This window comes from Sphingomonas sp., assembly GCF_036731925.1.
Lineage (GTDB): Bacteria > Pseudomonadota > Alphaproteobacteria > Sphingomonadales > Sphingomonadaceae > Sphingomonas.
This window is the reverse complement of the sequence record NZ_DAINDJ010000002.1, coordinates 1100193-1155280: the sequence shown is the minus strand read 5'-3', so window position 1 is coordinate 1155280 and position 55088 is coordinate 1100193. Positions and strand designations below refer to the sequence as shown.

Below are 55088 nucleotides of genomic sequence, written 5' to 3'. Positions count from 1 at the left end.
CGCTGCGCGCGGCGAGCGCGGCGACGACGGAGGAATCGACGCCGCCGGACATGGCGACGACGATGCGTCGCCCGGAAAGCGGCTCGGCTAGCTGGAAATCACCGGGGTTCATGGCCGCCCAGATAGGACAGGCCCGTTCCGGATGCCACCCGGGGCCTTTGGAAACCTGCCAGACACGGAAGTTAAGCCGAAGTTTTCGGCGCCTTTACGGCCCTTTCAGCACTGCAGGGGTATACTGCGAGCACGAAAGACGACTGGAAACGCATTGGTGGACTTGAGTTTTGCCCATCCGAACCGCGACTTGGGCACTGCGATGCTCCCCACGGGGCTCGCGGTGCTGATGGCGATGGTGACGAGCCGGCAGGCCGCCAGTCCCACCGCGCGGGTCCAGACCCGGATTTCGATGCCGCTTCCCGTGGCAGCGCTGCTCGCGCCGGTCGATGGTTGCTTCCATCGCGCCGTCGCAACCGCGCTTCACCAGTGGGGAGAGGCGTGAAGCGCGCGTTTACCTTGCCATTTTAGCCGATGTTCAAGGCAGGCCGGTAAAAGTCGTTTCACGGTTGCGTAACAGGGGCGGCCGGCCCCGATGAGGTTGGTAGATGATTGAGAACCAGAAGATCCGTCCTGCAAAGGTGATCGGCCCGCTCGGCGAGCCGCTGACCCTGGACTCGCTGCCGCCGCCGAACACCACCCGCTGGGTCGTGCGGCGCAAGGCCGAGGTCGTGGCCGCCGTCAATGGCGGGCTGCTGACCGTGGACGAGGTGTGCGATCGCTATGGCCTCACCGTCGAGGAATTCGCCGGCTGGCAGCGCGCGATCGATCGCTCCGGCATGCCGGGGCTGCGCGTCACCCGCATCCAGCATTACCGCTCGCTTTACGAGCGCCAGCAGAAGTTCTGATTTTCAAAGCGGCCGTGCGAAAGTTCCCTTGACAACGCAAAATATCGTGACGGAACCAATCTGACCATTTGCGGATTTCCCTCTACGTCGCCCGGGTCGCCGGGCAAGTAAAGGAGGGACGAATGGTAGGCTTTATCGTTTGGCTCGTCATCGGCGGCGTCGTCGGTTGGCTTGCGAGCATCATCATGCGGACCGATGCCCAGCAGGGCATCTTCCTGAACATCGTCGTCGGTATCGTTGGCGCCTTTGTTGGCGGACTGTTGTTCGGCGGTAACATCAACAGCGGCGTGATCACCCCGATGACCTTCCTGGTCTCGCTGGTGGGTGCTGTCATCCTGCTGGCGATCGTCAACCTGGTGCGTCGCGGCGCGGTGCGTTAAGCAACCCGCTTCCACCAGATCCAAAAAGGGCCGTCCCAGCCGGGGCGGCCCTTTTTTTCATGTCCGGATCATTCCAGCAGGAAACGGACCGAGACGCTGGCGGTGATCTTCTGCTCGCCGGGCACGATCGCGGTATCGGCCTCCGCCATCATCGCCTTGCCGCGCATCAGCATCGGCATGGGTTGCGGCATCGGCGCGCTGCCTGCTTCCGATATCAGCAGGATCCGGTCCACCTTGAGCCCCGCGGCCTGCGCATAGAGGGTCGCGCGCGCCTTGGCCTTGGCGATCGCATCACGCCGAGCCTCGTCCAGGGCGCCTTCCTCGTCGGCCAGCGTCAGGCTGGGGCCGGCGATGTTGTTGGCGCCCTGGGCGACCAGCGCATCGAGGATCGTGCCGCTCCTGGCGACATCCCGGAAGCGGACCGTCAGCTGGTTTGACGCCTGATAGCCGGTGATTACCGGTGGCTTGTTCTCCTGATAGCGATATTGCGGGGCGAGGTTGACCGCGCTGGTCTGCAGGTCGCGTTCCGCGACGCCCGCCTTGCGAAGCGCGCCGAGTACCGCCGCCATGCGCGCCGCGTTCTGCTGCATCGCCTCTCCGGCGGTGGTAGCGGTAGTGACGACGCCGGCCTGGATCAGCGCCAGGTCAGGCACGCGTGTGCTCGCGCCCTCCGCGACGACGTCGAGCACGGTGCCGTCGGCCGGGATCGGCTGAGCGGCGGCCTGCACCTGGGCAAGCGCCTGGGGCGCGGCGACCAGCGCCAGCATCGCCGCGAGCGGCAGGGTACGGATCATGGGACGTTCCTCCTGTGGTTTCGTCGTCTCGATGTACCGGCTTGTCGACGCCTGCACACGAACGCAGGCTGAACGGAACCGGGCGGAGCAAACGATTGGAATTACTTGCAAGCACTCGCAGGGGCTTACCTTTTTCTTGTGTGTCACTTGCGCTTGAGCATGCAACCGGGCATTCCGCCGCGCGTTGCTAAACCGGCCTTGTGGCGGGTGATTTATTCCTATAATACAGTGCGACCTGGGACGTGCACGCGTCCCGAACGAGGTGGGCGCATGAACTACGAGGCAGGGATGTTGGATCGGCAGGAGCAGCTCGGTTTCGAGGGGGAACCGGCGCGGCGCGGGCGGCGGTGGCTGTGGATCGGGCTGGGCGCGTTGGTGCTGGTCGTGATCGCCGCCTTCCTGATGATGGGGCGCCCGTCCGACAAGAAGGTGCCGGTCGCCAAGGGCGGCAAGGACCAGAGCCAGCTGCTGACCGTCACGGTGACGGCCCCGGGGCAGCAGACCATTTCCACGATCGTCACCGGCAACGGCAGCCTGGCCGCCAAGCGCGAAATGCCCGTGGGCGTCGCGGGCGAGGGCGGCATCGTCACGCGCGTGCTGGTCGATGCCGGCAGCTGGGTGCAGAAGGGCCAGGTGCTCGCCACGGTCGACCGTTCGGTGCAGGCGCAGACCGCCGAGTCGCTGGCGGCGCAGATCCGTGTCGCCGAGGCCGATGCCAAGCTCGCCCAGGCGAATCTCGAACGGGCGCAGAAGCTGGTCGGAAACGGATTCATCTCTCGCGCCGATATCGATCAGAAAACCGCCGCGCGCGATCAGGCGCTCGCCCGCGTCCGTGTCGCCAAGGCGCAGTTCGCTGAGACCCAGGCCCGCAACCGCCGGCTGGACATCCGCGCGCCGGAAGCCGGACTGGTGCTCGCGCGCCAGATCGAGCCGGGCCAGATCGTCAGCTCGGGCTCGGGCACCCTGTTCCGCATGGCGATGGACGGCCAGCTCGAACTGCGCACCCAGCTCTCCGAAGCCGATGTCCAGAAGCTGCACGTCGGCGCACCGGCGGAAGTGACGCCGGTCGGCAGCCAGACCAGCTTCAAGGGCCAGGTGTGGCAGGTATCGCCGGTGATAGATCCGACCAGCCGGCTCGGCATCGCCCGCATCGCACTGCCCTATAACCCGGCACTGCGTCCGGGCGGCTTCGCCAGCGCCCGGATCGTCGCCGGCGCGGTCACCTCGGTGATCCTGCCCCAGTCGGCAGTGCAGAGCGACCAGCAGGGCACCTATGTCTATATCCTCAACGACAAGAACGAGGCGGTGCGCCGCGACGTCAAGGCCGGCGACGTGTCCGACCAGGGTGTCCGCATCACCAGCGGGCTGACCGGCAACGAGCGCGTGGTGATGACCGCGGGCGCGTTCCTCAACCCGGGCCAGAAGGTCATACCCCAGCTCCAGAAGAAGTAAGGGATCGGCGCGATGAGCTTTCGCAACATCTCGGCCTGGGCCATCCGCAACCCGGTCCCGCCGATCGTCCTCTTCCTGTTCCTCACCATTGCAGGGCTGGTCAGCTTCAGCCGCATGGACGTGAACAACAGTCCGGACATCGACTTCCCGATCGTCTGGATCTCGATCAGCCAGCCCGGCGCCGCGCCCAGCGAGCTGGAGACGCAGATCACCCAGAAGGTGGAATCCGCAGTCCGCAGCCTGCAGGGCATCGACGAGATCAACTCGACGGTCTCCGAAGGCAACACCCAGACGGTGGTGCAGCTGGCGATCGGCACCCCGATCGACCGTGCGGTGGAAGACGTCCGCAGCGCGATCCAGCAGATCCGCGGCAATCTGCCGGACGGCATTCTCGAGCCGCAGGTCGGCCGCGTCGACAGTGCCAGCAGCAACGACATCGCCAGCTTCACCGCCGCCGCGACCGACATGACGGTGGAGCAGCTTTCCTGGTACATCGACAACACCGTTTCCAAGGAGCTGCTGTCGATCAGCGGCATGGCGGCGGTACAGCGCAACGGCGGCGTCAGCCGCGAAGTCAGCGTCGTGCTCGATCCGGTGAAGCTCGCCAGCTTCGGCCTCACCGCAAGCCAGGTGAACCAGCAGCTGCGGCAGGTGAACCTCAACGCCGCCGGCGGCCGTGCGCAGATCTCGGGCTTTGAACAGTCGCTGCGCGTCGTCGGCAACGCCAAGGACGCCTATACGCTGGGCCAGACCCAGATCGCGACCGGCAGCGGCCGCACCGTGCGCCTGGCCGACATCGCATCGGTGAAGGACGGATTTGCCGAGCGCCGCAACTTCGCGCGCTATGACGGGCATCCGGTGATCTCGTTCGACATCCAGCGCGCCAAGGGCGCGTCCGACGTGACGATCTTCGAGGAGACGCAAAAGAAGCTGCAGGCCCTCGAGAAGAACAATCCCAAGGTGCATTTCGAGCTGCTCGACAACAGCAGCAAATACGCCAAGGAGCAGTTCGACACCGCAATGGAAGCGATGATCGAAGGCGCGGTGCTCGCCGTCATCGTCGTGTTCCTGTTCCTGCGCGACTGGCGGGCGACGGTGATCTCGGCCCTGGCGATCCCGCTCTCGGCGATCCCGAGCTTCTGGTTCATGGACATGATGAACTTCACGCTCAACCAGATGACGCTGCTCGCGCTCAGCCTGGTCGCGGGCGTGCTGGTCGACGACGCCATCGTGGAGATCGAGAACATCGTCCGCCACATGCGGATGGGCAAATCGGCCTATCAGGCATCGATCGACGCGGCGGACGAGATCGGCATCGCGGTGCTCGCCACCACCATGTCGATCGTCGCGGTGTTCCTGCCGGTGGGCCTGATGCCGGGCATTTCGGGCCAGTTCTTCAAGAATTTCGGCCTTACGGTCGTCGCCGCGGTGCTGATGTCGCTGGCGGTGGCGCGCATGCTGACGCCGATGATCGCCGCCTATTTCCTCAAGGCGCATGGCCATGCCGAACATGGCGGCGGCGTGATGATGCGCATCTATGTCCGCCTGCTCGAATGGACGCTGATGCACCGCTGGGTGGCGATCCTCGCCTATGTGGCGTCGCTGGCCGGCACGATCGGCCTGCTCATCGGCATGCCGCAGACCTTCCAGCCTGCGCAGGACCAGGACAGCGTGACGGCGACGATCGAGATGGTGCCGGGCACCACGCTCGAACAGACGGATCGCGTCGTCCAGCAGGTCGCGGGCATCCTGCGCGCCGAACCGGGGGTCGAGCATACCTATGCCCGTACCTCGGTGGGCAACGGCCGAGTCACCGCCGATCTGGCGGAGAAGAAGAGCGCCAACCGCAAGGAGACCAGCACCGAGTTCGAGAAGCGGGTGGCGCCCAAGCTGCTCGCCATTCCCGATGCGCGGGTGAACTTCCGTTCGCAGTTCGGCTGGGGCTCGTCGGGTCGTGATCTCACGATCACGCTGGGCGGCGAGGATCCCGAGCTGCTCAACAAGACCGCGCTCACGCTGATGAAGCAGATGGAGGGCCTGAAGTCGGTCGTCGCGCCGCGCATTTCGGGCGATCTGCAGCGGCCGGAGATCGTGATTTCGCCGCGGCTCGACCTCGCCGCCGATCTGGGCGTGACCACGGCGGCGCTGTCCAACGCGATCCGCGTCGCGACCCTGGGCGACATCGAGCAGAACAGCGCGAAATTCTCGCTGTCCGATCGCCAGATCCCGATCCGCGTGGCGCTCGACCAGGATTCGCGCACGCGTCTCGACACGCTGCAGAACATGCGCGTGCAGACGCAGACCGGCGGTTCGGTGCCGCTTTCGGCGGTGGCCGACATCCAGTTCGCCGCGGGGCCGACCAAGGTCGAGCGTCTCAACCTCCAGCGCCGCCTGGTGGTGGGTGCCGACCTCGCGATGAATCCGGCGACGGGCAAGCCCTATGTCTCGGGCGACGTGATGAAGGAGATCCACGCACTCCCGATCATGAAGCAGCTGCCGGTGGGCGTGGCCGAAATGACGGTCGGCCAGGCCAAGTGGCAGGGCGAGATGATCCAGAACTTCATCATCGCGCTGGCCTCGGGCATCTTCCTGGTCTTCGCGGTGATGGTGCTGCTGTATCGCCGCTTCGTCTCGCCGATCGTCAACATGGGCTCGCTGCTCAACGCGCCGCTGGGCGGGCTGATCATGCTGGCGATCCTGGGGATGCCGGTGAGCCTGCCGGTATATATCGGCATGCTGATGCTGTTCGGCATCGTCGCCAAGAACTCGATCCTGCTCGTCGACTTCGCGCTGGAGGAGATGGAGAAGGGCGTGCCGAAGATGGAAGCCATCGTCGATGCCGGCCGCAAGCGCGCCCAGCCGATCGTGATGACCACCATCGCGATGGTGGCGGGCATGGTGCCGACCGCGCTTTCGCTCAACGGCGACTCGTCGTTCCGCGCGCCGATGGGCGTGGTGGTGATCGGCGGCCTGATCGTATCGACGCTGCTCACGCTGGTGATCGTGCCGGCGCTGTTCAGCCTCGCAGTCGGGCTGGAAGGATGGCTCGGGCCGCGGCTCTCGCGGCGCCTGCTCACCTATCGTCCGGGCGACGACGGCAGCCGCGTGCTGGGCCCGGCCGGTCCGCACGGCGCGATCGATCACAAGCCCGGGGATGACGGCGCACAGCCGGCGGAGTGAGGGCGCCGGGTCCTCCCGGCTTGGGAGGACCCGGCCCGTCATCCCGGCGTTCGCCGGGAGGACGGCGGGTGGAAACGCCGGGCGCCGCAACGCCCGCTTAGCGCGTTGCGGGCGGTAACCCTCTGGCAACGCTGCACCAGCGTCCCCACATCCTGTCCATGACTGCATATTCCTTGCTCGATCTGGTGCCCGTCGTCCAAGGCGGCACCGTGGGCCAGGCGCTCGCCAACGCCGCCGACCTCGCCGCCCATGCCGAGAAGCTCGGTTTCCAGCGCTACTGGGTTGCCGAACATCATGGCATGGAGGGGATCGCCAGCGCTGCCACCGCGGTGGTGATCGCGCATGTCGGCCAGGCAACCAGCAGCATCCGCGTCGGTGCGGGCGGCATCATGCTGCCCAATCACTCCCCGCTGCAGGTGGCGGAGGCGTTCGGCACGCTGGACGCGCTGTTCCCCGGCCGCATCGATCTCGGCCTCGGCCGTGCGCCGGGTTCGGACCAGCGCGTAGCCGCCGCGATCCGCCGCAACTCCACCAGCGACGGCAACGAGTTCCCGCAGGACGTCATGGAGCTGCAAAGCTATTTCGCCGATGACGGCCGCACCGGTGTGCGCGCGACGCCGGGAGCGGGCGCGGACGTGAAGCTGTGGATCCTCGGCTCCAGCACCTTCGGTGCGCAGCTCGCAGCCGCCCTGGGCCTGCCCTATGCCTTTGCGTCGCATTTCGCGCCGGGGCTGCTCGATGAGGCTATCGCGGTCTATCGCCGCAACTTCCGCCCGTCGGCGGCGCTGGCCAAGCCGCACGTGATGCTGGGCTTCAACGTTTTCGCCGCGGATACGGACGAGGAGGCGGAGCTGCTCGCCAGCTCGCAGCAACAGGCATTCGTCGCCATCCGCACCACCGGGCGGGGCATCCAGCTGCCGCCGCCGGTACGCGGCTATCGCGAGAGCCTGGGGGCGCAGGGCAATGCGGTGCTCGATCATGTCCTGTCCGCCTCGGCGGTCGGTGGCCCCGCCAAGGTGCGCCGCGAGATCGAGGCCTTCATCGAACGTACCCAGGCCGACGAGCTGATGCTCACCAGCGCGATGTTCGATCACCAGGCCCGCAAGCGCAGCCTGGAGATCGCGGCGGAGGCGATGCGCGCGGTCGAGCCGGCCTGAGCCTCAGCCCGCGGCGGGCAGACGGAGGCGGACAAGCAGGCCGCCCAGATCCTCGCTCTCCTCCAGGCTGACCGTGCCGCCATAGATCTCGGCAACGTCGCGGACGATCGCCATGCCGAGGCCCGTGCCGGGCTTGCCGGTATCGAGCCGCACGCCGCGATCGAAGATGCGGATGCGATCGGCCTCGGGGATGCCCATGCCGTCGTCCTCGACCAGGATTTCGACAAAGCCCGATTCGAGCCGGGCCGTCACGAAGACGCTGCCGCCGCCATACTTGGCCGCGTTCTCCACCAGGTTGCCCAGAATCTCGTCGAGATCCTGTCGCTCGATATGGGCGACGGCATCCTTCACCCCGTCCACATCGATGCGGACATTGGGGTAGAGCCGCGCCACGGCGCGCTCCACCGCCTCGATCGACGGCCACACCTCGGCGCGGCTGTGCGCGCTGCCGCGCCGACCGACCGCGCGCGCGCGGGCGAGGTGATGATCGATCTGCCGCCGCATCGTCCGCGCTTCGCGGATCACGGTGTCCGGCAGGTCGTCCTGGCCGGCTGCGGCGGCGTTCATGATCACGCTGAGCGGCGTCTTGAGCGCATGGGCGAGGTTGCCGGCATGGCGCCGCGCCTCCTCGGCCTGGCGATCATTATGCTCTACGAGTGCGTTGAGTTCGTCGACCATCGGCCCGACTTCGGCCGGCATCGGCCCGCCGACCCGCTGCGTCCGTCCCGCACGCAGGCTGGCGATCTCGCGCCGCACCTTGCGCAGCGGCTTGAGGCCGTACCAGGTCTGGAGTGCCGCCATCGCGACCAGCCCCAGCCCCAGCAGGGCAAAACTGCGCACCAGGGTGCGGCGGACGGTGGCGATCTGCGCGTCGAGCACTTCCCGGCTCTCCGCCACCTGGAAGCGCCAGCGGACCGGCGATCCGGGCAGTTTCAGATCGCGCTCGGCGATGCGCAGTTTCTGGTCGGCAAACTGGTTGCTGTCGTAGAAATGCATCTCGCGATCGTTGTGCACCTGATCGACGCGCAGCTTGCGGTCCCACAGCGAGCGGGAGGGGAAGGGCTCGAAGCCCTGGCCACTGATCTGCCAATAGGCGCCTGAATTCGGCTCGAGGAAGCGCTGGTCGGCGAGCTCGCGATTGAGCACCACTTCGCCGTTCGACCCGACTTCGGCCGAGACGATCATCGACGAGACGAGATAATCGAGCTGGTCGTCGAAATTGCGGGTGATCGCGCCGGTCAGCACGCGGTCCAGCGCCAGCCCGCCGCCGACCAGCAGCAGCAGGATCCAGGTCGTCGCCACCAGCAGCATACGCCGGCTGACCGAGCCGGTGACGCGCACCGGCCGGTACCCGCGTGCCTCGGCTTCCGCGGACGCGGACGCCGCCTCGGGCGCGTCGTCGCTGGAGATCGGCGCTGCGTCCATCCCTCCGGCCTCAGGTGAAGCTGGATTCGTCGAGGCTGTAACCCAGGCCGCGGATGGTGGTGATCACATCGGCGCCCAGCTTCTTGCGGATGCGCGTCACGAACACTTCGATCGTGTTCGAATCGCGATCGAAATCCTGGTCGTAGATATGCTCGATCAGCTCGGTGCGGCTCACCACCTTGCCCTTGTGGTGGAGCAGGTAGCTCAGCAGCTTGTATTCCTGCGCCGTCAGCTTCACCGGCTCGCCCGCCTTGGTGACCTTGCCCGAGCGGGTATCGAGGCGGATGTCGCCCGCGGTCAGCTCGGCCGAGGCATTGCCCGAGGCGCGGCGGATCAGCGCGCGGAGGCGGGCGATCAGCTCTTCGGTCTGGAAGGGCTTGGCGACATAATCGTCGGCGCCGGCATCGAGGCCCGCGACCTTGTCCGACCAGCTGTCCCGCGCGGTGAGCACCAGCACCGGCATGGTGCGGCCTTCCTTGCGCCAGCGATCGAGCACGGTCAGTCCGTCGATCTCGGGCAGACCAAGGTCGAGGATGATCGCGTCATATTGCTCGGTCGAGCCGAGGAAATGGCCTTCCTCGCCGTCGGTAGCGAGGTCGACGGCATAGCCCGCACCTTCCAGCGCCGTGCGCAGCTGGATCCCGAGATTGGGTTCGTCCTCGACGATCAGAAGTCGCATTCGCTGTCCCGTCCTTTTCTGTATGCTCAGCTGCCCATGCGCCGGAGGATCTGCCCGGTATGGCCGTCCACCTCCACCCAGATCACCGATCCGTTGCGCAGGAACTTGAGCGTGTAAACATCGTGCTCGGGATCATAATCGAACCCGAGATATTGCGCGCCCGGCATCTTCGGGATCACTCGGCGCTCGATCTCGCGCGCGGGCAGATTCTGGCCGCGAAGCCGCCGCTCGCGCGCCGCACGCTGGCCGTCATCCTGCTCCGCACCAATCGGGCGCGCGAGGACCGGGCTCGTGAGCGCGAGGCTCGCAAGACACGCGATCAGAACGGGTTTGACCAACATCGGCATGGGAATGGCATAGGGTCCGGGCATTGAATAGCCCCTGAACATGAACGTCAGCCGCGGTTCGGCAATTGTGGCATTGGTACATCGCCGCGCCCCGTGCCTGGCCGCTTGCGGGGAGGCCCGCCGCCTCCTAGGTGCTGCACCATGGCTGCTCCGGTGCTTTCCTATGAAGGGCTGGGTCTCGTTCAGGGATCCGGCTGGCTTTTCCGCAATCTCGACCTGCATGTCGGCGAGCGCGATCGGCTCGCGCTGATCGGCCGCAACGGCGCGGGCAAGACGACGCTGCTCAAGCTGATCGCCGGCGCGATCGACAGCGACGAGGGCCGCCGCACCATCGTGCCCGGCACTCGCGTGATCCTGCTGGAGCAGGAGCCGCGGATGCTCGGCTGCACCACGCTGATGGATTACGTCCTCTCCGGCGACGACGCGCCCGCCCAGCACGAGGCGGAGGCGATCGCCGACCAGCTCGGGATCGACCTCAGCCGAGAGGCGGCGACGGCCTCGGGCGGCGAGCGCCGCCGCGCCGCCATTGCCCGCGCGCTGGCGCAGGACCCGGACGTGCTGCTGCTCGACGAACCGACCAACCATCTCGATCTCGGCGCGATCGAATGGCTGGAAGACTGGCTGACACGCTACAAGGGCGCCTTCGTCGTCATCAGCCACGATCGTACCTTCCTCACCCGCCTGACGCGCCAGACGCTGTGGCTCGATCGCGGTTCCATCCGCCGCGCCGAGATCGGCTTTGGCGGGTTCGAGGCCTGGACCGAGCAGGTCTATGCCGAGGAGGAGCGCAACGCCCAGCGGCTCGACGCCAAGCTCAAGATCGAGGAGCATTGGCTCCAGCGCGGCGTCACCGGCCGCCGACGCCGCAACCAGGGCCGCCTCGCCAAGCTCAAGGACATGCGCGCCGAACGCGCCGCGATGCAGGGTCCGCAGGGCACCGCCGCGCTCGCCACCGCCTCGGACGGCAACCAGACCAAGGTGGTGATCGACGCCAAGCACGTCACCAAGCGTTTCGGCGAGCGGACGATCATCAAGGATCTGACCTTCCGCGTCACCAAGGGCGACCGGATCGGCATCGTCGGATCGAACGGCGCGGGCAAGTCGACCCTGCTCAAGATGCTCACCGGCGAGCTCCAGCCCGACGAGGGCAGCGTGAAGCTTTCCCAGACGCTGGATGCGATCATCATCGATCAGCAACGCAGCCTGATGGCGCCGGACAAGCGCGTGCGCGACGTGCTGGCGGACGGCGGCGACTGGATCGACGTGCAGGGCGCGCGCAAGCACGTCCATGGCTATCTCAAGGAGTTCCTGTTCGACCCCAGCATCGCCGAGGCACGGATCGGTACGCTGTCGGGCGGCGAGCGCTCGCGCCTGCTGCTCGCGCGCGAATTTGCTCGGCCCTCCAACCTGCTGGTGCTCGACGAACCGACCAACGATCTCGACCTCGAGACCCTGGACCTGCTCCAGGAAGTGATCGCCGATTATGCCGGCACGGTGCTGATCGTCAGCCACGACCGCGACTTCCTGGACCGCACCGTCACGGTCACGCTGGGGCTCGATGGCAGCGGCACGGTGGACGTGGTGGTCGGCGGCTATGCCGATTGGGAGGCCAAGCGCCGCCCGCGCAACGAAGCGAAGAAGGCGGGCAAGCCGGCCGCCGCCGCGCCCGCGCCCGAGGCGCCCAAGGCGCGTACCAAGCTCAGCTACAAGGACCAGCGCGATTACGAGCTGCTGCCCAAGCGCATCGAGGAGATCGACCAGACGATCGCGCGCGACGAGGCGGCGCTGGCCGATCCCGCGCTCTACACCAAGGACCCGGCGAAGTTCGCCAGGCTGAGCGACGGCATCGCCAAGCTGCGTGACGAAAAGGATGCGGCCGAGATGCGCTGGCTGGAGCTGGCGGAGATGGTGGAAGGGCTGGGCTGACGCCCGCGAGGGCGAGTTCGCCCGCATGCGTGCTTATGCGCAAGAACGACGAACCCCGCCGGATCGCTCCGGCGGGGTTCGCGCATCCAGGGGGCTGGAAGGTCAGTTGGTCGAGTAACGAACCCGCACCGACCGGCGCGACGCGCGGAGCATGCCGCCCATCATGCCGAAGCCGGCGATCATCAGCGCCCAGCTGGCCGGTTCCGGCACCGCGGACAGGGCCGTCGCCGAGAAGCTGGTGATGCCGTCCCCTTGCGTGGTCAGCGTCAGCAGGCCCGGAGTATCCTGATAGCCGGCGATGCGGAACGTGCCCGAGGCGATCAGCTTCAGGCCGCCGCCAGCGTTATCTGGCGACTGGTTGACCGAGGTGATCGACGCCAGGTCGAAGAAGATCGCCGAACCGATGTCAAAGAACGAGTTGATCGACCCGACCGAGAAATTCGGCAGATCCTTGATCGTGCCGCACAGGCCAAGGCACGTGATGCCGCTGAACACGCCGGTGCTGCCGAATGCGGAGACGATGGTTCCCGGCGCCGCGGCATTGCCCGGCGTGACAGCGTTGTAGAAATCGAGACCGGTAGCGGCGCCCATGTTGGAGGCGCCGATCGGACGGACGTACCCGCCAAAGCTGATTTGTCCGATGATCGTAGCGGCTTGTGCGGGCGCTGCCGCGCACATCAATGCTGCAAAAGCAGCGATCCTGGTAGGAATACGCATGAAGACAACCTCCCTCAAAAGCGTCGAATACGGTTGTTTTAGCGACTCGCTATTTTGCTTGTTAACTAACCGTTAAGCTTCTGAAATCACGAGGCAATGAACCGCATATAAATAAATATACGCAGATACGAATTGTTCGGTGCAGAGCGAAATGGACGAGAACGGCTGGATCGCCGACTTCGGAAACGTGCTCCTCGTGCAAACGATGCCCTCTAACTCCGCGTCGCTCCTCGCAACGCGTGGGTAGGAGCCAAAATGCCGCTGGCGAACGTTTCGACATGAAAACGATGCTGCACGCGCACAAAACATCGAGGCACACACTCACCATGAGAGGAATGTGTCTCATATCGGGACAAACTGAGCGCGTAGGAAGCGGGCCTTCTTGCTCGGGTCAGAGCCGCTTGCCCTGCCGTCCCGCCAGCTCGACGATATATTGCCAGGCGACCCGCCCGGAGCGGCTGCCGCGTCGCGTTGCCCACTGGATCGCGTCTTCCGGCGCGAAATCCAGTCCATGGGCCTCGGCATAGCCGCGAACGATCGCGACATAGGTGTCCTGGTCCACCACGTGGAACCCCAGCGACAGGCCGAAGCGATCGGCCAGTGCCAGCTCGTCGTCGATCGAATCGCGCGGGTTGATCGCGCTCGATTGCGCTTCGATGTCGCGCGGAAGCAGGTGCCGGCGGTTCGACGTCACCAGCAGCCGGCAATGGGCCGGCCGTGCCTCCGCGCCGCCTTCCAGCAGCGAGCGGAGCGCCCGCGCGTCGGCAGCGGCATCGAAGCCCAGATCGTCGAGGAAAACCGCGAAGGGACGGTTAGTGGTGGCGAGCAGCGCGAACAGATCGGGCAGCGTCTCGAGATGCGTGGTCGCCGCCTCCACCAGTGCCAGCCGGCCGCCCTGCGCCTGCACGTCTGCCACCGCACCCTTGACCAGCGCCGACTTGCCGGTGCCGCGCGCGCCCCAGAGCAGCACGTCCTGCGCGGCGTGGCCGGCGGCAAGCCGCTCCAGATTGGCGAGCAGCGCGGCCCGCTGCTTCTCCACGCCCTGCAGCAGCGCAAGGGGCGTAGGCGCGAATGCGCGCGCCGGCACGATGTCCCGGCCACGCCACACATAGGCGGGGTGCGCTTCCAGGTCGGCAAGCGGGGCGGGGGGCGGCGCCAGCCGTTCGAGCGCCTCGGCAATGCGGATCAGCGGATCGGTCATGCCCGCGCTATAGCCCAATCAGGCGCCAGCGCGAGCGATCCCGCAATGCCATGCGCAGGAACTGCCTGGAAATTCGATCTTCCGCGAATTTCCAAGACGGTCCCTCAGCCCTGCGCCGTTTCCTTGTTCCGCCAGAAATCCTGAACGATTTCCCAGCCTTCTTCGGCCGTTTCGCAGAAGCGGAACAGGTTCAGGTCGCGCGGCGAGATCACGCCTTCGTCGCACAGCGCCTCGAAATTGACGACGCGGTTCCAGAACTCCTTGCCGTAGAACAGCACCGGGATCGGATCGACCTTGCCGGTCTGGATCAGCGTCAGCAGCTCGAAGCTTTCGTCGAACGTGCCGAAGCCGCCCGGGAACACCGCCACGGCGCGCGCGTGGAGCAGGAAGTGCATCTTCCGCAGCGCGAAATAGTGGAACTGCATGCTCAGGCCCGGCGTGACATACGGGTTCGGCGCCTGTTCGTGCGGCAGCACGATGTTGAGGCCGATCGTCTCTGCGCCCACGTCGCGCGCGCCGCGGTTTGCCGCTTCCATGATCGAGGGGCCGCCGCCCGAGGTGACGACGAAGTGCCGCTTGCCCGCAGCATCGAGCGGGAAGTTGCTCGCCAGCCGGCCCAGTTCGCGCGCGACATCGTAATATTTGGACTTGGCGACCAGGCTCTCCGCGATCCGCTTCTGCTGATCGGTCTCGGCCAGCGCCAGCACTGCCTCGGCCTTGGCGGGCTCGGGGATGCGCGCCGAACCGTAGATCACGAAGGTCGACGCGATGTTCGCCTCGTCGAGCAGCAGCTGTGGCTTCAGCAGCTCCAGCTGGAAGCGCACCGGCCGGAGGTCCTCGCGCAGCAGGAAGTCCATGTCCTGGAAGGCCAGCCGATAGGCGGGGTGTTCGGTCTGCGGGGTGCCGGTGGCGGTGTTGGCGGCTTCGGCTTCCTGCTGGGCAGGGCGGAAGACGCGCGAGGGGACTCTCGTATCGCTCATCACCGGCGGATTAGGCGCATCCGCCCCGCTTGGAAAGCCTCAGGCGCAGAACGGGCCGCGGCCCATGTCGAGGTGGAAATGATCGCGGTGGACGTAATTATAGTTCGGACTCAATACGGTAGCGAAACGTCTGCAGGCAGATCCGTGAATGGTTTCCAGGAATCGCCGGACCGCAGGATCCTGGTTCTGCCAGTCCTTGAGGATGGTGATCCGCCGCCCGTCCTTCAGCACGAAGCCGGATACGTCCACGGCATTGGCGCGGCCATGCTCGGACAGCTTGGTGCCGGGCTGGGTGCCTCCGACAATGGCACGGCAGACATAGGTGCCGAACGTATCCACCCGCACCAGGTCGCTGCCGAGGATCTGGCGCGCGGCGGGCGCCACGGCATATTGCACCCAGCCGGTAAAGGCGCGGGCGAGCGGGCAACGCATGCCCTTGATGCCGCCCACCGGCACGCCGATGTCGACCAGCTGTACCGCGCCTTCGACCAGGCAGCCGCCGCCATAGTCGCGATCGGGCATCGCGCTGAACCGGACGCCGGCGCGCGACAAATCGGTGAAGCATTGCTGCGTGTCGCGCGGCGTCGGACGGTTGAGCGTGATCGGCCGGCTGCCCGCCGGGCGGGTGGGGGCGGGCGCGGGCCGCTTGTCGCCGCCATCGCTGCCGAAGATGCAGGCCGACAGCAGCAGGGGCAGCGACAACACCGCCAGCGGAAACACACGCAGGAACGCCATGGCCACGCACCCTACGCGAGTTCGGCGACCGCGCGAACCACGGTTCGTCGTGCCGACGACTCGGTTCGTCAGTCGCGCGCCTCAAGGAAACGGTCGCTCAGCGCGGCCGGCACGCGCAGCAGCCGCCCGGCGGCGCGGTCGAGCAGCGCCCAGGTGGTTACCGCTTCCACCCGTACCTTGCCGTCATCGCCGAGGAAGCGGACGTGCCGGTTGAAGCGCGCGCCCCGCGCCGGCTCCGGCACCCAGGTCTCGCCGGTCACCGTTTCGCCGGCGCGTACATTGCCGCGATAGTCGATCTCGTGCCGGGTGACGACCCAGACATAGGCTTCCTGTTCCCGCGGCGTTGCCAGTGCTTCCCAATGCGCGACGGCGATGTCCTGGATCCAGGCGACCCATATGGCATTGTTGACATGACCCAGCACGTCGATGTCGTCGGGCGTCGCAGTGATCGATCGGGAGAAGCGGGGCATCAGCAATCCTCGGTGCGGTAACCATGCAGCGTAGCGCCGTATTCACCCTATGGGGAGCAGGGTTCGCACCATGCTGCCGCGCCGCCCCTCCGCCCTGTTCCGCAGCCGCTGGGCGGCGTTGCTCTGGGCGGCCGGCGTGCTGTGGACCGCGGTGAGCGTGGCCGGCGTGGGAAAGGTGCCTGCCGCCGCATCGGCGGAGAACGCTACCGACGCGCTGGGGCAGCCGATCGACAATGCCGATCTGGAGCTGCTCCGCAACGTCATCGGTGGCTGATCACGGCGGTAACGATCACTGTCCGGGCTTGCCCGGATCTCCCTCGAACTTGACCGCGCGGATCCGCCAGGACCGCTGTTCGGGGGTGGCGCCGTCGATGTCGCCGGCGCGGTGCAGCGTCACCTCGCCCAGCTGGTAAAAGGGCTTGGCCGTAGCCCTGATACGACCATAGACCTGCACCGGCACGGTCACATAGCGCTGGCCGGCGCCCGCCTCGATGCGGCCGGGCGCGCCGATGTTGGCGTGATATTCGGAATAGGGCGCGAAGCGGGCCGCAAATGCCTTGGCGTCGCCGCCGGACGCCTTGCCGCCGTCGCTCCACAAGGCCCAGGCCTGCTCGGTGCGGCCGCTTTCGATCAGCGCATAATAGGTCTGCACGACATTGGCGGCACCCTGTGCGCTGTCCGGCGTGAACCTGGCCTCGCTGACGGGCGTGCGATCATCGGGCAGGCCGCCGGGCTGGCCGGGAGCGGGCGGATCAAGCGGTTCCAGCTGCTGTTCGTTGGCCGGGGCCAGCTCGGTCGCGGGGGGCGCGGTCTGGTTCACCTCGGCCATGCTGGTGTCGTTGGCGCTGTTTTCAGGGGCTGGGGGCAGGCCGGAAGAACAGGCGGCGAGCGAGCAGGCGGCGAGCAGGGCAGGAATCAGGCGCATCCGGGTCTCTTCCACATCGAAGGATGCGAACGAGCTACCGGATGCGCAGGTTCCTCATTCCGTGAGCGGCTGGTTGCCGACAAAGCCCAGCTTGGCGATGTTCGCGCGCTTGATCGCGGCAAGAATCGTGTCGAAGCGCTCGTACCGGGCTTCAGGGTCGGTCTGGAGCTGCAGTACCGCCGCGTCGGTGCGCAGCGCCGCCAGCTTGGCGGGCAGGGCGGCGTCGGCGAGGCGTGCGCCGTCCCAGAACAAGGCCCCGTCGCGGTCGATCGCCAGGCGGTGGGTGGCGTCGTCGTTCGCGACCGAACCACCCTGTGGCAGGTCGACGGGCACCTTGTGGGACATCATCGGCATGCTGAGGATCATCACGATCAGCAGTACCAGCATCACGTCGATGAACGGCGTCACGTTGATCGCGCCGATCGGCATGGGTTCGGCGGCGGGTACGACCTTGCGCATGACCTCTCCTCCTATGTTGCTACGGTATATCGTAACATTTTTGGAGCGCGCCGCAAGTCGGATCGCCGGCGGAGGAGGGGTGCGCGAGGCCGTCGCCACGCGCACCGATCCGCGTCGTCTCAGGGACGCAGCGCCACGTCGTCCGGATCGTCGAGTTCCTCGTCCAGATCGTCCTCTTCGACATCCTCGTCGTCGAAATCGTCCTGGATGTCGTCCTCGTCGAGGTCGTCCTCGTCCTCATCGGCGTCGTCGTCTTCCTCGCCGATCTCGTCGTCGGTCATGGCGAGATCGTCGAGATCGTCGTCGTCGTCCTCGCTCCCGCCGAGATCGGGGTTGATGTCGGTCAGCAGCGCGCCGTCGTCCGGCCCGTCGCCCGTCACCTCGAGAATTTCGGCGCGCTGGCTCTCGTCATAGCCTTCCGCGTCGTAGCCGTCGTCGCCCGGACTCTGAATGCCGCTCATCGCCAAACCTCATTGCTGGCCCGGCGGGGATCGCCGGGGTTCGGATGCGCAACGGCGCTGGCCCCGGCTGCGTTCCGACTCAGCTCGGGCGGAACATCCGTCCGCGTTCCGTTACCGCTACTACCACGAGCGAGAGCCCACCCATCAGCAGAAAACCACTATACAGCGGGATGGTGGTGCCATCGAAGGCCTGGCCGATGGCCGCGCCGATCAGCGCGCCGGCCAGCGTCGTCACAAACCCCTGCAGGCTGGAGGCGGTGCCGGCGATCGCGCCCATCCGCTCCATCGCCATGGCCGAGAAGTTGGAGGTGGCGAGGCCGAAGCATGCCATCATCAGCGCCTGCAGCACGGCGAAGCTCCACAGCGTCTCGAGATCCAGCACGGTAATGGCAAGGTGCACGCCGGCGACCAGCGTCAGCAGGGTGAGTGCGGTGTGGGAGATCACGCGAGTGCCCAGCCGCATCACGATGCGCGAATTGAGGAACGAGCCCACCGCCATCGTGCTCGCCACGCCGGCGAACACCACGGTGAGCAGGTCCGGCCGGTGGAAGACGTCGGCCATCACCTGCTGTACCGATCCGATGAAGCCGAACAGCGCGCCGGAGAGCAGACCGGTCGCGATGGTGTAGCCCACGGCGGCGCGGTCGCGCAGCATCAGGCCGTAGTCGGAGACCACGCGGGCAGGATGAAGCGACTGGCGCGCGTCGGTCGCCAGGGTTTCCGGCATGCGCAGCGCGAACCACAGCAGCACCAGCCCCGCGATCGCGCCGATTCCCCAGAAGATCGTCCGCCACGATCCGCCGGCGGAGAGAATGATTTGCCCGACCGCAGGCGCGAAGATCGGCGCGGCCATGAACACGATGAACACCAGGCTCATCACCCGCGCCATCGCGCGTCCTGAATAGCAGTCGCGCACCAGCGCGACGGTGACAACGCGCGCGCCCGCCGCGGCCGTGCCCATCGCCAGACGGGCCAGCAGCAGCAGCACGAAGCTGCCGGAAATGGCGGCGATGGCGCAGGTGACGACATAGCAGCTGAGCGCAACCAGCAGCACCGGCCGGCGCCCGAAGCGGTCGGACAGCGGCCCATAGGCGAGCTGCGCCACCGCGAAGCCGATCAGGAAGGCGGTGATCACGAACTGGCGGTGGTTGGCCGAATCGACCCCCAGGCTGGTGCCGATCGCGGGCAGGGCCGGAAGCATCGAATCGATGCCCAGCGCGGTCAGTGCCATCAGCGCGGCGGCGAGCGGCACGAACTCGCCGAAGCGCAGCGGGGCCTTGCCGGCGGAGGCGGTGCTCAGATGCGGGGCGTTCATGCCTGCGCCATGGCCCAACCATGCTGCCGCGTCACCCTTTTTCAGGTTGACGTGGATGCCCGCGCAACAACATTGCGGTGTGGAACCGCCGCAGGAGTACCCCGATGAATCGCTGTTTCGCACCTCTCTTGCTGCCGATCGCGCTCGCCGCCTGCCACGGCAATGCCAACATCAATTTCGACGGCAACGATACCGACGGCAACAGTGTGATCTCCACCGACGCCAATGGCCGGATCCAGATCAAGGCGCCGGGCATCCAGGGATCGATCACGCTGCCGAAGATGCCGCTCGACGCGAAGAATTTCGATATCGACGGCGTGACGCTCTACCCCGGCTCGACGCTCAGGAACCTCAAGGTGAACGATGGCAACAGCGACAGGGACGGGCAGGTGATCGTCGAGTTCGAGAGCCCGGCCGCGCCGACGGTGGTGCGCGACTGGTTCCGCGACAACATGACGAAGCAGGGCTTCAAGGTGACGACGAAAGACGATAACCTGATCGGCACCACCGACGACGGCCAGCCCTTCGCGCTCCAGCTGCGCCCGGGCGGCGATGCCAGGACCAAGGGGCTGATGCAGGTCGGCCGCTGAGCCCGGTACGGGACAGGCTGCGGCCATTCGGAATGTCCCCAGTCTTGTGGGGTCCGTCGTGGCGGGACTAACCACGCGTTTTTGCGTTCGGAGACTCTGATGTTGGATACCCCCGCCGAAATTCCGGTGCTTTCCCTGAAGGCGCAGGCCGGCGACCCCGAGGGCTTCGCCCATGCGTTCGGCCAGTCGTTCCAGCGGTTCGGTTTCGCCGTCGTGCGCGATCATGGCGTGCCGCAGGAACTGATCGATCGCGCGTGGAGCCTCACCAAGGCATTCTTCGATCTGCCCGAGGAAGCGAAGCGCGCGCACTTCATCCCCAGCGGCGGGGGCGCGCGCGGCTACACCCCGTTCAAGACCGAGATCGCCAAGGGCGCGAGCCATGTCGACCTGAAGGAATTCTGGCACATCGGCCGGGAGCTGGCCGCCGGCCACCGCTTTGCCGACGTGATGGCGCCGAACATCTGGCCGGGCCAGCCCGAAGGCTTCCGGGAAACCTTCGTCGAGCTGTTCGCGGCGTTCGATACCGCGGGCGACAAGCTTCTTTCCGCCGTCGCGCGCTATCTCGGCCTTGCGCCGGACTGGTTCGACACGGCGGTGAAGGACGGCAATTCGGTGCTGCGCCTGCTCCACTATCCGCCGGTCGATGCCGATGCCCCCGAAGTGCGTGCCGGCGCGCATGAGGACATCAACCTGATCACCCTGCTCCTCGGTGCCGAGGAGGCGGGCCTCGAACTGCTCGACCGCGACGGCAAGTGGATGGCGATCAAGCCGCCCGAAGGCGCGATGGTGATCAACGTCGGCGACATGCTGCAGCGCCTGACCAACCATGTGCTGCCCTCCACGACGCACCGCGTCGTCAACCCGCCGGCGGAGCGTCGTGGCCATTCGCGCTATTCGATGCCGTTCTTCCTGCATCCGGCGCCCGATTTCCTGATCAAGACGCTGCCCGGCTGCATCAGCGCGGAAAATCCGAACCGCTATCCGGAGCCGATCACCGCGCATGATTACCTCCACGAGCGGCTCGTCGAAATCGGCCTGATCAAGAAATAAACAGGGCGTGGCGGGGCGCCGCCGCGACAAAATCTGTCTTTCCTTCTGGGGAGGGAAGGCGCTAGGGACCAAGAGGCGGCGGCGGGGCGACAAGCGCTCGGCCGCCGCCTTGTCGTATGGAATCAAGAGGAACCAGGAATGGCGGAAGCGTTGCGCGTGGCACTGGCGGGGCTGGGGACGGTGGGCGGCGGCGTGATTCGCCTGCTCGACGCCAATGCCGAGCTGATCAGCCGCCGCGCCGGCCGCCCGATCGAGGTCGTCGCCGTGTCCGCCCGCGACCGCTCCAAGGACCGCGGCATCGATCTTTCCCGGTTTGACTGGGTCGACGACCCCGTCGAGCTCGCCCGTCATGCCAGGGCCGATGTGGTGGTGGAGCTGGTCGGCGGGTCCGATGGCCCGGCGCTGGCGCTCGCCCGCGCGGCGCTGGGCGCCAACAAGAGCTTCGTCACCGCAAACAAGGCGATGATCGCACATCATGGCCTGGAACTCGCCGAGGCGGCGGAAGGCGCAAAGGTCGCCCTGAAGTTTGAAGCGGCGGTGGCCGGTGGCGTGCCGGTGATCAAGGGGCTGCGTGAAGGCGCCGCTGCCAACGCGATTTCGCGCGTCTACGGCATCCTCAACGGCACCTGCAATTTCATCCTGTCGAAGATGGAGGCGGAGGGCCGCGACTTTGCCGAGATCCTCGCCGAGGCGCAGGCGCTCGGCTATGCCGAGGCGGATCCCACCTTCGATATCGACGGCATCGACGCGGCGCACAAGCTGTCGATCCTCGCCAGCATCGCCTTCGGCACCCAGCCGGCGTTCGGCGACCTGAAGGCGAGCGGCATTCGCCACATCCTGGCGGCCGACATCGCCGAGGCCGCGACGCTCGGCTATCGTGTGCGGCTCCTCGGCATTGCGGACGCGGGAGCGCACGGCCTGTTCCAGCGCGTCCACGCGCATCTCGTGCCGCTCAGCCACCCGCTGGCGCATGTCACGGGCTCGACCAACGCGGTGGTCGCGGAAGGCAATTTCGTCGGCAGGCTGCTGTTCCAGGGCGCGGGTGCGGGCGACGGGCCGACCGCGAGCGCCGTGGTCGCCGACCTGATCGACATCGCCCGCGGCGAATATGGCCCGCCCTATGCAATGCCGGCGACCGCGCTCGTCGCCCAGTCCGCGGCGGACAGCGGCGAGCGGCGCGGCCGTTCCTATGTGCGGTTCACGGTGGCCGATCGCGTCGGCGTGCTCGCGGAAATCGCGGCGGCAATGCGCGATGCCGGCGTCTCGATCGAAAGCCTGATCCAGCGCGGCGTGAGCCCGGATGGCAGCGCGCTGGTCGCCATCGTAACGCACGAGGCACCGGAGCGGAGCATCGCCCAGGCACTGGAGAAGCTGCGGGGCTCGCAGAGCCTTACCGGCGAGCCGATGTGGATGCATATTCTCGACGCGTGAGCCGCGTCGGCGGAGGCTAGTAGCTCAGGCGGAGCAGCCGGTGGCCGCTCCCCGGGCATACCGGCATGCCGGTGCGGTTGCAGCTGGGGCCCTGTGCGGCGCGGAGCATTTCCAGCTTCCGGTCGACCAGCGGCTCCTGCACGCCGGTCAGGCGGAAGCGACTGCGCGCCCGTGTGCCGCAGTCGCGCTCGACGTCGCACGCGCTGATCAGCGGCGATGAATCAGGGCCGGGCCGCGCCGAGCGCTTGAGCGTTGCGCGCATCATTCGCGGACGTGCCGCATCTACGGCGGTCACCGCGCCGGCCATGGTCGCGCTCTGGAGCGCCAGTGCGATCAACAACATATGCCCTCCTGTTGTGTCCCGCCGAAGCAACGCGTCGATACGCGGCTGGTTGCGCAGCCATGCAGGCCTTTCACCGCACTCATGGCGCAAGCTCCCGCTGCTGCAATTTGACCTTGCCGTCGAAGCCCATCGTGGCAGTAACGCCGACCTTGCCGCATCTCACCGTGAAGGCACCCTCGCCGCAGGGCGTGATGCCCTGCTGCGCGGGATCGCCGATCAGGCGGTTGAGCCGGGCGGCATCGGAGTCGCGACTCAAGTTGGGCGCGACGAACGGCACTCGGTAGCGATCCGCCTCACGGCGGGAGCAGACGATGATCTCGCTCTCGTCGGACGAGCCGCGGCACGGAATTCGGGCCTGGGTGCGCGTACGATATTCGGCGAGCACGGTGGAGACCGTACTTTGTTGAGCCATCAACAGCATCGCCAGCAACATCGTGTCGTTCCCCCGCAATGTCGCGCAACGATAGCCCAAAATCTTGCCAAAATCACCAAAGACTTCGGCAAGAGTTGCTGACAACGTTAGCACTGCTCGACAGGGGGGGACGGGCACCCTATCGCATCGCACAAATCGAATGAGGGGATCACCGAACCGATGCCGAACGCAAGCCATGTTCTCGACCGTGTCCTGGTGCTCGAAATGGTGCGCGTCACCGAAGCTGCGGCGATCGCCGCCTCCAGCCTGATCGGCCGGGGCGACGAAAAGGCCGCTGATCACGCCGCGGTGGAGGCGATGCGCGAGGCGCTGAACCAGCTCTACATGGACGGCACCGTGGTGATCGGCGAGGGCGAACGCGACGAGGCGCCAATGCTGTTCATCGGCGAGAAGGTCGGTTCCGCGATCGGCAAGGGCCCCAAGATCGACATCGCGCTCGATCCCTTGGAAGGCACGACGATCACGGCCAAGGCCGGCCCGAACGCGCTGGCGGTGCTGGCCGTGGCCGAAGAGGGCAATCTGCTCAACGCGCCCGACGTCTATATGGACAAGATCGCGGTGGGCCCCGGCTACCCGCAGGGCGTGATCGACCTCAACAAGACGCCGACCGAGAACATCCAGGCGATCGCTGCCGCCAAGGGCGTGAAGCCCAACGAGATCATCGCCTGCGTGCTGGACCGCACCCGTCACGAGAAGCTGATCGCCGAACTGCGCGAGATCGGCTGCGGCATCATGCTGATCCCCGACGGCGACGTGGCGGGCGTGATCGCGACCAGCGACCCGGACACGACGATCGACGTCTATATGGGCCAGGGCGGCGCGCCCGAGGGCGTGCTGGCCTGCGCGGCGCTGCGCTGCGTCGGCGGCCAGTTCCAGGGCCGCCTCGTCTTCCGCAACGAGGATGAGCGCGCCCGCGCGGCCAAGTGGGGCATCGAGGATCTCGACAAGATCTACACGCTCGAGGAACTCGCCAAGGGCGACTGCATCTTCGCGGCCACCGGCGTGACCGATGGCTCGCTGCTGGCCGGCGTGAAGCGCGTGCGCGGCAAGATGACCACCGAAAGCGTGGTGATGCGCGCCAGCTCAGGCACCGTGCGCTGGGTGAAGGGCGAGCACCGCATCGACTGATCGACCACAGACGCCGCCGGCTTGATCCCGGCGGCGTCTTGCCGCACCAAGTCACCCTGGCTTTTCGGGGGATCGACGAACATGCGGCATTGGCTGGTTTCCGTAGCACTCGCGGCGCTTGCCGCCCCTCTCGCGGCCGCAGCGCCGCCCCAGGCTGCGCCCAGCGCGACCGATGCGCCCTTCACCTTCGAGGAGGTGATGATCCCGATGCGCGACGGGGTGAAGCTCCACACCGTCATCCTGCGGCCGAGGGCCGCCAAGGGCCCGCTGCCAATCCTGTTCCAGCGCAGCCCCTATGGCTCGCCCGATGCAGCGCCGCCGCGCGTGCCCAACAGCTGGGCGCCGCTGGTACGCGATGGCTATATCTTCGTGTTCCAGGACATGCGCGGCCGCTTCAAGTCCGAAGGCGGCGCCTTCACCCTCTCGACCGAGGTGAAGACGGGCAAGGGCGCCGTCGACGAGGCCAGCGATGCCTATGATTCGATCGAGTGGCTGGTGAAGAATGTGAAGCCCAACAACGGCAAGGTCGGCATGTGGGGCGTGTCCTACCCCGGCTTCACCGCTGCCATTGCCCTGGCCAAGCCGCACCCGGCGCTGAAGGCGACCAGCCCGCAGGCGGCGTGGATCGATTACTGGAAGAACGACGATCTCCACCGCTGGGGCGCGATGCGGCTCACCTATGCCAGCGACTGGGTGAACAGCCTCCAGGCCGGCAAGACCAACGACGGCATCGACCTGTACGACCGCTACGACACGTACGACTGGTTCCTCCACGCCGGCTCGCCCGACGACATCGAAAAGAAGTACTTCAAGGCCCGGGTGCCGCGCTTCCGCGAGATGATCGAGCATCCCGACTATGACGATCACTGGAAGAAGCAGGTCTGGTCGAACGCGCTCGGCAAGACGACCGTGCCGACGCTCAACGTCGCCGGATACTGGGACCAGGAGGATCCCTGGGGCAGCTGGAAGATCTGGGAAAAGCAGCGCGCCAACGATCCGGACAAGCTTGCGCTGATGGTTGCAGGCCCCTGGGCACACGGCACCTGGCACACGCCCGCCAACAGCCTCGGGCGCATCCCGTTCGGGGTCGACAGCGGCGTCCAGTTCATCGAGCAGATCGAGGCGCCGTTCTTCGCCTATTGGCTGCACGGCACCGGCACCAAGCCGGACTTCGCGCTGAAGAGCTTCCAGTCCGGCTCGTGGCAGTGGAAGACGTACCAGAGCTATCCGCTCGCCAACGCGCAGGCGACCAGCCTGTACCTGCACGGCGACGGCTCGCTGAGCTTCACTGCGCCGACGGCGGGCGAGAGCTGCCGCGACTATGTCAGCGATCCCGCCCGCCCGGTGCCGTTCCGCCCGCGGCCGATGTCCGCCACCTATGCCACGCCCGACTGGCGCTGGTGGGAGGCGGAGGACCAGCGCTTCGTCGATGACCGCCCCGACGTGCTGAGCTACGTCTCCGCGCCGCTCGATAAAGACCTGACCGTCACCGGGGAGGTCACCGCCAAGCTGATGGCCTCGACCAGCGGCACCGACAGCGATTTCGTCGTCAAGCTGATCGACGTGTTCCCGGAGGACTATGAGAAGGCGCCGACGGCGCTGGGTGCGTACGCCAAGGGCCTGAACGGCTATGAGCTGCCGATCGCGATGGAGATCCGCCGCGGTCGCTATCTCAAGAGCTTCGAGCAGGCGACGCCGCTGGTGCCGAACCGGGTGACCGCCTGGGACTTCCCCCTCCGCGACCACGACCATGTGTTCAAGAAGGGCCACCGGATCATGGTGCAGGTCCAGTCGAGCTGGTTCCCGGTAATCGATCGCAACCCGCAGACCTTCGTGCCCAACATCTACAAGGCCAAGCCCGAGGACTATCGCAAGGCGACGCAGCGGGTGTGTGCGGGCTCGGTGGTGACGCTGCCGGTGGTGAAGTAACCTTGCCGTCTTAGAGGCTGTTTGGAATAGGCTGTGGAGGGTGCGGGGTTGGTGTCCGTCTGATTCAGGCTTTGCATGTGGATGCAGCAGAACCCGGGAAGCATGGCCCGGATTGCCAAGAAGACGAAGCGCCACCCCAGTGACCTGACTGACGAGGAATGGAAACGCCTGGCCCCGTCGATGTCCAAGCCGCGGCGCCGGGGCCGCCCCGCGAGGTGAACTTTTGCGAGGTGATCAACGCCGTGCGCTAGCTTGTTCGATCGGGCTGAGGCTGGCGCATGCTGCAGCTCGATTTCGGGGCTTGGCAGGCGGCCTATGGCTGCTCCCGCGAACGGGCGCGCAGGTTGCTGTTCCAGACGATCCACCGCCTTGAACTGATGCTCGAACGCCAGCGTCAGGGGCGGCAAGCCAGCCAGTGCGGCGGTGATCGACAGCCAGTCGGTCGAGGCGCCATCGGCGGAAAAGCGCGGGTCTGACGCACGAAAAATGGTTGTCGGACGCAAGCGGCACATTGCCGTCGATGCCGACGGCCGGTTGCTGATGGTTCATCCGACCACTGCCGATCTTTCGGACAGCGCGGGCGCTCAAATCATCCCGAGAGTAGCCGCAAGCGCTGGCCGCGGATCAAGCATCTCTTCGCCAGTGGCGCCGGCTGGTCCGCGACTACGAACGGCGCGTCGACGCCTCCAACCTCATGATCCTCGTCGCTATGGGAGGCAACCTCCTACGCCGAACGCCTATCCATGATTGTCCGAACGGACTCTCAGGATTGGGTGCGGCAAGCGTCAATTCCGGACCGGGCTAAAAACAAGTATCCGTAAAAGTACGTGAATGTGAAAACGTTTCTGCGATTCCCCATGAACCTCGTTCAGTATTTTGAAGTTAAAGATGATGCTTCGGAGGGTGGTGTAGAATTAACCGCCGATTATAATGCCTAACGGGATGTCCCCTATAAAGGAAGGATTGTGCGCCACGCCATGCAGGTGCGTGGATGGCGTTTGTGTGACCGGAGGCAATATGCTGAAATCGTTCATCGCTGAATGGAGGATATCGGCGAAGATGGTCGCCATATTCACCACGGTAGCGTTGCTTGTCTGTACATTGGGCGCCACCAGCCTGATCAGTAACGAAAAACTTGCAGCCGTGGCGAAAGACCATGTCGATCGCGGCATTGACGGCACCGATGCGCTGGGTCGACTTGCCTCGACCTTGCGTGAGCAGCGCATCATCATCTGGCGCCGGCTGAACGCGGAATCTGCCGAGGAAGTGGCGGAGCTGCGCACCCGGTTCGACAAGAATGAGGCGGATATCGGCCGCGCGATCCGCGATTATGAGCGGGTGGCCGACGATTTGCGGCCCCAGCTCGAACAGATCCGCGCCGGCGTCGATTCGCTGCGCAGGGTCAACCTGCAGATCTTCGACGTGGTCGCACGTGACGGCGCGGCGGCGGCGTTCCCGATCATGAAGGGGCCGAGCAAAAAGGCCTCGAACGCGCTGCGGGACGCGGTGGATCGCGTGCAGGATCAGCACCGGGCGCGTTCGGCCCTCGCCAATGAAGAGGGGCTGAAGGCAGAGCGCTTCGCCGTTCGACTGACCTGGATCGTCGTCTTCACGGCCCTGGGCGCGATCTTGGCGATCTGGCGGCTGCTGCAGTTCGCCGTGACCAAGCCGCTCGTCGACGTCTCCGGCGCGACCAAGCTGCTGTCCGAGGGCGGTGAGGCCGTGGTCCCCCACCGCGATCGCCGCGACGAGATCGGCGATGTCGCCAATGCCGTCGAGTTGTTCCGCCAGGCGGCGATAGCGCGCAGTGCGGCGGATGCGCGGATCGCGGAGGAGCAGCGTCGCGTCACCGGGGCGCTGCACAAGGGGCTGGCGGCGCTGACCAACGGCGACCTCACCGCCGAGGTGCAGGAGGAGTTCCCGCCCGCCTATGCGCAGCTGAAGCAGGATTTCAACGGCGCGCTGGCCAGCCTGCGTGACCTGATCGGCACGGTGCGGGCGAGCGCGGCGCTGATCTTCGACGGGGCGGAGGAAATCGCCGAGGCGTCGAACGATCTCGCCCGCCGTACCGAGTCCAATGCGGCCAGTCTGGAGCAGACGGCGGCCGCCATCGCCGAAGTCGATGCGCGGGTGCGCGGCAGCGGAGCGGCGACCCATCAGACGGTGGCGAGTGCCCAGCAGGCGACCGACGTGGTCGGGCGCGGGCGCGGTCTGGCGGACGAGGCGGTGCAGGCGATGGGCCGCGTGGCCGATAGTGCCAAGGGCATCGACAGCGTGATCGAGGGCCTCGACAAGATCGCTTTCCAGACGCGGGTGCTGGCGATGAACGCTGCCGTGGAAGCCGGCCGGGCGGGCGAGGCGGGGCGCGGCTTCGCCGTGGTCGCTGATCTCGTGTCGGTCCTTGCCATGCGCGCCGAGGAAGAGGCTGGCCGCGCCCGCGACCAGCTGAGCTCGACGCGGCAGGATGTGCAGGTGGCGCTGGGCGCGGTCGACAAGGTCGATGGTGCGCTGTCTGAAATCGCCGCCTCGGTGGATACGGTGCACCAGCTGCTCGACGGCATCGGGGTCGATCACCAGGCACAGGCGGCGACGATCAGTGAAATCGCCGCCTCGATCGCGACGATCGACCATGCCACCCAGCAGAATGCGGCGATGGTCGAGCAGACGTCCGCCGCCACGGCGAAGCTGACGATCGAGGTCGAAGCATTGCAGAGCCAGTCCGGGCGCTTCGACATGGGAGCGCTCCTGCCGATCGGCGCGGCGCGCGCCCGCAGCACCCGCAAGTCGGCGGCGAGTCTCGCCTTCGCCTGAGGGACTGTTTGGAGATGCCGCAGCGCATTTCCAAACGGGCTCTTATGCCCCTCCCCTTCAGGGGAGGGGTTGGGGTGGGGCTGTGTCGCACCGAGACCGAACCGGCGTTCCGGCATCCCTCCACCCCAACCCCTCCTCCCAGGAGGAGGGGCTCAAGGTCGATGGCTCAATTCTTCAGCCGGTACCCCGTGCGGAAGATCCACACGATCAGCCCCAGGCACAGCAGCAGGAACACGCCCGTAAAACCCAGGCTCCAGGCGATGCCCACATCGCCGTGCCCGAAGAAGCTCCAGCGGAAGCCGCTCACCAGATACACGACCGGGTTGAACAGGCTGACCGTGTGCCAGGGCTCGGGCAGCATGTCGATCGAGTAGAAGGCGCCGCCCAGGAAGGTCAGCGGCGTCACCAGCAGCGACGGCACGATGTTGAGCTGTTCGAAGCTCTTCGCCCAGATGCCGATGATGAAGCCGAACATGCTGAACGTCACCGCCGTCAGCACCAGGAAGGCGAGCATCGCGGCGGGATGATCCACCCGCAGCGGCACGAACAGCGCCGACGTGGCGAGGATGATCAGCCCGATCACCACCGACTTGGTTGCCGCCGCGCCGACAAAGCCCACCACCAGCTCTATCGCCGAAATCGGCGCCGACAGCAGCTCGAACACCGTACCGGTGAACTTGGGAAAGTAGATGCCGATCGAGGCGTTGGCGATGCTCTGCATCAGCAGCGAGAGCATGATCAGGCCCGGCACCAGGAAGCTGCCATAGTTCACGCCATGGATCGCATCGATCCGGCTGCCGATCGCGCCGCCGAACACGATGAAGTAGAGCGACGTCGTGATCACCGGGGTCGCGATCGACTGCCAGAGCGTGCGGACCGTGCGCGCCATCTCGAATTTGTAGATCGCCCAGATGCCGGGAAAATTGATGCCGTTCATGCCTGTGCCCCCACCAGGTCGACGAAAATATCTTCGAGGCTCGACTTGGACGTGTCGAGATCCTTGAAGGCGATGTTCAGGTCGTGCAGCTTGCGCAGCAACGAGGGGATGCCGGTGCGCTCCGCCTGCGCGTCGAAGGTGTAGCGCAGCTTGTGGCCCTCATCGGCCAGGCTCAGCTGCCATTCGCCGAGTTCGGCCGGAATCGTCGTGAGCGGCTCGACCAGGCTGAGGTCCAGCTCGCGCTTGCCCAGCTTCTTCATCAGCGCGGTCTTTTCCTCGACCAGCAGCAACTTGCCCTTGTTGATCACGCCCACCCGGTCGGCCATTTCCTCGGCCTCCTCGATATAATGGGTGGTCAGGATGATGGTGGTGCCGCGGTCGCGCAGGCGGCCGATCAGCTTCCACATGTCGCGGCGCAGCTCGACGTCGACGCCGGCCGTCGGTTCGTCGAGGAACAGGATGTCGGGTTCGTGGCTGAGCGCCTTGGCGATCATCACGCGGCGCTTCATGCCACCGGACAGCTCCATGATCTTGGCGTCGCGCTTGTCCCAGAGCGACAGGTCCTTGAGGAGCTGGTCGCAATAGGCATGGTCCGGCGCCTTGCCGAACAGCCCGCGCGAGTAGCGGGCGGCCGAGCCGACGCGCGAGAACATGTCGACCGCGATCTCCTGCGGCACGAGGCCGATCCTGGAGCGCGCCGCGCGCGGCTGGCGGATGGCGTCGTGCCCGTCGACCAGGATGGTGCCGGTGCTGGGCGTGACGATGCCGCAGATGATCGAGATGAGCGTGGTCTTGCCCGCGCCGTTCGGCCCGAGCAGGGCGAAGATCTCGCCGCGGTGGATGTCGAGATCGACGTGGTCGAGCGCGGTGTGACCCGACGCATAGGTCTTGCTGACCTGGCGTAGCGACAGGATGGGTTGCATGAGATGATGGCCCCGGCCGGAAGGAGCCCGATAGCTAGGGTGGCGCCGGGGCCCGGGCAAGATGCCCTGGTTATTTGGTCTTGCGCGCGATCGCTACGGCATCGGCCAGCGCCTGGTAATCGCGCGCGCCGTACAGGATCTGCTTGCCGACCACCCAGGCCGGCGTGCCGTTCATCGCCAGCTTGGCGCCCAGCTGGTGGTTGGCGTCAATTTCCTTGGCGATGGCGTCGCTGTTGGCCAGCTTCTGCGTCGCTGCCGGATCCAGCCCGGCCTTGGCGAGCGCCGCGGTAATCGTCGCGTTGCTGGGGCCGCCGCTGGCGAACAGCGCGTCGTGGAAGGCGCGGAACTTGCCCTGCTGCGCGGCGGCGAGCGCCACGCGGGCAGCGACGACGCTCGGCTCGCCCAGCACCGGATATTCGCGGTACACCACGCGAACGTTCGGATCCTTGGCGATCAGCTCGGCCAGGCCCGGCAGGCTCGCGCGGCAATAGCCGCAGGCATAATCCATGAAGACTGTAACAGTGACGTCGCCGTTCGGATTGCCAGCCCATGCGCTGGCGAAGGGTGTTGTCAGCGCCGGCAGCGCCGCGGGCACGGCGGCCTGCGCGCCGTCCTGCGCCTTTTGCGCCTCGGCATTTTCCTGCTGCTGCAGGCGCTCCATCATCTCGCGCAAGATGGAGGGGTTCTCCAGCAGATAGCCGTGGACGATGCGCTCCACCTGCGCCTTGTTGCTGCCAAGCCCGGGAACCAGCGCCTGCAGCGCCAGCACCGCCAGCACCGCCAGCCCGCCCAGCACCGCGGCCAGCAGCAACGCGCTGGCAAAGAACAGCCTCGATCGATTCATTATTATCCGCCGCGTCCCTTGTTGCGCTTGTCGTCCTTCATCGCCTGGTCGGAGACCATTGCGATGTCTTGCGCGCGGATCCATTCGGGCGAGCCTTGCGGCAGCCCGCCCATCGCCCGCCGCGCGCTGACCATCGCGGTGCGCGCATCGCCGATCAGATTGGCGCGCTCGGCAGTGGCGAGCGCGGTGCGCGGCTCGTCGCCCTCGCGATCATAGACGGTGCCGAGGTTGACCCAGGCGAAGGGATTGTCGCGATCGCGCGTCAGCGAATCGCGCAGCACGCGCTCGGCTTCCTTGAGGTTCGCCTTGTCCTCGGTCGCGACCAGCGCATGGCCGAAGGTGCTCGCGATCAAAGGCGCGTTGTTCGAGAGCTGGGTCGCCTTGCGCAGCGGATCGAGCGCCGCCTGAGGCTGGCCGGATTCGAGCAGGATCTGGCCCTGCAGCTCCAGGAAATAGGGGTCGTTGGGTGCCAGCTTCACCAGCGCCGCGGTCTCTTCTGCTGCCTGCTCGGGATAGCCCGACTGGTGATAGGCATAGGCGCGGGCATAATGCGCCGGGATCGAATTGTCTGTTTTCGGATAGATCCGCAGCGTCTTCTTGGGATCGTTGGTGTAGCCGCGCAGCTTGGCCTGGACGCGCTTGAAGCGGCGTTCGAGATCGGGATCGAGCGGCTTGGTCCAGTTGGGCGAGCCCTCGAGATCGGCCTTCAGCGTCTGCACGCGATCCTGGGACATCGGGTGGGTCTGGGCGAAGGGATCCACCTCGGGATCGGTGCTGTAATAGCCGTAGCGGTGCATCTCCTGCGTCAGCTTCTCGAAGAAGCCGAGCATGCCCTTGCCGGTGATGCCGGCCGTGTTGAGGAAGCGCACGCCCGCCGCATCCGCCGACGATTCCTGGACCCGGCTATAGGCGAGATACTTGCCGATCGCGGCGCGCTGGCCGGCCATCAGGATGCCGGTGCCCGCCTCGGCCGATCCTGCCGCCATGGCCGCTGCGCCGAGCAGCAGGCTGAGGATCGAGATGTTGCCATAGCCGCCGTCGCGCTGGAACACGGCATGGCCGCCGACGATATGACCGATTTCATGGGCGACGACGCCCTGGACCTGGTTCGCGGTATCCGCCGCGTCGATCAGCCCGGCATTGACGTAGACGATCTGCCCGCCCGCCACGAAGGCGTTGATCGACGGGTCGCCGATCAGCACCACCTTGCCGTTGGCGGGGTTCAGCCCGGCGGCGGTGAACAGCGGCTTGGCCATGTCGGCCAGCAGCGCTTCGGTCTCGGCGTCGCGGAGTACCGATTGCGCCAGCGCCGGGCGCGACGCGAACGACGCGAGGCACAGCATCGCGAGCAACGTGGCCAATCGATGGATGCGCGCCATGATCGATACTCCCGGGGACTCGTTCGAAGGGCCGCCCTGGCAAGTAAGCCCTGAACCTATACTGAAAGCCCCGGCGCGGCGCAGCTGGCCGCGCCGGGGATCTTCCTCAGGCGCCGAAGGTCCGCTGCCACCAGCCGCGGCGGGGCTGGCCTTCCTCGGCGGACGCGTCCTCGGCGGCCGGTTCCTCGGCTGCCGGGGTCACGTCCTGCGCGACCGGTGCCTCGACGGCGGGTGCCTCCGGGGCGGCTTCGGCCGCAACGTCCGCCTTCTTGCGACGGGTGCGCTTCGGCTTGGCCGGAGCCTCCTCGGCGGGAGCCTCGACCGCCGCCGGTGCGGCTTCGGCCTCGACGTCCGCCTTCTTGCGACGGGTGCGCTTCGGCTTGGCCGGGGCCTCCTCGGCGGGTGCCTCGACGGCGGCCGGAGCAGCTTCGGCCTCGACGTCTGCCTTCTTGCGGCGGGTGCGCTTCGGCTTGGCCGGCGCTTCCGCTTCCGCCTCGACCGCTACCGCTGCTGGTGCAGGGGCTGCTTCGGCAACCGGCTCGGGCGCGGCGACGGGCGCTTCGGCTTCCGCCGGTTCGCCGGCCTCGTCAGCTGCCTGCTCGGCACCTTCTTCACCGGCACCGCGGCGGCCACCGCGACGGCCGCGACGACGGCGCTTGCGGTTGCGCTCGCCTTCCTCGCGCTGGGCGGCGGTTTCCTCGGTATCGGCAGCGGCTTCGAGCTCGGCGGGTTCGGCCTCGTCGGCCTCGCCGTCGACATTGCCCTCGGCGCCTTCGGTCTCGACCTGCTCGTCCTGGCCCTCGCCTTCTTCGCGACGACGTCCGCGGCCACGGCGACGACGGCGGCGCTTGCCGCGGCCTTCGCCTTCGCGGTCACCGCGCTCCTGGCGTTCGCCACGCTCGCGCGGCTCGGCGACTTCGGCTTCCGCCTCGGCCTCGAGCTCTTCTTCCTCTTCCTCGATCTCCTCGACGAAGTCCTCTTCCGGCTCCTCGAGCAGCGGCTCGATCTTCGGCGCATAGGCCGGCGGCGGGCCCGAGGCCTCGACGGTCATGCGGGCGCCTTCCAGCTCGCCGTCCGCCGCGACTTCGATCAGCACGCCGTAGCGATCCTCGATCTCGGCCAGCTCGCCGCGCTTCTTGTTGAGCACGTAGAAGGCCGCTTCCTGGCTGGCGCGCAGCAGGATTTCCGAGCCGCGACCGCGGGCGGCCTCGTCCTCGATCATGCGCAGCGCCGACAGGCCTGCCGACGAGGCGGTACGGACGAGACCCGTGCCTTCGCAATGCGGGCAGGTGCGGGTGGAGGCTTCGAGCACGCCGGTGCGCAGGCGCTGTCGGCTCATTTCCATCAGGCCGAAGGGCGAGATGCGGCCCACCTGGATGCGGGCGCGATCGTTCTTCAGCGCCTCCTTCATCGCCTTCTCGACCTTACGGACGTTGGACGAATGATCCATGTCGATGAAGTCGATCACGACCAGGCCCGCCATGTCGCGCAGGCGGAGCTGGCGGGCGATTTCCTGGGCGGCCTCGAGGTTGGTCGCGGTCGCGGTCTGCTCGATATTGTGCTCGCGCGTCGAGCGGCCCGAGTTGATGTCGATCGAGACCAAAGCCTCGGTCGGGTTGATCACCAGATAGCCGCCGGACTTCAGCTGCACCACCGGGTGGTACATCGCCGACAACTGCTCCTCGACGCCGGCGCGCTGGAACAGCGGCACCGCATCGGCATATTGGCGCACCTTGCGGGCATGGCTCGGCATCAGGAGCTTCATGAAGTCCTTGGCCTGGCGATAGCCTTCCTCGCCCTCGACGATCACCTCGTCGATGTCGCGGTTGTAGATGTCGCGGATCGCCCGCTTCATCAGGTCGCTGTCGCCATAGACGAGCGCGGGCGCGGAGGAGGTGAGCGTCTTCTCGCGAATCTCGTCCCACAGCCGGGCGAGATAGTCGAAGTCGCGCTTGATCTCGGTCTTGGTGCGCTGGAGGCCGGCGGTGCGGACGATGCAGCCCATCGAGGCGGGCAGCTTGAGGTCCGCCATGATGCCCTTGAGGCGCTTGCGATCGGCCGCCGAGCTGATCTTGCGCGAAATGCCACCGCCATGCGCGGTGTTCGGCATCAGCACGCAATAGCGGCCAGCGAGGCTGAGATAGGTGGTCAGCGCCGCGCCCTTGTTGCCGCGCTCTTCCTTGACGACCTGGACCAGCAGCACCTGGCGGCGGCGGATCACGTCTTGGATCTTGTAGCGGCGGCGCAGGTTCATGCGGCGCTGGCGGAGGGCCTCGGCTTCGTCGCCATTGCTGCCACGGCCGCGACGGCGGCGGCCGCCCTGGGGCGCGTCCTCGCCTTCCGAGGCTTCCTCGTCGTCATGGCCACGCTCGACCATCTCAACGCCGTCTTCATGGTCGTCATGGTCGTGATCGTGATGATCGTCGTCGTCATCCCCATCGGCTTCGCGCAGCGCGGCTTCCTGCGCGGCATGCTCAGCCTCTTCGCGCAGCAGGGCTTCGCGGTCTTCCTTGGGGATCTGGTAATAGTCGGGATGGATTTCCGAGAAGGCGAGGAAGCCGTGGCGGTTGCCGCCGTAATCGACGAAAGCCGCCTGCAGCGACGGTTCGACGCGGGTCACCTTCGCGAGATAGATATTGCCCTTGAGCTGCTTGCGCTCAGCGGACTCGAAGTCAAATTCCTCGATTCGATTCCCTTTGACGACGGCCACGCGGGTTTCCTCCCGGTGGCGTGCGTCGATCAGCATACGCATGGTCATTTATGATTCTCCGGGCGCGCCGGCACAGTTCCTCGAAGGAATGGGGCGCGAGCGCGCGATACAAGAAGCGCACCCGGCGACCGGCAGGGCCGATCCGGGTGGCGCGGGTTTCAAAAACTGCTGTTGCTGCACGGGCACGAGCGGACCGGCGGTCCCCTTGCTCCACCATCGCCACGCTGCCGGCCGCGAAGGCCTGGCGATGCGGACGGTGGGGAAATTGCCTCATGCGAACGTCAACCTGAACTGTCGCGACAAAGAAGCGTCGCGGGCCTTATCCGGCGCAGTGCCGGAAGCGTATCCTGCCTAGCACCGCTGTGTCGTTGCGGCAACCGGGCGCAGATGGGCAAGATTTCATTCCCCGGCGGCACAAAGCTTTTTCGGGAATTTCGATCCCTATCGCTAGCAAATGGAACTTAGCGCGCGGTTAACCAAGCGAATCGGAGCGAATTCCGGGCTGGACCATGCGGCGGGCCGCGCGGCATAGCGACGGCGTGTCATGGATCTTGGTTCTGCTTGCCGGGTGGCTGACCGGTGCGCCCGGTTGGATGAGCCTGGCGGAACGCGTGCGCATCGAGCAGGGCGCGCTGGTGCTGTCCCCGGATCCGTCGGCGGAGGGGCGGGGGCTGCACTTCACCTTCGGCGCGCCGGAGTACAGCGTCAGTCTGGCGATGCCCGCGCCGGTCCCGGCTGCGGGCGGCGCACCGCTTCCGCCGGTTCAGGGTGCGCCCGGACTGCCCCTGGTGGTGCTCGACCCAGGACATGGCGGGCGCGATCCCGGGGCGCCCGGTCTGGACGGGGCAACGGAGAAGCGCCTCACGCTTGCTGCGGCCCAGGCGATTCGCGACGCGCTGCTCGCCTCCGGGCGCGTGCGCGTGGCGATGACGCGCAGCGATGATTCCTTCGTGCCGCTGCAGCAGCGAACCGATATCGGCCGGCGGCTGGGCGCGGCGCTGTTCCTTTCGCTCCATTGCGACAGCGCCGCGGACCCGCTCGCCTCGGGCGGGACGCTCTACACGCTGTCCGAAGTCGCGTCGGACAAGGAAGCGGCGCGGATGGCGGCGCGCGAGAACCGTGCCGACCTTCTCGCCGGCGTCGATCTGGGCAGCGAGCGGGCGGACGTCGCCTCGCTGCTGATCGACCTCGCCCAGCGCCGCACCATGGGCGTGTCCGCCCGCTATGCCGACCTGCTGGCCCGCGAGGCCGCACCGGCGATGCGCCTGCACGCGCGGCCGCGGCGAATGGCGGCGCTGATGGTGCTCAAGGCGCCCGACATGCCTTCGGTCCTCTTTGAGCTTGGCTATGTCTCGAACGCGGAAGACGCGCAGGCGCTCGCCTCGCCAGAGGGCCGCGCACGGCTCGCCGCGGCGGTGCGGCGGGCGACCGAAATCTACCTCGCCACGCGCTGAGCCGGGACAAGGCGCGGGCGCGGCTCCCTTTCTTCCGCCCGAAAAGGTGCTACACCGCGCGCCGCATGGCCGACGGCGACACTCCCCAAACCATCCATATCGAACGCACGCCCGGCCGCTGGGCGCGGCTGCGGCGGCGCTGGTGGTTCCGCACGCTCGCGATCCTGGCGCTGCTCGCCGGGCTGCTGGTGTTCGCCGTCTGGCTGCTCGTCGCGCGCGACCTGCCCTCGGTGAACAAGCTGCGCAGCTACGAGCCGCAGTTGCCGAGCTATGTGCGCTCCACCGATGGCGCGCCGATCCATGCCTATGCGCAGATGCGCCGCGTGCAGCTGAGCTACAACGAGTTCCCGCCGCTGCTGGTCCGTGCCTTCATGGCGGCCGAGGACCGCACCTTCTTCTCGCACCACGGGCTCGACTTTCCCGGCCTGGTGCGGGCGGCGGGCGAGGGGCTGATCCGCGGCAAGACCCCGCGCGGCACCTCCACCATCACCCAGCAGGTGGTGAAGAACATCGCCGTCGGCAACAAGGCGACGTACACCCGCAAGCTTCGCGAGGCGATCCTCGCCTGGCGGATCGAGGATACGCTCACCAAGCCGCAGATCATGGAATTGTACCTCAACACGATCGAGCTGGGGCGCAATTCGGGGGGCGTGGCGGCGGCGAGCGACGCCTATTTCGGCAAGCCGCTCGACAAGCTGAGCCTGGCCCAGACGGCGTATCTGGCGATCCTGCCCAAGGGGCCGGCCAATTACGATCCCGATCGCAATACGCAGCGCGCGCTCGATCGCCGCAACTGGGTGCTTGGCGAGATGCTGCGCAACGGCTTCATCAATCAGGCGCAGCATGCCGAAGCGATAGCCGCGCCGCTCGGCACGGTGCCGCGCCAGACGCCGCGCTTCGAGCGGGTGGGGGGCTATTTCGTCGAGGAAGTCCGCCGCCAGCTGTCGAAGCAGTTCGGCGATAGCCGCGAGGACGGGCCGAACAGCGTCTTCGACGGAGGCCTGTGGGTGCGCAGCTCGCTCGATCCGAGGCTGCAGGCCTATGCCCAGCGCGCATTGCGTGACGGCCTGCTGCGGTTCGATCGCGGGCGCGGCTGGTCCGGTCCGCTGGGTAAGGTGCAGTTCGAAGGCGACGGCTGGTACTCCGCCTTCGCCTCGAAGAACATCGGCGTCGACTATGACAATTGGCGCGCTGCGGTAGTGATCGCGCGCGATTCGCGGGCTGCACAGCTCGGCTTTGACGACGGCGACACCGGGACGCTGCCGGCCAGTGCCGCCGCCATGCCGATCCGCGGCAGGGGCGGCCACGCCTTCGACGCGATCCAGGTCGGCGACATCGTCGCCGTCGCGCCCGAGGGCGGCGCATGGAGCCTGCGCAGCGTGCCCAAGGTGTCGGGCGGGATGGTGGTCGAGGATCCCTCGACCGGCCGCGTCCTCGCGATGCAGGGCGGCTTCGATTCGCGTCTCCAGGCCTTCAACCGTGCCACGCAGGCGACCCGCCAGCCGGGATCGACGATCAAGCCGATCGTCTATGCCGCAGCGCTCGAGAACGGGATGACGCCGGCCTCGATCGTCGTCGATGGCCCGTTCTGCGTGTGGCAGGGGGCGGGGCTCGGCCAGAAGTGCTTCCGCAACTTCGGCAATGCCCGTGGTGCCGGCCCGCACACGCTCCGCTGGGGCATCGAACAGTCGCGCAACCTGATGACCGTGCAGATCGCCAACGCCACCGGCATGGACAAGGTGGTGGACACGATCCAGCGGCTGGGCGTCTCCAGGAACCGGCTGCCGCCCTATCTCTCCTATGCGCTGGGCGCGGGCGAGACGACGGTGCTGCGGATGGTCAACGCCTATTCGATCCTGGTGAACCAGGGCCGCGCGCTCAACCCGACGCTGATCGATTTCGTCCAGGATCGCCGCGGCCGGGTGATCTTCCCCGCCGGCTGGCGCGCCTGCCCGGGCTGCAACGCGCGGGACTGGGACGGCAAGCCGATGCCGCGCCCGATCGTCCGCGCCCGCCAGGTGATCGATCCGATGGTCGCCTATCAGATGGTGCATATCACCGAAGGCGTGGTCCAGCGTGGTACCGCCACGGTGCTGCGGGACCTCAAGCGACCGATGATGGGCAAGACCGGCACCACCACCGGCCCCACCGATGTGTGGTTCGTCGGCGGCACGCCGCAGATGATCGGCGGCCTGTATCTCGGCTACGACACGCCCTCGAACCTCGGCGGCTATGCCCAGGGCGGATCGATCGCCGCGCCGATCTTCAAGGAGTTCGCGGTGCCGGCCTACGAGGGGCTGGAGCCGCTGCCGTTCGCCGCGCCGCCGGGTATCCGCATGGTCCGCATCGATCGCGGCAGCGGCCGGCCGGTGCAGGGCGGCTGGCCCACCGACGATCCGCTGTCGTCGATCATCTGGGAGGCCTTCCGGCCCGACAGCGATCCGCGCCGCACCCGCCGGACCGCCAATGTGGAAGCGGCACCCGCCGCCGCGGCGGCCCCGGCGCAGCGCAAGACCGATCGCCAGGGTGACAGCGACTTCTTGCAACAACAGGGCGGAATCTACTAGCGGATCGCACGCACCCTATATGGCATGAGATCGCCGCATCGTCCGTGGTGCGGCCAGCGGTTACTTCGGAAGGTTTGGAACATGCGCGCTGAAGCGCAGGCATATGTCGACAAGATCAACGGCGCGCTCGCGCTGCTCCGCCGCTCGCTCGACTGGGACCGCGCGCTGCGCCGCCTGGACGAGCTGAACGCGCGCGTCGAGGATCCGACGCTGTGGAACGACGCCAAGAAGGCGCAGGACGTGATGCGCGAGCGTCGCCGTCTGGACGAGTCGATCTCCGCCACCCGCGCCATCGAAAGCGAGCTGAGCGACACCGTCGAGCTGATCGAGATGGCCGAGGCCGAGGGCGACGAGGAAATGGCGGTCGACGGCACCGCCAGCCTGCGCCAGCTCGCCGAACGCGCCGATGGTGACAAGGTGAAGGCGCTGCTGTCGGGGGAGGCAGATCCCAACGACACCTATGTCGAGATCAACGCCGGCGCGGGCGGCACCGAATCGAACGACTGGGCCGAAATGCTCCAGCGCATGTACACGCGCTGGGCCGAGCGGCACGGCTACAAGGTCGAGCTGGTCGATTATCACGCCGGCGAACAGGCAGGCATCAAGTCCGCGACGTTGCTGTTCAAGGGCGAGAACGCCTACGGCTATGCCAAGACGGAGAGCGGCGTGCACCGCCTGGTGCGCATCAGCCCGTTCGATTCGAACGCGCGCCGCCAGACCAGCTTCGCCTCCGTCTGGGTCTATCCGGTGATCGACGACAATATCGACATCGAGATCAACGAGAGCGAACTGCGCATCGACACCTATCGCGCCTCGGGAGCGGGCGGCCAGCACATCAACACCACGGACTCGGCGGTGCGCATCACCCATTTGCCGACCGGCATCGTCGTGCAGTGCCAGAACCAGCGTTCGCAGCACAAGAACCGCGCCGAGGCGTTCAACCAGCTCCGCGCCCGCCTGTACGAGCGCGAGCTGGCCGAGCGCGAGGCGGTGGCCGACGCGCAGAACGCCACCAAGACCGATATCGGCTGGGGCCACCAGATTCGCTCCTATGTGCTCCAGCCCTATCAGCTGGTGAAGGACCTGCGCACCGGCGTGACCTCCACCGCGCCGAGCGACGTGCTCGACGGCGACCTCGACAGCTTCATGGCCGCCGCGCTAGCACAGCGCGTGACGGGCGAGGCCGTCGTGGTGGAGGATGTCGATTGATCCTGACGCGGCCCCTGCTGCTGGGCGTGGCGCTGCTGCTGGCGGCGTGCGACGGCAGTCCGCGGGGGCCGGGCAAGGTCAGCCATGACGCGTCCAACTCCGGATTTCCGGCAGCGGACCGGCCGGTGGCGACGATCGTTTCGTCGCGCTGGTCCAGCGAGGAAGAACGCGACCGGCTGAACGAGGCGGCCAAGGTGATGGACCTGGCCGGCATCAAGCCCGGCATGACCGTCGCCGATATCGGCGCGGGCGAGGGCTATTACACGATCCGCCTGGGCCAGCGCGTCGGCGCCAAAGGGCGGGTGGTCGCCGAGGACATCGTCCCCGACTATATCAGCGCGCTCGCCACCCGCGTGGTGCGTGAGAAGCTCGACAATGTCAGCGTGCGGCTGGGCCTGCCGGCCGATCCGCGGCTGCCCGAGAACAGCTTCGATCGCGTGCTGATGGTGCACATGTACCACGAGATCGAATCGCCCTACGAGTTCCTGTGGCGGCTGCGGCCGTCGCTGGCGCCAGGGGGGCAGGTGATCGTGGTCGATGCCGACCGCGCGACCGAGAACCACGGCACGCCGCCCGCGCTGCTGAAGTGCGAGTTCGCGGCGGTGGGCTATGTACAGGTCTCGATGCTGCCGATGGCGTCGGCCGGCGGATACATGGCGGTGTTCGAGACGCGCGGAGAAAGACCCGAACCGGAGACGATCCGCGCCTGCAAGTCCGGCGCGCATGCGAGAGCCGTGACGCCGAAGCCCAACGGCGCGCACGAGTAGCGCGCTTCTAAGCCCCTCCCCGTCAGGGGAGGGGTTTGGGGTGGGGCAGTGTCTCACCGAGACCAACCGCCGTTCTGGAATCCCTCCACCCCCAACCCAGCATCAGGTGAACCGCGCCCCGCGCGGTTCAGGTCATGCCGGGGGCATGACCGACCTAATGCTCCAAGGAGGAGGGGCTTAAGTGCGCAAGCAAGGGATGACTTCGCCTCGCACACCGGCTAATCCCGCGCGACCCATGACTGACGCAACCGAAACCCAGCGCGACTGGCGCGACACCGTCTTCCTGCCGAAGACCGATTTTCCGATGAAGGCCGGGCTTGCCGCCAAGGAACCCGCCATCCTCGAGCGCTGGGCGAAGATTAGGCTGTACCAGAAGCTGCGCGAGGCCCGGGCCGGCCGCGAGCGGTTCCTGCTGCACGACGGTCCGCCCTACGCCAATGGCGACATCCACATGGGCCATGCGCTCAATAAGATCCTGAAGGACATCGTCGTCCGCTCGCAGAGCCTGATGGGCAAGGACGCGCCGTACGTCCCCGGCTGGGACTGCCACGGCCTGCCGATCGAGTGGAAGGTCGAGGAGGCGTACCGCGCCAAGAAGCTGAACAAGGACGAAGTCGACCCCGTCGCCTTCCGCGCCGAATGCCGCGCCTATGCCGAAAAGTGGGTGGCGGTGCAGCGCGGCCAGTTCGAGCGGCTCGGCATCCTGGGCGACTGGGACGATCCCTATCTTACCATGAAGTTCGACGCCGAGGCGCGGATCGCCGGCGAGCTCCTGAAGTTCGCCGAGAGCGGCCAGCTCTATCGCGGCGCCAAGCCGGTGATGTGGTCGCCCGTGGAGAAGACCGCGCTGGCCGAGGCCGAGGTCGAGTACGAGGACATCACGTCCACGCAGATCGACGTGGCGTTCGAGATCACCGAGGCGCCCAATGCGCCCGAGCTGATAGGCGCGCATGCGGTGATCTGGACGACCACGCCGTGGACGATCCCGGTGAACCAGGCGCTCGCTTATGGGGAGGGGATCGCTTACTCTCGCGTACCTGCGAGCGATGGACGCACCTACGTCGTTGCTTTCGATCTCGTTGACGCATTCCTCAAGCGGACCGGGTTGAGTCTCCGTGATGAGGCTTCGCTTCCCGCTGATGATGCGAGCTTGATGTTCGCCAACGTGCTGAAGGGCGTCCAGCTCGCCGGCGCCGTTGCGCGCCACCCGATGCACGCGCTGGGCGGGTTCTTCGCCAAGCCGCGGCCGTTCCTGCCCGGCGACTTCGTGACCACGGATGCGGGTACCGGCCTCGTCCATATGGCGCCGGACCATGGCGAGGACGACTTCCTGCTGTGCAAGGCGCACGGCATCGATCCGGTGTTCGCGGTCGATGGCGCGGGCATGTACCGTGCCGACTGGCTGTGGCTCGGTGGCCAGGGATCGGTGATCAACAAGAAGTTCGTCAGCGCCGAAGGCCCGATCTGCTCGGACCTGCGCGCGGCCGGCGCGCTGCTCGCCGCCTCGGACGACTTCCAGCACAGCTATCCGCATAGCTGGCGGAGCAAGGCGAAGATCATCTTCCGGGCGACCCCGCAGTGGTTCATCCCGATGGACAAGCCAACTCCCTCTCCCCTCCGGGGAGAGGGTCGGGGAGAGGGGGACTCTCCTCAAGCGACATCGCCCGCGGACATGCCCCTCTCCCAACCCTCTCCCCAGGGGGGAGAGGGCTTTGCGGACAGCAACGCGCCGACGCTCCGCGAAGTCGCGCTCGATGCGATCGAACATACCCGCTGGGTGCCGGAGCGTTCGATCAACCGCATCCGCGCGATGGTGGAGGGCCGCCCGGACTGGGTGATCAGCCGTCAGCGCGCCTGGGGCGTGCCGATCGCGCTCTACGTCAACCGCGCCACCGGCGACTATCTCCGCGACCCGGCGGTCAATGCCCGCATCCTCGACGCCTTCCGCGCCGGCGGGGCCGATGCCTGGTTCCAGGCCGACCACCAGGCGCTGCTCGGCCCCGACTACCGGGCCGAGGACTATGAGGTCGTCACCGACATTCTCGACGTGTGGTTCGACAGCGGCTCCACCCACAGCTTCGTGATCGAGGCGCGCTACGGCGAGGGCGTCCGCGCCAACCTCTATCTCGAAGGCTCGGACCAGCATCGCGGCTGGTTCCAGTCGTCGCTGCTCGAATCCGCAGGGACCCGCGGCCGGGCGCCGTATGACGCGGTGCTCACCCATGGCTTCGCGCTCGACGGCCAGGGCAAGAAGATGTCCAAGTCGCTCGGCAACGTCGTCGATCCGCTGAAGATCATCGGCGAGAGCGGCGCGGACATCCTGCGCCTCTGGGTCGCGCAGACCGACTATTTCGACGACGTCCGCATCGGCAAGGAAGTGCTGGCCGGCACCGGCGACGCCTATCGCAAGATCCGCAACACCTTCCGCTATCTGCTCGGCGCGCTCGACGGATTTGGCGAGGCCGAGAAGATCGCGGTGGCCGAGATGCCCGAGCTGGAGCGCTATGTGCTCCACAAGCTGGCGGCACTGGATGCGGAGCTGCGTTCGGCGGCGGAGGCGTTCGAGTTCAATCGCTATGCCCGCGCGCTCGGCGACTTCATGAACGAGGACCTCTCGGCCTTCTTCTTCGATATCCGCAAGGACTGCCTCTATTGCGATGCGGAGAGCGATCCCAAGCGCCGCGCCTATCGCACCGTGCTGGACGTGCTGTTCCACGCGCTGGTCCGCTACGCCGCGCCGATCCTCGCCTTCACCGCCGAGGAAGTGTGGCAGAGCCGCTTTCCGAGCGAAGACGGATCGGTCCATGAGCTCGAATGGCCGGTGCTGCCGGAAGGCGCGTCGGTCGAGCATGACTGGGCGGAAATCCGCGCGCTGCGTCAGACCGTCACCGAAGCGATCGAGCCGCTGCGTCGCGAGAAGAAGGTGCGCTCCAGCCTCGAGGCCGAAGTGACCGTGCCGACGCTGCCGATGCCCGCGGAGGAGCTCACCGAGCTGTTCATCGTGTCGAAGGTGGATCAGGCTGCCGATGTCACGGTCACGCCCACCGATCGCCACAAATGCGGCCGGTGCTGGCGCCATCTTCCCGAGGTGACGCTGGACGGGGCATTGTGCGATCGTTGCGCAGAGGTGGTGTCGTGATGAAGCAGGTTCGCCTCTATGGCTTCGCCGCGGCGCTGGCCGTGTTCGTGCTCGACCAGCTGACCAAGTACATCGTCACCGGCCCGCTCGGGCTGGTGGTGCAGAATGATTCGGTGACCCTCGCGCCGTTCTTCGACCTGCGTTTCGTCAAGAATATCGGCGTGTCGCTGGGCCTGCTCTCGGCCAACAGCCCGACGATGCGCTGGCTGCTGGTGCTGATGACCGCGTGCATCGCGATCGGCGTGTGCGTGTGGATGCTGCGCGAGAAGAAGACCGGCGATGTCGTCGCGCTCGGCCTGGTGCTGGGCGGGGCGTGCGGCAACATTCTCGATCGCAGCCGCCTCGGCTATGTCGTCGATTTCGCCGATCTGCATTTCGGCGAGTGGCGCCCCTTTTTGGTCTTCAACGTGGCCGATGCCGCGATTACCATCGGCGTGGTGATCCTGCTGCTTCGTGCCCTGCTCGTTCGCGACAAGAACCCCAAGTCGCCTGCCCCTGTGGAGAAGAAATTCAATGCGTAAGTTGATCCTCGTCGCGACCGGCGTCGCCCTGGTGGCCTCGCTCTCGGCGTGCGGCAAGAAGGGGTATGATCGGGCGCGTCCGGACGAGTTCGCGGTGGCCCGCCAGGCGCCGCTGGTGATCCCGCCCGATTTCTCGCTGCGTCCGCCGCAGCCGGGTGCGGCCCGCCCGCAGGATACCAACCCGTCCGATCAGGCGCTGGAAGCGCTGTTCGGCGGCACCGCGGCTCGCAGCCCGGCGGAGAGCGCGACCCTCGACCAGGCCGGTGCGGCCAGCGCCGACGCGGGCGTGCGCAGCAATGCCGGCAGCCCGGCGACCACCGTGGTCGACAAGGGCACCACGACCCAGGACATCCTGAAATCGCCCCAGGGCGACAACAAGGACGCGAGCGTCAAGACGCCGCAGTAACGGCCGTCCCGGGCAACGAAAAAGCGCCGGTCCGCTTCGTGCGGGCCGGCGCTTTTCTTTTGCGCGTGGCAAGGGGCGGAAAGCGGGAGCGGGCCAGCCGCTCCCGCAAGCCCTTACGATCAGAAGCTGACGCCGACCGAGCCCAGGATGCTGCCCTTGGCCGCGTCATGGCCGCTCGGGGTGATCAGCGAGGCGTCGGTATCGACATAGGACACGCCGAAGGTCAGCGCCTTGTAGGTGAAGGCCGCGCCCAGGCTCCAGTCCGTATATTCCTTGCCGATCGCCAGCCAGTCGGGCCCGAAGGTGTGGCCGATATGCGCGGTGAGGCTGATCGGCGTCTTCGGGATCGCGGCGGAGAAGTCGCCGGCGATGTACACATTGTCCTGCTTCGGCGCCTTGGGATCGGCGCCCTGGTCCAGTTCCAGCGCCTTCTGCTTCGGCGCGTAGTTGACCGTGCCCTTGGCGGTCACCGGGCCCAGCGCGTAGGAGACCGAGGCATAGGGCTCGATGAAGTCGGACGAGGTGTGGTCGCCCATCGGGCGGGTGCCCGGATAGACATAGTAGAGCGCGCCGACATCCACGGTGACGCCGTTCGTGAAGCTGTGCTTGTAGCCGGCGATCAGGTCGATTTCCTGATGCGCCGTGCCATGCGCGGTCACGTAATTGTCGACCGACGAGCCCCAGAAGCTCACGTAGAAGCCGGAAGCATGGCTGACCGTCGCGCCACCCTGCACGGCGAAATTGCCGTCGGTCTGCGAAATGCCGCGAAACTTGTAGTCGCTGATCAGTGTGGCGTTGCCGCTGATCGTGATGGTGGGAGCCGGGGCCGGCGCCGCCTCCTGTGCCAGCGCAGGGGCGGTCGTGGCGAGCAGGAGCGCGCCGAGGCTGATGGAGGAGAAGCGCATGGAGTCCCTTTCATTGCTACTAAAGGATCCTGCCTGCTGCACCTTGGCATCGCATGATGTTGGGCTCTGCGGCCCCGCGACTTCCAGTTTGCAACGAAACATTGCCGGATTGAACCGGCAACGCGCAACCGCCTTCGCAAGAAGCCTCCGCGCTTTGTTACACAGTGTTGCTGTCAAGCCACAGGCACCCGCCGGTTACGCGCGGCGGGCGCCCGGGAACGATCAGGCGAGTTCGATGATGGCGTCGACTTCGACGGCAGCGCCCAGCGGGAGGGCCGCGACGCCCACCGCGCTGCGGGCATGGCGGCCGGCTTCGCCGAACAGTGCCTGCATCAGCTCCGACGCGCCGTTGGCCACCTTGGGCTGGTCTGTGAAGTCGGCAGTGGAGTTCACGAACACGCCGAGCTTCACCACCCGCTTCACGCGGCTGAGGTCGCCGTCGAGCGCCTTCTTGATTTGCGCAACGAGCATCAGCCCGCAGCGCTGCGCCGCCTCGGTCCCGAAGGCGATGTCGCGGTCCTCGCCGAGACGGCCGGTCATCAGCGCGCCGTCCTGGAACGGCAGCTGGCCGGAGACGTGGAGCAGCCCGCCGGCTGCGACGGCCGGAACATAGGCGGCGACGGGAGCGGCGGCCTCGGGGAGGGTGAGGCCAAGCTCGGCGAGCTTGCGATCAATGGCAGTGGTCATGCCCGAACCCAACCACCGGCCACGAGCAGGGTCAAGGCCCCGTCAGGCGCGCTCGAAACGCTCGAGGATCCAGGCCTCCGCCGCGCGCCAGTCGTCGATGCGGGCATGGGCGTGCGGGGCAGGGGGCACTTTGGGCGCGAGGTTGGGCTCGGCCACCATGTGAAGGCGGAATACGTCGGGGGCATGCTTGGCGACCGATTCGTGGTGGACGGCGAGGTCGTCGACGAACACCGCCACCGGCGCGTCATGCTCGGCGACCAGCTTCGCCACCGGTGCGCCCTTGCCGCCCTGGTTGCACTCGACGCGGTGGACGATGCCGTGATTCGCCAGCTGGGTGATGCGGTGGTCGCGGCAATGGTCCTGCAGGTTGGTCAGCACGACGATGTCCGCAACCTCGGCAATCCGCCCCAGCACTTCGCGCGCGTGCGGCACCAGCGTCTGGCGCTCCATCTCGGCGGGAAAGAAGCCGTCGAGCAGGGCCCACATTTCTTCGGCCGCCAGCACGCTGCCATCGCCACGCCGACGCATCGATTCGGCGAAGTCGCTGCCGTTCAGCGCGAAATCGATGTCGTGCGTGTCGCCGAGCCATTCGCCGAAATGCCGCACCATGTGGAGCAGCACTTCGTCGCAGTCGGTGATGAGCAGAGGTTTCATGCGCGTTCCAGCTGTCGGCGGGCGTCGACCAGCGCCGCGGGGGAGCAATCGAGCGCGTCGGCGCAGGCGATCAGGTCGGGTTCGTAGGATTCGAGAAAACCCAGAACCGCGGCGAGCAGTGCCGGTTCGCCGGCCCGTGCCCGGAGCGTAGCGGGATCGAGCCCGGTAAGGTCCAGCAGGCGACCTGCGCGGCCGGACTCACTGAGAATCCACGCCAAAGCCTGCAGGGCCATTGTTTCGGGATTTGTCACATCGCCCGCCATCGCCTAACACCACCCCCGCAGAATAGGGGTAGCGCGTGCCAAAAAGAGTACTCGTTGTCGAGGACAACGAATTGAACCTGAAGCTGTTCTGCGACCTGTTGCGTGCGCATGGCTATGAAGCCGAGCCCGTGCGCGACGGGCGCGAGGCCGTGCCCAGTGCGCGCCGTTTCCGGCCGCATCTGGTGATCATGGACGTACAGCTGCCGCACGTCACCGGCTTTGAGCTGATCGGCCAGATGCAGATGGACCCGGTGCTCAGCCGAATCCCCATCATGGCGGTGACCGCCTATTCGAGCCATGAGGATGAGGAACGCATCCGCGCAGCGGGCGCGCGCTCCTATGTCGCCAAGCCGATCTCGCTCGCGCGATTCGTCGACCAGGTCGAAAAGCTGATGGCCGCCATCGAGGAATGATCTGCCGATGCAGCGAAAACGCCGGACCCCCGCAAGGATCCGGCGCGATGCGATCAAACAGCGCGGGCGCGACCTGCGCGCCCGGCAGCGTTACTTGATCTTCGCTTCCTTGAAGTCGACATGCTTGCGCACGACCGGATCATACTTGCGGAAGCTCAGCTTCTCGGTCTGGGTGCGCGGATTCTTTTTGGTGACATAGAAGAAGCCCGTATCCGCCGTGCTGACGAGCTTGATCTTTACGGTGGTCGGCTTTGCCATGACCCGGAACCCTTGATTCGTGCGAAAAGAAAAGAGCGGCGCGCCATGGGCACACCGCTGACAGGGGGGAGCGGATGCGCGAATCGTTGGTGAAAGTCAAGTGTGTTGGCTTCGGAAGGCCGTTGCCGCACTGCGCGTCTATCGATCAGGCTGATCGGGATTATCCATGGGTATGGCTGTTCCGCAAAGGGAACCTGACCCTATATCTCGATCGTTAGGGCAACGTATCGACCGCCTTCAGGAGGACACCCATGGCCGAAAATCCCGCACTTGCGACGCCGACCGACCTCAACCGCAACGACACCAAGAGCGTTGCCGATGCCCTGAACAGTGCGCTGGCGGACTGCTTCACGCTGTACTTCAAGACCAAGAATTTCCACTGGCACGTCTCGGGCCCGCACTTCCGCGATTATCACCTGCTGCTCGACGATCAGGCCGCGCAGATCCTGGGCGTGACTGATGCGATCGCCGAGCGCGTTCGCAAGACCGGCAACACCACGCTGCGCTCGATCGGCGACATTGCGCGCCGCCAGACGATTTCGGACAATGATGCCGAGTTCGTGGCCCCGGGCGACATGCTCGCCGAGCTGCGCGACGACAATCTCAAGCTGGTCGAGAGCTTCCGTGCGGTGAAGGACGCCGCCGAGGAGGCGAAGGACAATGCCACCAGCGGCATCGTCGACGAATGGACCGATCATGCGGAAGAGCGCGCCTGGTTCCTGTTCGAGGCCAGCCGCAAGGGCTGAGCCGGATATGGGCCGGCGCGCGCTGCGGGCGTGCGCCGGCCCTTCGCCGTTTACTTTACGGCGGCGAGGTCGGTTTCGACCTTCTTGAGCATCTCGTCGGTCAGCGCGCCCTGCGAGAAGGGCTGCACCGCGCGCAGGCTCATCGTCTTGAACTGGTCGAGCGCCGGGTGCGACGACAGACCCGGAATGTCGGTGTCGAGTACCGCCTTGGCCTTCGCGTCTGCGATCAGCGTCTCGATCGGCGTATCGAGGCTGAACTTGGCGGCGGGTGCTGCGGCAGTTGCCGGCGCGGGGGTCTGCTGCGCCATGGCGGCGGGGCTCAGCACGGCGGCGGCAACCGCGCCTGCGACAAGAAGCTTCATCGGAAAGGCTCTCCCTGAACGAGCGCAATGCGCGCCCGAGTGCGGAGGCTAGGGGCGAATTGCGGCAGCTTTGCGAATCGTCAGCGTGCGACGCCGTCGAAGGTCAGCAGCCAGAAATCGGGCACCGCGCCGATCCGCAGCGGGACCCCGCTGGTGCCGATCCCCGCCGTCACCAGCACGTCGCGGCCCGGTTCGCGGATCAGCCCGCAGGCATAGCGCAGGCCATAGTTGGACGAGGCGGTGATCGGTCCGATTAGCGGCGGCGCGATCTGGCCGCAATGGGTGTGACCGGCCAGCACCAGCGGATAGCGCGCGGGAAGGGAGGGCGCGATGTCGGGCGTGTGGCTCAGCACCACGGTCGGCCCAGGCAGCGCGCGTGCCGCGTGGTCGAGCGCCTTTCCGTGATATTTGCCGTGGTAGGGGTCATCGGCGCCGGCGATCGTCAGCGCCCCGCGACGCACCGCCTCGTTGCGCAGCACCGTAATGCCCTGCCTCTCCAGCCAGGGCGGCAGATCGCTCTTGTTCCGTCCCGAATAGTCATGGTTGCCCAGCACTGCGAGCACGCCGTAGCGGGCGCGCAGTCCGGCGAGCGGCGCAGTCGCTTCGGCTGCACCATAGACGCGAGTAGTGACCGTCCGCTCCTGCTCGATATCGCCAGCGATCAGGACGAGGTCCGGCTTGAGCGCGTTGACCTGCGCCACGATGCGGGCAAGCCGCGAGGGCGGCGTTTCCGGGCCTGCCACATGCAGATCGCTGATCAGCACCACGCGCATCGGAGGGGTGTCTGCGGGCCAGTTGCGCATGTGTACGGTCATTCGCCGTACCACCGGGTCACGCATCGCAGTGAACAGGCCGAACGCGGTCAGGCCGAGCAGGAGCAGCAGGAGCAGCAGGATCAGGAGCAGAATGCGCTTCATGGTCCTGCCCTAGGGCAAGCCCTCCGGTTTTCGAAGCCTTCTTTGCTGCATGTGCGAACGTTCTGGCGAGCCCTCGTCTCGCCCTAGCGCCGATCGCCTGCGGCCCCCATCTACCTGGTCATGCGCGCTTTTGCCGACCTGCTCGACCGGTTGATCTACACCCGATCGCGCAATGCCAAGCTTCGCCTGATCGGCGACTATCTGCGCGCGACTCCCGATCCCGATCGCGGATGGGCGATGGCGGCACTGACCGGTGCGCTCGACCTGCCGGCGGTGAAGCCCGCGTTGCTCCGCGCAATGATTGAATCGCGCGTTGATCCGGTGCTGTACGGCATGAGCCGCGATTTCGTCGGCGATTCGGCCGAGACGATCGCCCTGCTCTGGCCAGAGCTGCACGTGCCGCCGCCCGACAGCACTCCGCTCACCCTGTCGCAGGTAGTGTCCACCCTCGGCGCGCTGTCGCGTTCCGATGCGCCCGCGGTGCTCGCCGCGATGCTCGACCGACTGGAGGCGGACGAGCGCTATGCCCTGCTTAAGCTGGCGACCGGCGCGCTGCGCGTGGGCATTTCGGCGCGGCTGGCCAAGACCGCACTCGCCCAGGCCTTCGGGCTCGACGTGGATGCCGTGGAGGAGGTGTGGCACGGGTTGCATCCGCCCTATGACCGGCTTTTCGACTGGGCCGAAGGACGTGCCGAGCAGCCGCGCGCCGAGGACGTGCCGGTGTTCCGCCCGTTCATGCTCGCGCACCCGCTGGAGGAGACGCAGGTCAGCCTCGGCGACTATGCGGCGGAGTGGAAGTGGGACGGCATCCGCGTCCAGCTCGTCCATGCCGGCGGCGAGACCCGGCTCTACAGCCGCGCGGGCGACGACATCACCCGCAGCTTCCCCGAGGTCGCGGCGGCGTTCGCCGCGCCCGGCGTGCTCGACGGCGAATTGCTGGTGCGCGGCGAGGTCCAGGGGGGCGAGGCGGGCAGCTTCAACGCACTCCAGCAAAGACTGGGGCGCAAGGTGGTGTCCGCGAAGACACTGGCCGAATTCCCGGCGTTTGTTCGCCTTTACGACATCCTGTTCGACGGCGCGGAGGATATGCGGCCGCTGCCCTGGCAGGACCGGCGCACGCGGCTGGAGGGGTTCGTGCCCAGGCTGGATCCCGAACGCTTCGATCTTTCCGCGGTCATCGATGCGGCCGATTTCACTGCGCTGGAGGAAATTCGCGCCGGCGCGCGCGACGCAGCCATCGAAGGCGTGATGCTCAAGCGGCGCGATTCGCCCTATGTGGCCGGGCGACGGGTTGGGCTCTGGTACAAGTGGAAGCGCGACCCGCTCACCGCCGATTGCGTGCTGATGTATGCCCAGCGGGGTTCGGGCAAGCGCAGCAGCTTCTATTCGGATTTCACCTTCGGCGCCTGGGCCGAGAACGGCGAACTGCTCCCCGTCGGCAAGGCCTATTTCGGCTTCACCGACGAGGAGCTGAAATGGCTGGATCGCCATGTCCGTACGCACACGGTGAACCGTTTCGGGCCGGTGCGCGAGACGGACAAGACGCTGGTGCTGGAAGTGGCGTTCGATTCGATTCACGAATCGAAGCGCCACAAGTCGGGGCTGGCGATGCGCTTTCCGCGAATCGCGCGCATCCGCACCGACAAGCCCGCCGCCGAGGCGGACACCATCGCCGGGCTGCGGCGGCTCGCGACCTGAGGAACAAATTTCTTGGGGGTGTGCGCCTGGCGAGGCTGGCGATGCCGTGCGCCGGTTCGTACAAGCGGGCATGGGCATGGGGGAAGCATCGCCACCGCAGCGCGGCGACGGCGCGCTGACCGAGCGCGAGAAGACGACGCTTCGGCTGTTGCTCGCGGGGCATGACGCCAAGTCGATCGCCCGCGAACTCGGCCTTTCGGTGCATACGGTGAACGAGCGGCTGCGCGACGCGCGGCGGAAGCTCGGCGCGGCCAGCAGCCGCGAAGCGGCGCGGCGGCTGGCCGAAATCGAGGCGGCCATCCCTCAAAATTTGGGGGACACGCCGTTGAGGGTGTCGGCTGCCGGCCCGTTCGTGGCTTCTCCGGATCTGCCAGCTGCCCGGGTGCAACGGATGCACCGGCTCGCCTGGCTCAGTGGAGGAATGTTCATCATGTCACTGCTCATCGCCGCCGTCGCCGCCATTGCGCTGCATAGCCCGACCGCTCCGGCCCCGCAGGCGCCCGTGGCCGCACCCGCCGCCGCACCCGCCGCCGCACCCGCCGCCGAGAACGCGCCCGCCAGCCTCGATGCCGCCCTCGCATGGGCGGCGCTGGTCGATCAGGGCAAATGGCACGAAAGCTGGCAAGCCGCCGCCGGCCTGTTCCGCACCGAGGTCTCCGATGCGCGCTGGGCGGAGATGGTCACGCCGGTCCGGAAGCCGTTGGGCGCCGTGGTTTCGCGCAAGTTCGAATCGGTGCTCAAGAGCAAGACGCTGCCCGGGGCACCGGACGGCGACTATGAAATTCTGAAGTTCCAGACGGCCTTCGCCGACCGGCGCGACTCGGTGGAGACGATCATGCTCGTCCACGAAGGCAGCGGCTGGCGCGTGATCGGCTATTTCATTCGCTGACCAGCTGCGGCCTGCTGCCGCAAAATTGGACAAGCCCTTGTCCATAAAGGTAAGACTGCCCCGGATTGGCACATGCGGTCCGCGCATGCGCGCCACGGTGCCCGTTCGGGGGAAAAGGAATGCGGACCAGATCGGGCTTCGAGTCCGAAGCGCTGTCGGAGCGCTTCACCGGGCGGGACGCATTGTTGCGGCTGGTGGCCGATGGCGCACCCGAGCAATGGGTTCGGCAGGTTGCGGAGCATACCGCACGCCAGGGCGACATCTTCCTGGAACTGATCAACAAATGCCCGTTCGGCATCTATCTCGTCGACGATGCACTGACGATCGTCGCGATGAACGAGCGCAGCCAGGAAGGGGCCTTTCAGAATGTTCGCCCCGTCATCGGGCGGCCGTTCGAGGAGGCGATGCGCATCCTGTGGCCGGAAGCGGTGGCGCAGGAGATCATCGGCCGTTTTCGTCATACCCTGGAAACCGGCGAGGCGTTTCGCTCGCAGGCGTTCGTCGAGGCACGCGCCGATGTCGATCAGGTCGAGGGCTATGAGTGGGAGCTGCACCGCGCCCGGCTGCCCGAAGGGCGGCAGGGGGTGATCTGCTATTATTTCGATTCGACCGAGTTGCGCGAAACTCAGCGCGCGCTCGCCGAGTCGGCACGGCGCCAGCGCCTGCTGATCGACGAACTGAACCACCGGGTAAAGAACATGCTCTCGGTGGTGCAGTCACTGGCGCGGCAGACGATCGGCCGCAATCCCGATCCGGCCGCGGCGCAGCTGGCGTTCGAAGGCCGGCTGGGTGCGCTCGCCCGCGCCCATGACACGCTGACGCGGGTGCACTGGGAGAAGGCCGAACTGGCCGACGTGGCGCTGGGGGCGGTCGATTCCTGCGGCGTCAGCGAGCGGGTGCGGATGTCCGGCCCGACGATCTGGCTCGATTCGCGGATCGCCGTGACGATGGCGATGGCGCTGCACGAACTCTGCACCAATGCCATCAAATATGGCGCGCTGTCCGGCGAAGACGGGCAGGCGGCATTTGAATGGCGGGTCGAGGAGGGGCCGCCGCCACGATTGCACCTCGTCTGGCGCGAGCAGGGCGGCCCTCCCGTGACCCCGCCGGCGCGACAGGGGTTCGGCACGCGCATGCTGGAACGCGCATTGGCGGGGGACCTGAAGGCGCAGGTTCGAATGGACTTCGCGCCGGAAGGGCTGGTCTGCACGATCGTCGCAGCG

Annotated in this window: 54 protein-coding genes and 1 pseudogene (2 of these 55 cut by a window edge); 27 read left to right on the top strand and 28 right to left on the bottom strand. The window is 67.0% G+C overall.

Features of this window, described 5'->3' with window-relative positions:
* On the bottom strand, positions 1 to 112 hold the 5' portion of the coding sequence (gene mnmA / locus V7E00_RS14970) for a tRNA 2-thiouridine(34) synthase MnmA (protein ID WP_333573417.1). The gene continues 998 nt to the left of window position 1, outside the view; the window shows 112 of its 1110 coding nt (coding positions 1-112); the start codon lies at positions 110 to 112; its stop codon lies beyond the left edge, outside the window.
* A 156-nt stretch (positions 113 to 268) separates the two neighbouring features.
* On the opposite strand from mnmA, the gene V7E00_RS14965 reads away from it, so the two are divergent.
* From V7E00_RS14965 to V7E00_RS14955, 3 genes are all read left to right on the top strand, one after another.
* Positions 269 to 496 carry a hypothetical protein gene (locus V7E00_RS14965; protein ID WP_333573416.1) on the top strand — a complete coding sequence of 76 codons (228 nt, stop codon included), beginning with the start codon at positions 269 to 271 and terminating at the stop codon, positions 494 to 496.
* A 103-nt stretch (positions 497 to 599) separates the two neighbouring features.
* The gene (gene sciP, locus V7E00_RS14960; RefSeq protein ID WP_066721323.1) at positions 600 to 899 is read left to right on the top strand and encodes a CtrA inhibitor SciP; all 300 of its coding nucleotides are present in this window, start codon (positions 600 to 602) and stop codon (positions 897 to 899) included.
* A 122-nt stretch (positions 900 to 1021) separates the two neighbouring features.
* Positions 1022 to 1279 carry a GlsB/YeaQ/YmgE family stress response membrane protein gene (locus tag V7E00_RS14955; protein WP_064310489.1) on the top strand — a complete coding sequence of 86 codons (258 nt, stop codon included), beginning with the start codon at positions 1022 to 1024 and terminating at the stop codon, positions 1277 to 1279.
* A gap of 68 nt (positions 1280 to 1347) precedes the next feature.
* Here the strand turns inward: V7E00_RS14955 and V7E00_RS14950 are convergent, their stop codons facing one another.
* Positions 1348 to 2073: an SIMPL domain-containing protein gene (locus tag V7E00_RS14950; RefSeq protein WP_333573415.1), complete on the bottom strand. Its 726-nt coding sequence runs from the start codon at positions 2071 to 2073 to the stop codon at positions 1348 to 1350.
* Between the two features lie 270 nt (positions 2074 to 2343).
* Between V7E00_RS14950 and V7E00_RS14945 the strand changes: the two genes are divergently transcribed.
* The 3 genes from V7E00_RS14945 (at position 2344) to V7E00_RS14935 (ending at position 7862) form a co-directional block, all read left to right on the top strand.
* Complete coding sequence (locus V7E00_RS14945) at positions 2344 to 3525, top strand: efflux RND transporter periplasmic adaptor subunit (protein WP_333573414.1); 1182 nt, start codon at positions 2344 to 2346, stop codon at positions 3523 to 3525.
* A 12-nt stretch (positions 3526 to 3537) separates the two neighbouring features.
* The gene (locus V7E00_RS14940) at positions 3538 to 6705 is read left to right on the top strand and encodes an efflux RND transporter permease subunit (protein ID WP_333573413.1); all 3168 of its coding nucleotides are present in this window, start codon (positions 3538 to 3540) and stop codon (positions 6703 to 6705) included.
* Positions 6706 to 6863: 158 nt separating this feature from the next.
* Entirely contained in the window at positions 6864 to 7862 is a 999-nt protein-coding gene (locus V7E00_RS14935) for an LLM class flavin-dependent oxidoreductase (protein ID WP_333573412.1), read from the top strand.
* Positions 7863 to 7865: 3 nt separating this feature from the next.
* Here the strand turns inward: V7E00_RS14935 and V7E00_RS14930 are convergent, their stop codons facing one another.
* From V7E00_RS14930 to V7E00_RS14920, 3 genes are all read right to left on the bottom strand, one after another.
* Positions 7866 to 9173 (bottom strand): sensor histidine kinase, encoded by a 1308-nt coding sequence (locus V7E00_RS14930; RefSeq protein ID WP_333573876.1) that lies wholly within the window; start codon positions 9171 to 9173, stop codon positions 7866 to 7868.
* Between the two features lie 124 nt (positions 9174 to 9297).
* Positions 9298 to 9966: a response regulator transcription factor gene (locus V7E00_RS14925; protein ID WP_066721311.1), complete on the bottom strand. Its 669-nt coding sequence runs from the start codon at positions 9964 to 9966 to the stop codon at positions 9298 to 9300.
* A 26-nt stretch (positions 9967 to 9992) separates the two neighbouring features.
* Complete coding sequence (locus V7E00_RS14920; RefSeq protein WP_064310677.1) at positions 9993 to 10313, bottom strand: hypothetical protein; 321 nt, start codon at positions 10311 to 10313, stop codon at positions 9993 to 9995.
* Positions 10314 to 10454: 141 nt separating this feature from the next.
* On the opposite strand from V7E00_RS14920, the gene V7E00_RS14915 reads away from it, so the two are divergent.
* Positions 10455 to 12239, top strand: a complete 1785-nt coding sequence (locus tag V7E00_RS14915; RefSeq protein ID WP_333573411.1) for an ABC-F family ATP-binding cassette domain-containing protein — start codon at positions 10455 to 10457, stop codon at positions 12237 to 12239.
* A gap of 102 nt (positions 12240 to 12341) precedes the next feature.
* Here V7E00_RS14915 and V7E00_RS14910 read toward each other — a convergent pair whose 3' ends face one another.
* The 5 genes from V7E00_RS14910 to V7E00_RS14890 all read right to left on the bottom strand — a co-directional run bounded on the left by V7E00_RS14910 (position 12342) and on the right by V7E00_RS14890 (position 16342).
* Positions 12342 to 12956 (bottom strand): PEPxxWA-CTERM sorting domain-containing protein, encoded by a 615-nt coding sequence (locus V7E00_RS14910; protein WP_333573410.1) that lies wholly within the window; start codon positions 12954 to 12956, stop codon positions 12342 to 12344.
* Positions 12957 to 13347: 391 nt separating this feature from the next.
* Positions 13348 to 14157, bottom strand: coding sequence for an ATP-binding protein (locus V7E00_RS14905; RefSeq protein ID WP_333573409.1), 810 nt, complete (start codon positions 14155 to 14157; stop codon positions 13348 to 13350).
* Between the two features lie 104 nt (positions 14158 to 14261).
* Positions 14262 to 15137: an LOG family protein gene (locus V7E00_RS14900; protein WP_333573408.1), complete on the bottom strand. Its 876-nt coding sequence runs from the start codon at positions 15135 to 15137 to the stop codon at positions 14262 to 14264.
* A 39-nt stretch (positions 15138 to 15176) separates the two neighbouring features.
* Positions 15177 to 15872 carry an extensin family protein gene (locus V7E00_RS14895; protein WP_333573407.1) on the bottom strand — a complete coding sequence of 232 codons (696 nt, stop codon included), beginning with the start codon at positions 15870 to 15872 and terminating at the stop codon, positions 15177 to 15179.
* 68 nt (positions 15873 to 15940) lie between these two features.
* Positions 15941 to 16342 carry an acyl-CoA thioesterase gene (locus tag V7E00_RS14890; RefSeq protein ID WP_333573406.1) on the bottom strand — a complete coding sequence of 134 codons (402 nt, stop codon included), beginning with the start codon at positions 16340 to 16342 and terminating at the stop codon, positions 15941 to 15943.
* Between the two features lie 70 nt (positions 16343 to 16412).
* On the opposite strand from V7E00_RS14890, the gene V7E00_RS14885 reads away from it, so the two are divergent.
* A complete protein-coding gene (locus V7E00_RS14885; protein WP_333573405.1) occupies positions 16413 to 16616 on the top strand; it encodes a hypothetical protein in 204 nt (67 codons plus the stop codon).
* Positions 16617 to 16631: 15 nt separating this feature from the next.
* On the opposite strand, the gene V7E00_RS14880 is transcribed toward V7E00_RS14885, so the two are convergent.
* From V7E00_RS14880 to V7E00_RS14865, 4 genes are all read right to left on the bottom strand, one after another.
* Positions 16632 to 17267, bottom strand: a complete 636-nt coding sequence (locus tag V7E00_RS14880; RefSeq protein WP_333573404.1) for a hypothetical protein — start codon at positions 17265 to 17267, stop codon at positions 16632 to 16634.
* Positions 17268 to 17321: 54 nt separating this feature from the next.
* Complete coding sequence (locus V7E00_RS14875) at positions 17322 to 17726, bottom strand: ExbD/TolR family protein (protein WP_333573403.1); 405 nt, start codon at positions 17724 to 17726, stop codon at positions 17322 to 17324.
* A 119-nt stretch (positions 17727 to 17845) separates the two neighbouring features.
* Positions 17846 to 18187, bottom strand: coding sequence for a DNA primase (locus tag V7E00_RS14870; protein WP_333573402.1), 342 nt, complete (start codon positions 18185 to 18187; stop codon positions 17846 to 17848).
* Positions 18188 to 18266: 79 nt separating this feature from the next.
* Positions 18267 to 19502, bottom strand: coding sequence for a multidrug effflux MFS transporter (locus V7E00_RS14865; RefSeq protein ID WP_333573401.1), 1236 nt, complete (start codon positions 19500 to 19502; stop codon positions 18267 to 18269).
* Positions 19503 to 19606: 104 nt separating this feature from the next.
* Here V7E00_RS14865 and V7E00_RS14860 point away from each other — a divergent pair, with 104 nt between their 5' ends.
* From V7E00_RS14860 to V7E00_RS14850, 3 genes are all read left to right on the top strand, one after another.
* Complete coding sequence (locus V7E00_RS14860) at positions 19607 to 20092, top strand: hypothetical protein (RefSeq protein WP_333573400.1); 486 nt, start codon at positions 19607 to 19609, stop codon at positions 20090 to 20092.
* 99 nt (positions 20093 to 20191) lie between these two features.
* Positions 20192 to 21142 carry an isopenicillin N synthase family dioxygenase gene (locus tag V7E00_RS14855; RefSeq protein ID WP_333573399.1) on the top strand — a complete coding sequence of 317 codons (951 nt, stop codon included), beginning with the start codon at positions 20192 to 20194 and terminating at the stop codon, positions 21140 to 21142.
* A 138-nt stretch (positions 21143 to 21280) separates the two neighbouring features.
* On the top strand, positions 21281 to 22573 hold the full coding sequence (locus tag V7E00_RS14850; RefSeq protein ID WP_333573398.1) for a homoserine dehydrogenase: 1293 nt from the start codon (positions 21281 to 21283) through the stop codon (positions 22571 to 22573).
* 16 nt (positions 22574 to 22589) lie between these two features.
* Here V7E00_RS14850 and V7E00_RS14845 read toward each other — a convergent pair whose 3' ends face one another.
* Positions 22590 to 22916, bottom strand: coding sequence for a hypothetical protein (locus V7E00_RS14845; protein WP_333573397.1), 327 nt, complete (start codon positions 22914 to 22916; stop codon positions 22590 to 22592).
* 79 nt (positions 22917 to 22995) lie between these two features.
* Complete coding sequence (locus V7E00_RS14840; RefSeq protein ID WP_333573396.1) at positions 22996 to 23433, bottom strand: hypothetical protein; 438 nt, start codon at positions 23431 to 23433, stop codon at positions 22996 to 22998.
* Positions 23434 to 23508: 75 nt separating this feature from the next.
* On the opposite strand from V7E00_RS14840, the gene glpX reads away from it, so the two are divergent.
* The 4 genes and pseudogenes from glpX to V7E00_RS14820 all read left to right on the top strand — a co-directional run bounded on the left by glpX (position 23509) and on the right by V7E00_RS14820 (position 29217).
* A complete protein-coding gene (glpX, locus tag V7E00_RS14835) occupies positions 23509 to 24477 on the top strand; it encodes a class II fructose-bisphosphatase (RefSeq protein ID WP_333573395.1) in 969 nt (322 codons plus the stop codon).
* A gap of 81 nt (positions 24478 to 24558) precedes the next feature.
* On the top strand, positions 24559 to 26406 hold the full coding sequence (locus V7E00_RS14830; RefSeq protein ID WP_333573394.1) for a CocE/NonD family hydrolase: 1848 nt from the start codon (positions 24559 to 24561) through the stop codon (positions 26404 to 26406).
* Positions 26407 to 26481: 75 nt separating this feature from the next.
* Positions 26482 to 27139, top strand: a pseudogene (locus V7E00_RS14825) (transposase); the annotation flags it as partial.
* A gap of 197 nt (positions 27140 to 27336) precedes the next feature.
* A complete protein-coding gene (locus V7E00_RS14820) occupies positions 27337 to 29217 on the top strand; it encodes a methyl-accepting chemotaxis protein (protein ID WP_333573393.1) in 1881 nt (626 codons plus the stop codon).
* Positions 29218 to 29383: 166 nt separating this feature from the next.
* Here the strand turns inward: V7E00_RS14820 and V7E00_RS14815 are convergent, their stop codons facing one another.
* The 5 genes from V7E00_RS14815 to V7E00_RS14795 all read right to left on the bottom strand — a co-directional run bounded on the left by V7E00_RS14815 (position 29384) and on the right by V7E00_RS14795 (position 36058).
* Positions 29384 to 30154, bottom strand: coding sequence for an ABC transporter permease (locus V7E00_RS14815; protein WP_333573392.1), 771 nt, complete (start codon positions 30152 to 30154; stop codon positions 29384 to 29386).
* Complete coding sequence (locus V7E00_RS14810; RefSeq protein WP_333573391.1) at positions 30151 to 31077, bottom strand: ABC transporter ATP-binding protein; 927 nt, start codon at positions 31075 to 31077, stop codon at positions 30151 to 30153. Before V7E00_RS14810 ends, V7E00_RS14815 begins: the two co-directional genes overlap by 4 nt.
* 70 nt (positions 31078 to 31147) lie before the next feature.
* Positions 31148 to 31921 (bottom strand): DsbA family protein, encoded by a 774-nt coding sequence (locus V7E00_RS14805; protein WP_333573390.1) that lies wholly within the window; start codon positions 31919 to 31921, stop codon positions 31148 to 31150.
* Positions 31922 to 31923: 2 nt separating this feature from the next.
* Positions 31924 to 33300 carry a M48 family metalloprotease gene (locus V7E00_RS14800; protein ID WP_333573389.1) on the bottom strand — a complete coding sequence of 459 codons (1377 nt, stop codon included), beginning with the start codon at positions 33298 to 33300 and terminating at the stop codon, positions 31924 to 31926.
* Between the two features lie 106 nt (positions 33301 to 33406).
* Positions 33407 to 36058 (bottom strand): Rne/Rng family ribonuclease, encoded by a 2652-nt coding sequence (locus tag V7E00_RS14795; RefSeq protein WP_333573388.1) that lies wholly within the window; start codon positions 36056 to 36058, stop codon positions 33407 to 33409.
* 491 nt (positions 36059 to 36549) lie between these two features.
* Here V7E00_RS14795 and V7E00_RS14790 point away from each other — a divergent pair, with 491 nt between their 5' ends.
* The 7 genes from V7E00_RS14790 (at position 36550) to V7E00_RS14760 (ending at position 46073) form a co-directional block, all read left to right on the top strand.
* A complete protein-coding gene (locus tag V7E00_RS14790; RefSeq protein WP_333573387.1) occupies positions 36550 to 37464 on the top strand; it encodes an N-acetylmuramoyl-L-alanine amidase family protein in 915 nt (304 codons plus the stop codon).
* A 65-nt stretch (positions 37465 to 37529) separates the two neighbouring features.
* Complete coding sequence (locus V7E00_RS14785) at positions 37530 to 40031, top strand: penicillin-binding protein 1A (RefSeq protein ID WP_333573386.1); 2502 nt, start codon at positions 37530 to 37532, stop codon at positions 40029 to 40031.
* A gap of 81 nt (positions 40032 to 40112) precedes the next feature.
* On the top strand, positions 40113 to 41240 hold the full coding sequence (gene prfB / locus V7E00_RS14780; protein WP_333573385.1) for a peptide chain release factor 2: 1128 nt from the start codon (positions 40113 to 40115) through the stop codon (positions 41238 to 41240).
* Positions 41237 to 42007, top strand: coding sequence for a class I SAM-dependent methyltransferase (locus tag V7E00_RS14775; RefSeq protein WP_333573384.1), 771 nt, complete (start codon positions 41237 to 41239; stop codon positions 42005 to 42007). The genes prfB and V7E00_RS14775 overlap by 4 nt, the downstream gene beginning before the upstream one ends.
* Before the next feature lie 235 nt (positions 42008 to 42242).
* Positions 42243 to 45146 carry an isoleucine--tRNA ligase gene (gene ileS / locus V7E00_RS14770; protein ID WP_333573383.1) on the top strand — a complete coding sequence of 968 codons (2904 nt, stop codon included), beginning with the start codon at positions 42243 to 42245 and terminating at the stop codon, positions 45144 to 45146.
* Positions 45146 to 45667 carry a signal peptidase II gene (gene lspA, locus V7E00_RS14765; protein WP_333573382.1) on the top strand — a complete coding sequence of 174 codons (522 nt, stop codon included), beginning with the start codon at positions 45146 to 45148 and terminating at the stop codon, positions 45665 to 45667. Before ileS ends, lspA begins: the two co-directional genes overlap by 1 nt.
* Positions 45660 to 46073: a DUF3035 domain-containing protein gene (locus V7E00_RS14760; protein ID WP_333573381.1), complete on the top strand. Its 414-nt coding sequence runs from the start codon at positions 45660 to 45662 to the stop codon at positions 46071 to 46073. The genes lspA and V7E00_RS14760 overlap by 8 nt, the downstream gene beginning before the upstream one ends.
* A gap of 119 nt (positions 46074 to 46192) precedes the next feature.
* Here V7E00_RS14760 and V7E00_RS14755 read toward each other — a convergent pair whose 3' ends face one another.
* The 4 genes from V7E00_RS14755 to V7E00_RS14740 form a co-directional block, all read right to left on the bottom strand.
* A complete protein-coding gene (locus tag V7E00_RS14755) occupies positions 46193 to 46978 on the bottom strand; it encodes a TorF family putative porin (protein WP_333573380.1) in 786 nt (261 codons plus the stop codon).
* Between the two features lie 222 nt (positions 46979 to 47200).
* Positions 47201 to 47665, bottom strand: coding sequence for a RidA family protein (locus tag V7E00_RS14750; protein WP_333573379.1), 465 nt, complete (start codon positions 47663 to 47665; stop codon positions 47201 to 47203).
* 42 nt (positions 47666 to 47707) lie between these two features.
* The gene (locus tag V7E00_RS14745; RefSeq protein ID WP_333573378.1) at positions 47708 to 48319 is read right to left on the bottom strand and encodes an HAD family hydrolase; all 612 of its coding nucleotides are present in this window, start codon (positions 48317 to 48319) and stop codon (positions 47708 to 47710) included.
* On the bottom strand, positions 48316 to 48582 hold the full coding sequence (locus V7E00_RS14740; RefSeq protein ID WP_333573377.1) for a DUF3572 domain-containing protein: 267 nt from the start codon (positions 48580 to 48582) through the stop codon (positions 48316 to 48318). Before V7E00_RS14740 ends, V7E00_RS14745 begins: the two co-directional genes overlap by 4 nt.
* Before the next feature lie 35 nt (positions 48583 to 48617).
* Here V7E00_RS14740 and V7E00_RS14735 point away from each other — a divergent pair, with 35 nt between their 5' ends.
* Positions 48618 to 48995: a response regulator gene (locus tag V7E00_RS14735; protein ID WP_333573376.1), complete on the top strand. Its 378-nt coding sequence runs from the start codon at positions 48618 to 48620 to the stop codon at positions 48993 to 48995.
* Positions 48996 to 49085: 90 nt separating this feature from the next.
* On the opposite strand, the gene rpmG is transcribed toward V7E00_RS14735, so the two are convergent.
* Complete coding sequence (gene rpmG / locus V7E00_RS14730) at positions 49086 to 49253, bottom strand: 50S ribosomal protein L33 (protein WP_010125625.1); 168 nt, start codon at positions 49251 to 49253, stop codon at positions 49086 to 49088.
* A 251-nt stretch (positions 49254 to 49504) separates the two neighbouring features.
* Here rpmG and V7E00_RS14725 point away from each other — a divergent pair, with 251 nt between their 5' ends.
* Entirely contained in the window at positions 49505 to 49999 is a 495-nt protein-coding gene (locus tag V7E00_RS14725) for a Dps family protein (RefSeq protein WP_333573375.1), read from the top strand.
* A gap of 50 nt (positions 50000 to 50049) precedes the next feature.
* Here V7E00_RS14725 and V7E00_RS14720 read toward each other — a convergent pair whose 3' ends face one another.
* Both V7E00_RS14720 and V7E00_RS14715 read right to left on the bottom strand, forming a co-directional pair.
* A complete protein-coding gene (locus V7E00_RS14720) occupies positions 50050 to 50361 on the bottom strand; it encodes a hypothetical protein (RefSeq protein WP_333573374.1) in 312 nt (103 codons plus the stop codon).
* A gap of 80 nt (positions 50362 to 50441) precedes the next feature.
* Positions 50442 to 51278, bottom strand: coding sequence for a metallophosphoesterase (locus tag V7E00_RS14715; protein WP_333573373.1), 837 nt, complete (start codon positions 51276 to 51278; stop codon positions 50442 to 50444).
* Between the two features lie 120 nt (positions 51279 to 51398).
* On the opposite strand from V7E00_RS14715, the gene V7E00_RS14710 reads away from it, so the two are divergent.
* From V7E00_RS14710 to V7E00_RS14700, 3 genes are all read left to right on the top strand, one after another.
* The gene (locus V7E00_RS14710; protein ID WP_333573372.1) at positions 51399 to 52976 is read left to right on the top strand and encodes a cisplatin damage response ATP-dependent DNA ligase; all 1578 of its coding nucleotides are present in this window, start codon (positions 51399 to 51401) and stop codon (positions 52974 to 52976) included.
* 46 nt (positions 52977 to 53022) lie between these two features.
* Positions 53023 to 53865, top strand: coding sequence for a helix-turn-helix domain-containing protein (locus V7E00_RS14705; protein ID WP_333573371.1), 843 nt, complete (start codon positions 53023 to 53025; stop codon positions 53863 to 53865).
* 119 nt (positions 53866 to 53984) lie between these two features.
* Positions 53985 to 55088: the 5' portion of a sensor histidine kinase gene (locus tag V7E00_RS14700; protein ID WP_333573370.1), read on the top strand. Its footprint extends 42 nt past the window's final position; the window shows 1104 of its 1146 coding nt (coding positions 1-1104); it begins with the start codon at positions 53985 to 53987; its stop codon lies beyond the right edge, outside the window.

What these genes read in the sequence shown, in the direction of transcription:
- rpmG (WP_010125625.1), bottom strand. Translation starts at nt 49,253, where the DNA reads ATGGCAAAGCCGACCACCGTAAAGATCAAGCTCGTCAGCACGGCGGAT.
- V7E00_RS14875 (WP_333573403.1), bottom strand. Translation starts at nt 17,726, where the DNA reads ATGCGCAAGGTCGTACCCGCCGCCGAACCCATGCCGATCGGCGCGATC.
- V7E00_RS14900 (WP_333573408.1), bottom strand. Translation starts at nt 15,137, where the DNA reads ATGAGCGATACGAGAGTCCCCTCGCGCGTCTTCCGCCCTGCCCAGCAG.
- V7E00_RS14715 (WP_333573373.1), bottom strand. Translation starts at nt 51,278, where the DNA reads ATGAAGCGCATTCTGCTCCTGATCCTGCTGCTCCTGCTGCTCCTGCTC.
- V7E00_RS14925 (WP_066721311.1), bottom strand. Translation starts at nt 9,966, where the DNA reads ATGCGACTTCTGATCGTCGAGGACGAACCCAATCTCGGGATCCAGCTG.
- sciP (WP_066721323.1), top strand. Translation starts at nt 600, where the DNA reads ATGATTGAGAACCAGAAGATCCGTCCTGCAAAGGTGATCGGCCCGCTC.
- V7E00_RS14885 (WP_333573405.1), top strand. Translation starts at nt 16,413, where the DNA reads ATGCTGCCGCGCCGCCCCTCCGCCCTGTTCCGCAGCCGCTGGGCGGCG.
- V7E00_RS14930 (WP_333573876.1), bottom strand. Translation starts at nt 9,173, where the DNA reads ATGCTGCTGGTGGCGACGACCTGGATCCTGCTGCTGCTGGTCGGCGGC.
- V7E00_RS14845 (WP_333573397.1), bottom strand. Translation starts at nt 22,916, where the DNA reads ATGTTGTTGATCGCACTGGCGCTCCAGAGCGCGACCATGGCCGGCGCG.
- V7E00_RS14950 (WP_333573415.1), bottom strand. Translation starts at nt 2,073, where the DNA reads ATGATCCGTACCCTGCCGCTCGCGGCGATGCTGGCGCTGGTCGCCGCG.
- V7E00_RS14830 (WP_333573394.1), top strand. Translation starts at nt 24,559, where the DNA reads ATGCGGCATTGGCTGGTTTCCGTAGCACTCGCGGCGCTTGCCGCCCCT.
- V7E00_RS14805 (WP_333573390.1), bottom strand. Translation starts at nt 31,921, where the DNA reads ATGAATCGATCGAGGCTGTTCTTTGCCAGCGCGTTGCTGCTGGCCGCG.
- V7E00_RS14815 (WP_333573392.1), bottom strand. Translation starts at nt 30,154, where the DNA reads ATGAACGGCATCAATTTTCCCGGCATCTGGGCGATCTACAAATTCGAG.
- V7E00_RS14880 (WP_333573404.1), bottom strand. Translation starts at nt 17,267, where the DNA reads ATGCGCCTGATTCCTGCCCTGCTCGCCGCCTGCTCGCTCGCCGCCTGT.
- glpX (WP_333573395.1), top strand. Translation starts at nt 23,509, where the DNA reads ATGCCGAACGCAAGCCATGTTCTCGACCGTGTCCTGGTGCTCGAAATG.
- V7E00_RS14860 (WP_333573400.1), top strand. Translation starts at nt 19,607, where the DNA reads ATGAATCGCTGTTTCGCACCTCTCTTGCTGCCGATCGCGCTCGCCGCC.
- V7E00_RS14865 (WP_333573401.1), bottom strand. Translation starts at nt 19,502, where the DNA reads ATGAACGCCCCGCATCTGAGCACCGCCTCCGCCGGCAAGGCCCCGCTG.
- V7E00_RS14850 (WP_333573398.1), top strand. Translation starts at nt 21,281, where the DNA reads ATGGCGGAAGCGTTGCGCGTGGCACTGGCGGGGCTGGGGACGGTGGGC.
- V7E00_RS14910 (WP_333573410.1), bottom strand. Translation starts at nt 12,956, where the DNA reads ATGCGTATTCCTACCAGGATCGCTGCTTTTGCAGCATTGATGTGCGCG.
- V7E00_RS14745 (WP_333573378.1), bottom strand. Translation starts at nt 48,319, where the DNA reads ATGAAACCTCTGCTCATCACCGACTGCGACGAAGTGCTGCTCCACATG.
- prfB (WP_333573385.1), top strand. Translation starts at nt 40,113, where the DNA reads ATGCGCGCTGAAGCGCAGGCATATGTCGACAAGATCAACGGCGCGCTC.
- lspA (WP_333573382.1), top strand. Translation starts at nt 45,146, where the DNA reads ATGAAGCAGGTTCGCCTCTATGGCTTCGCCGCGGCGCTGGCCGTGTTC.
- V7E00_RS14740 (WP_333573377.1), bottom strand. Translation starts at nt 48,582, where the DNA reads ATGGCGGGCGATGTGACAAATCCCGAAACAATGGCCCTGCAGGCTTTG.
- V7E00_RS14725 (WP_333573375.1), top strand. Translation starts at nt 49,505, where the DNA reads ATGGCCGAAAATCCCGCACTTGCGACGCCGACCGACCTCAACCGCAAC.
- V7E00_RS14820 (WP_333573393.1), top strand. Translation starts at nt 27,337, where the DNA reads ATGCCTAACGGGATGTCCCCTATAAAGGAAGGATTGTGCGCCACGCCA.
- V7E00_RS14800 (WP_333573389.1), bottom strand. Translation starts at nt 33,300, where the DNA reads ATGGCGCGCATCCATCGATTGGCCACGTTGCTCGCGATGCTGTGCCTC.
- V7E00_RS14795 (WP_333573388.1), bottom strand. Translation starts at nt 36,058, where the DNA reads ATGACCATGCGTATGCTGATCGACGCACGCCACCGGGAGGAAACCCGC.
- ileS (WP_333573383.1), top strand. Translation starts at nt 42,243, where the DNA reads ATGACTGACGCAACCGAAACCCAGCGCGACTGGCGCGACACCGTCTTC.
- V7E00_RS14810 (WP_333573391.1), bottom strand. Translation starts at nt 31,077, where the DNA reads ATGCAACCCATCCTGTCGCTACGCCAGGTCAGCAAGACCTATGCGTCG.
- V7E00_RS14870 (WP_333573402.1), bottom strand. Translation starts at nt 18,187, where the DNA reads ATGAGCGGCATTCAGAGTCCGGGCGACGACGGCTACGACGCGGAAGGC.
- V7E00_RS14760 (WP_333573381.1), top strand. Translation starts at nt 45,660, where the DNA reads ATGCGTAAGTTGATCCTCGTCGCGACCGGCGTCGCCCTGGTGGCCTCG.
- V7E00_RS14905 (WP_333573409.1), bottom strand. Translation starts at nt 14,157, where the DNA reads ATGACCGATCCGCTGATCCGCATTGCCGAGGCGCTCGAACGGCTGGCG.
- V7E00_RS14750 (WP_333573379.1), bottom strand. Translation starts at nt 47,665, where the DNA reads ATGACCACTGCCATTGATCGCAAGCTCGCCGAGCTTGGCCTCACCCTC.
- V7E00_RS14920 (WP_064310677.1), bottom strand. Translation starts at nt 10,313, where the DNA reads ATGCCGATGTTGGTCAAACCCGTTCTGATCGCGTGTCTTGCGAGCCTC.
- V7E00_RS14895 (WP_333573407.1), bottom strand. Translation starts at nt 15,872, where the DNA reads ATGGCGTTCCTGCGTGTGTTTCCGCTGGCGGTGTTGTCGCTGCCCCTG.
- V7E00_RS14940 (WP_333573413.1), top strand. Translation starts at nt 3,538, where the DNA reads ATGAGCTTTCGCAACATCTCGGCCTGGGCCATCCGCAACCCGGTCCCG.
- V7E00_RS14945 (WP_333573414.1), top strand. Translation starts at nt 2,344, where the DNA reads ATGAACTACGAGGCAGGGATGTTGGATCGGCAGGAGCAGCTCGGTTTC.
- V7E00_RS14710 (WP_333573372.1), top strand. Translation starts at nt 51,399, where the DNA reads ATGCGCGCTTTTGCCGACCTGCTCGACCGGTTGATCTACACCCGATCG.
- V7E00_RS14720 (WP_333573374.1), bottom strand. Translation starts at nt 50,361, where the DNA reads ATGAAGCTTCTTGTCGCAGGCGCGGTTGCCGCCGCCGTGCTGAGCCCC.
- V7E00_RS14855 (WP_333573399.1), top strand. Translation starts at nt 20,192, where the DNA reads ATGTTGGATACCCCCGCCGAAATTCCGGTGCTTTCCCTGAAGGCGCAG.
- V7E00_RS14915 (WP_333573411.1), top strand. Translation starts at nt 10,455, where the DNA reads ATGGCTGCTCCGGTGCTTTCCTATGAAGGGCTGGGTCTCGTTCAGGGA.
- V7E00_RS14935 (WP_333573412.1), top strand. Translation starts at nt 6,864, where the DNA reads ATGACTGCATATTCCTTGCTCGATCTGGTGCCCGTCGTCCAAGGCGGC.
- V7E00_RS14955 (WP_064310489.1), top strand. Translation starts at nt 1,022, where the DNA reads ATGGTAGGCTTTATCGTTTGGCTCGTCATCGGCGGCGTCGTCGGTTGG.
- V7E00_RS14755 (WP_333573380.1), bottom strand. Translation starts at nt 46,978, where the DNA reads ATGCGCTTCTCCTCCATCAGCCTCGGCGCGCTCCTGCTCGCCACGACC.
- V7E00_RS14890 (WP_333573406.1), bottom strand. Translation starts at nt 16,342, where the DNA reads ATGCCCCGCTTCTCCCGATCGATCACTGCGACGCCCGACGACATCGAC.
- V7E00_RS14785 (WP_333573386.1), top strand. Translation starts at nt 37,530, where the DNA reads ATGGCCGACGGCGACACTCCCCAAACCATCCATATCGAACGCACGCCC.